The following is a 57,671-nucleotide window of genomic DNA, read 5'->3' on the forward strand; positions in this document are numbered from 1 at the left end:
TCGCTTTTATCGGAATCCGGGTAATTGCGCTGCAGCCCTTTAAAGGCAATAGCGGCGGACTTATAATATCCCAGGTTATAATACAGCTCTGCGCTGTTATATTCCTTTTTCTCCAGCTTACGGCGGCACAGCTCAATCACCAGGTTGGCTTCCGCTACCTTATCTGAGGTGGGATAACTGTTGATGTATGTCTGCATGGCAGAAATGGCCTTTACCGTATTGGTCTGGTCCAGGTTCACCTTGGGCGACTGTTTATAATAACAATAGGCCTGCATATAATCTACTTCAGTAGCATGCGGGCTGTTAGGGAACGCGTCCAGGTAATTCTTGAAGTGGAAGGCGGCCTGCACATAATCCTTTACATAGTAAGAACAGTAAGCGTAGTTGTAATAGATAGGTTCAAACTTATCAGTGCCTTTATATACGGGGAACAGTTCCTCATACAGGAGCTGTGCCTGGGTATATTTCTTCTTTTTGTAGAGTTTATCGGCATAAGCCAGCTTCTTCGAGAAGTCTTTGCTTTTCTCGATCCGGCGCAATTCCATATTGCACGAAGTGGCTACTACCAGTGTAAAAAGAGTAAGATATATAAAAATTTTGCGCATAAAAGAAGGGCAAAGTTAAGAATTAAATGTAAATGTAAGGCGCGGGGATATTGGCCGTTGTTAAAATTTTGCAAAAATGAGATGGGACGGGCCGTAGCGGGCGGTGAAGGGAAGGCGGATGGGGGTGGGTGGGCAGGTTGGCGCGGCGACGGCAGGCAGACTGGAATGCAGGCGGGTAAGGGTTTATGAGGATCCGGATGCAGCCAGCAAGATTGGCTGACGGGGCGCTGAGGGCAGCGGAAAGTACAGGCCGATGGGGCGCACAGGAGACCGGATGCAGGCAAACCGGGGCACAATGGGAAAACTGATCGCGTAAAAGGACTACCTGATCACAGGAAGTGGAGAAATGTGGGAGAAATCCGGGAAACTGGCTGCTATAGTGGGTTTTCTGAACCCGTATCCGGCTAACCGGAGATCCCTATGGTCACAAAACAGCCGATTATCCTCCGCTTTTCCCTAAAAGCCCTCACCCGAATCCCGTTTACGCCCCCGCTATAGACCCAGACAGCCACCGGGAAATTACCGGCACCCCAAAACAGGCCGGTCCTCGCCCCGTAACCCCGTACCAGGACTAAAAAAGCCTGCTGTAAACCTAAAACAGGATCTTCTGACAACAGTGTAAACCTATATCAGGACTAGACCATCATCCCCAATCCCACTCCCACACTACGTTACAAGTAGGATAAAGCATAGATAAGGTATTCCTTATAAGATATGCTTTATCTATGCTTCATCTATACTATATGTATGCAGCATCAATGGTTGATCCAATTCTTCAGTACGCACAACCGCCGGCCTACCCCAGGATGATCCACGGGCATGACTAAATCCCCCTGCCAGGGGAGCATAATCAGACTTTGTCAATACAACGAATCGGCTATAGTTGCCTGATGAGCAGGCTATAAAGGGGTCATGTGAATATCAGGCGTGAAAAAGCGGTGGAGAACCGCCCTACCCCTTATCCACCAAGAAACACACACTATTCACAGGTTATCCACATTTCACTCATCACTATCCACATCAAAATGGGCATAAATCCACTTAGCGCCAATATTTTAGGCAGTCTATCCCTGTGGAAAAAATTTACAATTCATTTTTTCGTTAAAAAGTGGGAAAAAGTGTTATTTTGTGTTAGAAATGGATTTCAAGGTCTTTCGCCCCACTGTATGACAGGTTTTCTTGGAGAATATGAGGCTACGCTGGATGCAAAAGGGCGCTTTTTACTACCTGCTGGATTTAAAAAGCAGTTAGCAGACGGCGCCGGGGAACAGTTTGTACTGAACAGAGGGTTTGAAAAGTGTTTGACCTTGTATCCCATGAATGAATGGCAGCCCATTTTTGAGCGTATCAGCAAGTTGAATGATTTTGATCCGAAAGTTAGGGAATTCCGCCGCTATTTCCTGAACGGCGCCACCATTTTGGAGCTGGATAGTGCGGGGCGGTTGCTGATCCCCAAAAACCTGATGGCATATGCCTCACTGGAAAAGGACATTGTATTGGCTGCGGCCACTAACAAAATAGAGATCTGGGATATAAGTAAGTACCAGGAGTTCTTTGAAAATTTCTCACCAGGGGCCTTCAGTGATCTGGCGCAACAGGTGATGACAGGAAACATGGAGTAATTAGTAACTACTGATTACGAATTACAAATGGGACCGGAGCCACTTTTCTATCAATGGCCCATCATGATTTGTAATCGCATGATCAGCAATTGTAACGCGTTTCCCATAAGCTGCTGCCTTCATCATTCGTAATTAGTAATTAGTAATTAGTAATTGACTATGTATCATTTGCCCGTACTGCTGCAGGAAGTGATTGACAACCTGCAGATCCGCCCTGACGGCACATATGTAGACGCCACCTTTGGCGGCGGCGGGCACTCCCGCGCCATCCTCTCCCACCTGGGCGAAAATGGCCGGCTGCTGGTCTTTGACCAGGATGAAGACGCCTACCGCAACCGCATAGAAGATGAGCGCGTCACCTTTGTGCAACAGAATTTCCGCCACCTGCAACGTTTCCTGAAACTGCATAAAGCAACAGAAGTAGACGGCATACTGGCAGACCTGGGCGTTTCCAGCTACCAGTTTGATACTGCAGAAAGAGGCTTCAGCACCCGTTTTGAAGGTAACATGGACATGCGCATGGACCAACGCGCCCCCCTCACCGCATCACAAGTGCTGCAAACCTATTCTGAACAACGGCTACACTTGCTGTTCCAGGATTACGGGGAAGTGACCAATGCCCGCACCTTGGCTAAAACCATTGTGCAGCAACGCAAAACAAACCCGCTGCGCACCATCGGCGAATTCAAGTCCATGATACAGCCCATCGTAAAAGGCAATCCCCAGAAATACCTGGCACAGGTGTTCCAGGCGCTGCGGATAGTAGTGAACGATGAGCTGGGCGCATTGAAAGAGCTGTTAGAACAATCGGCCCAGGTATTAAAACCAGGGGGAAGGCTGGCCATGATCACCTTCCATTCACTGGAAGACCGGCTGGTGAAGAATTTCATGAAAACCGGACAATTCGAGATCCAGGACAATACGTACGCTTTCACCACCGACACTCCCCCTAAGACCTTCCAATTGATTACCAAAAAACCAATAGTTGCCGGCGCTGCAGAGTTGAAGCAGAACACGAGATCAAGAAGCGCCAAATTAAGAGTAGCAGAGAAAATTGGATAATGTGCCGCTATACTGAACCGTTTTAATAGCAGCAGCAGATCAGCACAGCCAATCAGCATATTAGCACATTAGTACATTAGTACATGAGTTAGATTATGAAGGAAGAGATAGCAGATATTGAACAGGAGGAAATACAGGAACCGGCGCCAGAGGAAACAACCGGCCAGAAACGGGAATGGCGCTTACGCATCAACTACCGCGCACTGGTCGCCAATATGCCCTTTATCCTGTTCCTAAGCCTGCTGGCGCTGGTGTACATCGCCAACAGCCACCTGGCAGAGAAGAAGATCCGCCGCATCAATAAATTGGGCAAAGAGATCAAAGAACTGCGCTGGGAATACCTGAATGTGAAAAGTGAGCTGATGTTCCGTAGCAAAATGAGCGAAGTGAGCAAAGCCGTGGAGCCCCTGGGGCTTAAATCCCTGAACAATCCACCGCAGAAGATCGAAATAAAGAAAAAGGAGGACGAATAGGAAAATTCACCCGTACAAACTCCTTCACGACATGTAAACAAAGCGGCCTGCAAAAAGGCCCTAACCATACACAGAATTTGGAAGTAAAAAAAGATATACTCTGGCGTGTTTACCTGTGCTTTATCGGCATGGTGCTGTTTGGTTTGGTAATACTGGCTAAGGTGTTCATCCTGCAAAATGTAGACGGCAACTACTGGCGCAGCATGGCCGATAGCCTGCATACCAGCTATGTATCCCTGGATGCTGAAAGAGGTACCATTTATTCGGAGGAAGGGCGCATGCTCTCTACCTCCATCCCGTATTTTGATGTAAGGATCGATTTTGCAGCCGATGGCCTGCGCGATAAAAACGGACAGATATTCAAGGAGAACCTGGATTCCCTGTCAGACGCCCTCTCCACCCTGTTTGGCGACCGCACCGCGGGCGAATACAAACAGCTGCTGCGGGAAGGCTATAAAAGTAAGGACCGTTACTTTCTGCTGAAACGTAATGTGCCTTTTAACCAGTTCCAGCAAATACGCAATTTCCCCATGTTCCGCCTGGGCGCCAACAAAGGGGGAATGATAGCGGAAACCAGGAACAAACGCATTAATCCCTTTAAGCTGCTGGCCAACAGGACCATCGGCCTCTCCAGGGAGAATGCGCAGAATGTAGGATTAGAACGTACCTACGATAGTTACCTGAAAGGGGTAACCGGTAAAAGGCTGATGCGCCGTATAGCTGGCGGCACCTATGTACCCGTAGAAGGATATGATATTGAGCCGGAGAACGGCCGCGACGTACACACCACAATAGACGTGAATATGCAGGATATAGTGGAAACCGCCCTGATGAACATGATGGTGGAGAACGAAGCGGAGCACGGCGCCTGCGTACTCATGGAGGTAAAGACCGGCAAGATCAAAGCGATTGCAAACCTGGGCCGGCAGCCGGATGGCAGCTACTGGGAGAACATGAACTACGCCTTGCAGGTAGGTGAACCGGGATCCACCTTTAAACTGGCCACCGTGATCGCCGTGCTGGAAGATAAGTACACTACCATGAACGGCATGGTAGACCTGAATTACGGCCGCTGGCAGGTTGGGCGCAGAACGGTATACGACTCCGAACCGCACCACCGTACCAATGTGACCATTAAACAGGCCTTTGAGCTGAGCTCTAATGTGGGGATGGCCAAACTGGCCTATCAATATTACAGTAAACAGCCCAACAGCTTTGTAGCGCACCTGAAGAGACTGCAGCTGGATAAACGTACCAGCATCGATATTGAAGGGGAAGGACAGCCGGTGATAAAGACCACCGCTTCCAAAACCTGGAGCGCTACTACCCTGCCCTGGATGGCTTTTGGATATGAAGTGCTCATCAGCCCGTTGCAGACCTGCATGCTGTATAACGCAGTAGCGAACAACGGTAAAATGATGAAGCCCTACCTGGTGAACAACATCATGGAATACGGCGAAGTAGTGAAACAGTTTGAGCCCGTGACCGTGATGGACAGCATCTGCTCCCAGAGCACGCTGCGCCAGGTGAAGCGGATGCTGGAAGGCGTAGTCCTGGAAGGCACCGCAAAAAAACTGTATACCCCCTATTACTCCTTTGCAGGCAAAACCGGCACCGCGCTGGTAGCCAATGGTAAAAGGGGTTATGCAGACAAGATCTACCAATCCTCATTTGCCGGTTATTTTCCGGCCAATGATCCGCAGTATACCTGCGTGGTGGTGATCAAGAACAAACCGCATGCACCGCGGTTTTACGGCGCTTCTGTAGCAGGCCCGGTGTTCCGCGAAGTAGCGGATAAACTGTACGCCATCGCCATAGAAAAACAACAGCCGCTGAAAACCCGGGTGAAGATAGATTCCCTGCTGGGCCTCAAAAACGGCAAAGGCACGGAACTGAAACAGATCCTCACCACCCTGAAACTGCCCTGGGAAGGCGACGTAACCAGCACCAACTGGGTAAGCGCCACCGTAAACGAGCAGCAAAAGGTAGAGCTGGATCCTGTGAAACAGGTAAAAGGCGCAGTACCGGATGTAACGGGCATGGGGTTGAAGGATGCGCTGTACCTGCTGGAAAACGCCGGCCTGCGGGTAGAGATCAGGGGCGCGGGCAAGGTAACCTCCCAATCCATACCCGGTGGTACAAGGATCGCGAGGGATCAGAAGATCGTAATAGAATTGAGCTAATGCAAGTGTTAAGAGATATACTATACAATGTTGGCATGCTGGCCGTTCACGGAAATAATGATATTTCTGTGAACGCTCTACGCATTGACTCCCGGGCCGTACAGCCGGGCGATGCTTTTATTGCCGTAAGGGGCGTGCATACAGATGGGCATAGCTACATTGCCAAAGCCATTGAGTCCGGCGCTACCGCCGTGATCTGCGAAACCCTGCCGGACGAACTGCCGGAACAGGTATGTTTTGTACAGGTAAACGACAGCACTGCCGCCTGCGGTATTATGGCAGATAATTTCTACAAACACCCCTCCCGCGAGCTGCAGCTGGTGGGCGTTACCGGTACCAATGGTAAAACCACCATTGCTACCCTGCTGTTCCGCCTGTTTACCCAGCTGGGGTATAAATGCGGGCTGCTCTCCACCGTACAGAACCAGATAGGCGATACCATCGTACCTGCCACTCATACCACGCCGGACGCCATTAGCCTGAACGCGCTGCTGGCGGATATGGTAAAACAGGATTGCGACTATGCCTTTATGGAAGTGAGCTCCCACGCCATCCACCAGCAACGGATAGCGGGGTTGAAGTTTGCCGGCGGCATCTTCAGCAATATCACCCATGACCACCTGGATTATCACAAGACCTTTGATGAGTACATACGGGTAAAGAAAGCCTTCTTTGACGGGCTGCCCAATACCGCGTTTGCCCTGACCAATATTGACGATAAGCGCGGCAATGTAATGCTCCAGAACACCAAAGCCCGTAAAGCCACCTATAGCCTGCGCAGTATGGCGGACTTTAAAGGCAAGATCCTGGAGAACAATCTTACAGGCCTGATCATGCAGGTAGCCGAACAGGAAGTGCATTTCCGCCTGATCGGCGAGTTCAACGCCTATAACCTGCTGGCTGTGTATGGCGCCGGCATCCTGCTGGACCAGGATAAACAAAAGCTGTTGCAGGCGCTCAGTAACCTGCAGGGCGCAGAAGGCCGGTTTGATTATGTGCTGAGCGACCGCCAGCGTATCATGGGTATTATAGACTATGCCCATACGCCGGATGCCCTGCTGAATGTGCTGGCCACTATCAAAAACCTGCGCAAAGGCAATGAACAGGTGATCACCGTAGTAGGCTGTGGCGGTGACCGCGACCGGGCCAAACGTCCGGTAATGGCGCAGGCGGCCACAGAACACAGCGACCGGGTGATCTTTACTTCTGATAACCCGCGTTCCGAAGACCCGGCAGACATCATCCATGAAATGGAAGCCGGCGTACCGGTACACCAGCGTAAAAAGGTGCTGTCGATCGTGGACCGTAAAGAAGCTATCAAAACCGCCATGAGCCTGGCCAACCCGGAAGATATTATCCTGGTGGCCGGTAAAGGGCACGAGAAATATCAAGAAATCAAAGGGGTAAAACATCCCTTCGACGATAAAAGTGTGCTGCTGGAAATGATGCGGCTCATGGAGAAGTAAACCTTACGGGTTTATACATACCATGGCCAGACCCATGTTAAATGCTGAATGAACGAGGACTAACTAACTTATGCTATATTATTTATTTAACTACCTGAAAAGCGAATTCAATCTCAGCGGCACCGGGATGTTCCAGTACATCACCTTCCGCGTGACCATGGCGCTGCTGTTATCCCTGGTGATATCGCTGCTGCTGGGTAAGCGTATTGTGCGCTACCTGCAGCGCAAACAGATTGGCGAGGTGATCCGCGAATTAGGCTTACAGGGAGAGAACACGAAAAAAGGCACGCCTACCATGGGCGGGTTGATCATACTATCCGCTATCCTGATCCCTACCCTGCTGTTTGCCCGGGTAATGAACGTATACATCCTGCTGATACTGCTGTGCACCATCTGGCTGGGTATCATCGGTTTTGTGGATGACTATATCAAGGTATTCAAAAAGAATAAGGAAGGACTGGCCGGTAAATTCAAGGTGCTGGGCCAGGTAGGCCTGGGCCTGATCGTAGGCACTACCCTTTATTTTAACGATAACGTGGTGATCTCCCGCGAGATCATTGGCGCTAAACCGCTGGCGCCCTATGAAAGGGTGATCAAGGAAACAGAACGTACCACCAAGGACGGGCACCGTTTTGTGGATGTAAAAACGCCTATCACCACCATTCCCTTTGTAAAAACGCACGAGTTCAATTACTCCAAGCTGTTATCCTGGATACCGGGCGCGGAGAAATTCACTTATATCCTTTATATACTGATCGTGATCATCATTATCACGGCAGTATCTAACGGCGCCAACCTCACGGATGGTCTGGATGGATTAGCCACGGGGGTATCGGCGGTCATAGGCATCTGTTTAGGCGTGTTTGCCTATGTATCTGGTAACATACAGTTTGCGGAGTACCTGAATATCATGTACATCCCCAATCTGGGCGAGCTGTCCATCTTTATTGCCGCCTTTGTAGGAGCCTGTGTAGGTTTCCTCTGGTACAATGTATACCCCGCGCAGGTGTTCATGGGCGATACGGGCAGTCTGGCGCTGGGCGGTATTATTGCCTCCCTGGCCATCATCGTGCGTAAGGAGCTGCTGATCCCCATCTTCTGCGGCGTGTTCCTGGTAGAGAACCTGAGCGTGGTGATACAGGTGAGCTACTTTAAGTATACCAAAAAGAAGTATGGCGAAGGCCGCCGCATCTTTAAGATGTCGCCCCTGCACCATCACTACCAGAAACTGGGATATCATGAAAGTAAAATAGCGGTGCGCTTCTGGATCGTAGCCATTATGTGCGCTGTATTCGCCATCGCTACCTTGAAAATGAGATAAGCATTGAGAACGAACATTACATATGACGCATTAGCTCCGGCTGCCAGCGCAGGCGGATTTCCCGTCAAACGCAGCCTGGTAGTACTGGGCGCCGGCGAAAGCGGGATAGGCGCGGCCTTGCTGGCAAAACAGCAGGGGTACGATGTGTTTGTGTCTGACGGGGGTGTGATCAAAGACATTTACCGGCAGGAGCTGGCCGTAAATAATATTTCCTTTGAAGAAGGCCACCACTCCTGGGATAAGATCCTGGGCGCAGACGAGATCGTAAAAAGCCCTGGCATCCCGGAAAAATCAGACCTGATGAAGAAGGTGCGGGAAAAGCAAGTACCGGTGATCTCTGAGATCGAACTGGCCTACCGGTTCAGCAAGGACGCCAGGATCATTGCCATTACCGGCAGCAACGGTAAAAGCACTACCACCGCCCTTACCTACCACATCTTTAAAACGGCCGGTCTTAATGCCGCTATGGTGGGCAACATCGGCATCAGTTATGCCCGGCAGGTAGCTACAGCGCCGGCGGAGTATTACATCATTGAGGTAAGCAGTTTTCAGCTGGACGATATTACAAGCTTCAAACCGGATGTAGCCATCCTGTTGAACATAACGCCGGATCACCTGGACCGTTATGATTACAAGATGGAAAACTATGTGGCTTCCAAGTTCCGGATCGCGATGAACCAGACAAAAGAGGATTATTTCATCTACTGCATGGACGATCCGGAGATCATGAGCCATTTAAGCAAGCAAACTATTTATTCAACATCAATACCATTTACTATCATGGAACCATTGAAGAAAGAAGGCGGATTTATAGCAAACGATCAGTTGAATATCCAATTAAATGATGATCCGGTGATTGTGTCGATCTATGACCTTGCCCTTAAAGGCAAACATAACTTATATAACTCAATGGCAGCGGGAATAGCGGGAAAGACCATGGACATACGGAAAGAGAAGATACGCGAAAGCCTCACCTCTTTCAAAAGCCTGGAGCACCGGATGGAGTATGTGACCACCGTGCGCGGCGTAGACTTTATCAATGACAGCAAAGCTACCAATGTAAACTCCCTGTGGTTTGCGCTGGAAAGTATGGAGCAGCCGGTGATCCTGATCATGGGCGGCGTAGATAAAGGCAATGATTATACCGCCATCCAGGACCTGGTAAAGGAAAAAGTAAAAGGCATTGTTTGTCTGGGCGTGGATAACCAGCCTATACAGGATGCGCTGACCGCCTTTACGCCCAACATGGTGAATACCAGCGCCATGAAAGACGCCGTACAGGAAGCCTTTAAACTGGCCACTAAAGGAGATGTGGTATTGCTCTCCCCTGCCTGCGCCAGCTTTGACCTGTTTAAGAATTATGAAGACAGGGGCAAGCAGTTTAAGGAAGCCGTGCGGGAACTGTGATAATGTGCAGATATGCTGATATGCTGATGTGCAAACGAAATGCGGCGATGAATCAGCATTATGATCAAACATGAATTATGAGTGACTTTCTATATAGGACCAAAGGTGACAAAGTGATATGGACGATCGTGATCTTCCTGTCAGTGGTGAGCTTATTAGCGGTGTATAGCGCTACGGGGTCGCTTGCCTATAGGGAAAGGGGCGGCCATACGGAGTATTACCTGCTGAAACAGCTGATGGTATTGGTACTGGGCTTGCTGATCATCTACTTTGCCCACCGGGTGAATTACACTATCTATTCCCGGGTGGCGCAGATTGGGTTCCTGATCTCCATACCCCTGCTGGTATACACGCTGGCGTTTGGTTCCCATATAAATGAGGCCAGCCGCTGGATAAGGCTGCCTATCATCAACCTTACGTTCCAGACATCGGATGTGGCCAAACTGGCCATCTTCATGTATGTAAGCCGGCAGCTGTCCAAGAAACAGCACGTGATCAACGATCTGAAGAAGGGGTTCCTGCCCATTATTATACCGGTAGGCGTTATCTGTGTGCTGATCATGCCGGCCAATATGAGTACGGCCCTGCTGCTGGGCGCCAGCTGTATGATCCTGTGTTTTATTGGCCGTGTGCCGGTGAAATTCCTGGTCTCTATGGTGGTCCTGAGCCTGGCTACGATACTGCTGATCATTATGTTAGCGCAGATCTTTGGATTCAAGATGCGTACGGAAACCTGGGGCAAAAGGATCGAGCATTTCTTCAATAAGGATGATGCAGAAACGCCTTACCAGGTGCAGCAGGCTAATATCGCCATTGCCGGCGGAGGCTTGCTGGGCAAGGGTCCGGGCAATAGCACGCAGCGGAATTTTCTGCCGCACGCTTATTCTGACTATATATTCGCAACAATTATAGAAGAGTATGGTATCTTTGGCGCCTTTTTGATCCTGACGGCATACATGATCCTGCTGTTGCGATGTATCCGCATCTACCGGAAATGCCCCTACGCATTTGGCGCATTCCTGGCGGTGGGGCTCAGCGTAACACTGGTCATACAGGCCCTGACCAATATGGCGGTAAACGTGGGCGTGTTCCCGGTTACCGGCGTTACGCTGCCCATGGTAAGTATGGGCGGCTCTTCTGTGATCTTTACCAGTCTTGCCATTGGTATTATACTAAGCGTGGCCCGTAACGTGGAAGAGATGGAAGGTAAACAGGCAGAAAAGGAAAGGATCGCAAAAGCCATGGCGGCGGGTGAATATTATGGTGATGAGGAGGAAGAGGAAGAAGAGGAGGAATAATGTGCTGATGTGCAAATATGCTAATGTGCTAATGTGCTAATGAAAATGCAGCGGATGATAGGGTAATGTGATGATTGAAAATATAATAGCAGCGCATGCAAACAACGATAGGTTTTAATTTTTTACTTATAATTTTTTACTTCAATGCAGCATAAAGTGATCATAGCAGGTGGCGGTACCGGAGGACATATCTTCCCGGCGATAGCCATTGCCAATGCGTTGAAGAAGATAGCGCCGGAGATCGAGATCCTGTTTGTGGGAGCCAGGGGTAAGATGGAGATGGAGAAGGTGCCGCAAGCGGGATATAAGATAGAGGGACTGGATATTGCGGCCTTTAACCGCAGCAATATGCTCAAAAACCTGACGCTGCCTTTTAAGATCATCAAAAGTTTAAATCAGGCAAGCAGTATAATCAAACGCTTCCAACCCAATGCAGTGGTTGGCGTTGGTGGTTACGCCAGCTTCCCTATGTTGTGGAAAGCGCAACGTAAAGGCATCCCCACCCTGATACAGGAGCAGAATTCCTTTGCGGGCAAAGCCAACAAGCAATTGGGCCGGCGGGCCAACAGGATCTGTGTGGCTTATGATGGCATGGAAAAGTTTTTCCCCTCCGATAAGCTGATCCTTACCGGTAACCCGGTAAGAAGCAGTATCACACAATCTGCGGTGACCCGCCAGGAAGCGTTGATGCATTTTGGCCTGCAGGACGGAAAGAAAACGGTATTTGCCTTTGGGGGCAGCCTGGGGGCTAAATCCATCAGCGAAGCCCTGCGTAATATACTGCCGCAGTTCGTGGAAAAGGATGTGCAGCTGATCTGGCAAACCGGCAAGCTGTATCATGATACCGCCAAAGCCGCTGCCGTTCCTTATGCTTCGCATGTGAAGGTGTTTGATTTCATCAACCTGATGGACTTTGCCTACAAAGCCTCAGATGTGGTGATCTCCCGCGCGGGCGCCATGACCATTGCGGAAGAATGCCTGGTAAAGAAGCCGGTGATCTTTGTGCCCTACCCTTATGCGGCAGAAGACCACCAGACCTTTAACGCACAGGCCCTGGTAAGTAAAAAAGCCGGCCTGCTGATCAAAGACAGCGAAGTAGGTAAAGAGCTGGGCACTACCCTCTTTAGCCTGCTGCAGAATAAAGCGCTTATTGACCAGCTGGAGCAGAATATAGAGAAGCTGGGCAATAGCAATGCGGATATGGTGATAGCGAAGGAAGTGGTGAAACTGATGGGTTGATGTGCAAATGTGCAGATTGGCAGATGGAGGCAGATGGCAGTTTTTAATTTTTACTTTTTGACTTTTTACTTGGGAAAATGGATCTGAACAACATACAAAGGGTTTATTTCATTGGGATTGGCGGCATAGGCATGAGCGCTATTGCCCGGTATTTTAATGAAAATGGTGTAACGGTGAGCGGTTACGACCGCACCTCCACTGTGCTCACCCGTCAGCTGGAAGCAGAAGGTATGCAGATCCATTACACGGACGATATAAACCTGCTAGACCCGCAGGCCAGCCTGGTGGTGTATACGCCGGCCATTCCCGCCCTGCACACAGAGCTGAAATGGTACCGCGAAAAAGGATATGAAGTGGTAAAACGCAGCGATGTGCTGCAGGAGATCACCCGCGAGCTGTTTGCCATTACGGTGGCCGGCACCCATGGAAAAACTACCATCTCCACCATGATAGCGCATATCCTGCGGCACAGCGGTTATGGATGTAATGCCTTCCTGGGTGGCATCAGCGTAAACTACGACCGTAATTTCTGGAGCAGCGATAAACGTGTGGCAGTGATAGAGGCAGATGAATATGACCGCTCTTTCCTGAAATTAAGCCCGGATATAGCCGTGCTGACCGCCATGGACCCGGACCACCTGGATATTTACGGCACAGAGCAGGACATGCAGGAGGCCTTTATCCAGTACACAAAGAATATTAAGCCTAACGGCACGTTAATAGCGAGAGAGGGCCTGCAACGCGCGGCAGACCTGCAGGGCAGCAATCAGCTCACTTACAGCCTGCAAAGTTTTACCGCCAACGCGTATGCTGCTAATATCCGCATACAACAGGGTGGTTACCAGTACGATGTAGTGCAGCAGAACTGGCGCCTGGATAATGTAACGCTGCCTATTGGCGGCCTGCATAATATAGAGAACAGCGTGGCCGCCATTACCGTGGCGCAGCTGCTGGGCATCAGCGAGGAGGCCATCAAAGCAGCTGTGGCAGATTTTAAAGGCATACGCCGCCGGTTCGAATATGTGATCAACAATGATTACCAGGTGTTTATAGATGACTATGCGCATCACCCGGAAGAGCTGCGCGCGCTGATCAGCAGCGCCCGTAACCTGTTCCCGGATAAACAGTGCACCGTAGTATTTCAGCCGCACCTGTATAGCCGCACCCGCGATCTGGCGGATGGGTTTGCGGAAAGCCTGGCCCTGGCAGATGAGGTGATCCTGCTGCCTATTTACCCGGCCCGCGAGCTGCCCATTGAAGGGGTGACCAGCGAGCTGATAGCCGGCAAGATCAAGGATAAGCCCGTGCGGATCCTGCAGCAGGAAGAAGTGCTGGACTGGCTCAAGGGCAACAGCGCCCCTCTCTTCATCACCGCCGGCGCAGGCGATATAGACCTGATGAAGGAACCTGCCAGGACCATCCTGGAAGGAAAGAAAGTAACAACAGCAGAATAAAACACTGAAAGACAGTCCGCAGGGCTACTTTCAGCTATTGATAACAGATTAAAAACAAGGACAGTGCAGCCACGTACCCGCAAAGCATTAAAACGTATGGGAACCGCGATTTTGTGGATGGCGGTACTGACGGGCTTTGTGATACTGGTGGTATCTGCCTCCAATTTTAAGGAGACAGCCCCCTGCAACGGCATCGTGGTAAAACTATCCGGCAGCGATGATAATTTCTTCATTGGAGAAAAAGATATCAAAGCGCTGATAGCCAGGAACAAGGACCTGAACCCCATAGGCAAGCCAGTAAGCGCCATCAATATGGCCGGCCTGGAGCAGATGGTGGCGCAGGATCCCTGGGTTAAGCAGGCAGACCTGTTCATTGATAACCAGCACCGTTTGAACATTAAGGTAACACAGCGGGAACCGGTGGCACGGGTATTTACCGTTACCGGCAACAGCTTTTACCTGGATGCAGACCGTGATCGTATACCGGTATCCGAGCGTTATACCGCCCGGGTGCCGGTATTTACAGGGTTTCCTACAGACGCGCCGCAGCTGCAGCAGGCAGATAGTGCGCTGACTGCCGGGATCGTGGATCTGAGCCGTTACGTACTGAGCGATCCTTTCTGGATGGCGCAGGTAGAACAGGTGAACATCACCGGCGACCGTAAGTTCGAGATCACGCCCAAACTGGGTGATCATATCATAGACTTTGGAGAAGGCGTAGATATAGAGAAGAAGTTTGGCAAGCTGATGGCCTTTTACAAAGAGGGTTTGAGCCGGGTAGGCTGGAACAACTATACCCGCATTAACGTGGCGTTTGAAAATGAGGTAGTATGTACCCGTAAAGATGGTACTCCCCCGCCAAAACCCATTCCACCGCATATTGACAGTGTGGATGTGGATATGGCGGGAACAGGCGATACAGCAGTAGTGGCTAATCCCGCAAAGGAAACGCCTTCCCATACTGATAAAAGAACGGAAAAGCCGGCGGCGAAACCGGCTCCGAAAAAAGACGTAAAGCCTGTAGCAAAGAAACAAACAGCAAAACCGCAGGACAAAAAACCGCAACGGACACCGAAGGCGGTTTATAAACCAGCGGAAAGATCAGTAAACACAACAAAAAAACATAGAACGCCATGAATCAGGAAGCTCCCATCATTGTAGGCCTTGATATAGGAACTACGAAGATCGCTGCCATTGCAGGACGGAAGAATGAATACGGGAAACTGGAAATCCTGGGATTCGGTAAAGCCCCATCTTTTGGTGTACAGCACGGCATGGTGCTGAACATCGACCAAACTATCAAGGCCATACGGCAGGCGCTGGAAAACTGTATCGCCTCTAATCCCAACCTGGAGATAAACGAGGTATACGTAGGCATTGCCGGTCATCATATAAAAAGTTTGCAGACCCGCGGAGACATTGTACGTAGCGATACGGACGCTGAGATCTCCCAGAAAGACATTGAACAGCTGATCAACGATCAGTACAAAACGGTGATACCCGCCAGTGACCAGATCATTGACGTGATACCGCAGCAATACATTGTGGACAGCCTGCAGAACATCACCTACCCTATTGGGATGTCTGGCGTGAAGGTGGGCGCTAATTTCCACATCATTACGGGTGACAAAAACGCCATCCGGAACATTAACCGCAGCGTGGAAAAATCCGGCCTGCGCATCCATGACCTGGTGCTGCAGCCCCTGGCTTCTGCCGCCGCCGTTATGTGCGATCTGGATTTTGAAGCCGGCGTGGCCATCGTAGATATAGGCGGTGGTACCACGGACCTGGCGGTGTTTTACGAAGGCATCCTGAAACATACGGCGGTGATCCCTTATGGCGGGGAGAACATCACGAATGATATCAAGAATGGCCTGGGCGTACTGAAAACACAGGCGGAACAAATGAAGGTGCAGTTTGGTTATGCCCTGGCGGATGAAGCCAAGAGCAATGCCTACATCACCATCCCCGGCCTGCGCGGACAGAACCCCAAGGAGATCTCCGTAAAGAACCTGGCGCATATCATACAGGCGCGTATGAGCGAGATCCTGGACTTTGTGGTGTACCACCTGAAACAGATAGGGATGGACAGCAAGATGCTGAACGGCGGTATTATCCTTACCGGCGGAGGCTCCCAGCTGAAACACCTGATCCAGCTTACGGAATATACCACCGGCGTAAATGCCCGTATCGGTTACCCGAACGAGCACCTGGCCAGCGGGCATATTGACGAACTGACCAAACCCATGTACGCCACCTGCGTAGGCCTGATCCTGAAGGGATACAATGATTACGAGAACGACCGCAGGGCGCTGGAAGAGAAATATGTAAAGATCAATACCAGCTTCCTGGCGAAAGAGAAAGCGGCGGCACAACAGGCCGCAGACTGGGTGCAGGAGGAAGAAGAGGAGCAGCAGCCGGATCCGGCCGCCGTACAGCAAAGGAAAGCGCAGGAAAGAAACGCATCTTTGAAAACATTCCTGGACAGGATGAAGACAAAGATCATAGATATGTTTACGGAAGAAGAAGATGCGAAACTATAAGTGGCGCGTTTATTGCGGCCTTTAATACTTTTTATTCTTTAAAAATTAATAGTTGATAAATCAATTTTGTTGTTTCTGTGTTACTATCGTATCGGCCTTATGATTATTCATTATTAATTATTTCGAACTAACCCATAAAAGAGATAGAGTCATGATACATTTTGATCTTCCAAAGGAGAAATCCTCCATCATCAAGGTAATAGGCATTGGTGGTGGTGGAAGCAATGCGGTGAACCACATGTTCAACCAAGGCATTGAAGGGGTGAATTTCATTATCTGCAATACCGATGCACAGGCTATTGCCAACAGCCCCGTTCCCAATAAGGTGCAGCTTGGGCCGCACTTAACGCAAGGGCTGGGCGCCGGCGCTAATCCAAGGATCGGTGAGCAGGCAACGGAGGAGTCCTTTGAAGAGCTCAAAAAAATATTGGAGGTAAATACCAAAATGGCCTTCATTACGGCAGGCATGGGCGGCGGTACCGGTACCGGCGGCGCGCCTATCATTGCCCGTATATGTAAGGAGCTGGGTATCCTCACCGTGGGTATCGTTACCACGCCCTTTTCCTATGAGGGCAAAAAACGTATGTCACAGGCAGATGACGGCGTAGGCCGGCTGAAGGAGTATGTAGATACTCTGCTGATCATCTCCAATGACAAACTGCGCCAGAAATACGGCGATCTGAAAGCCAAAGCAGCTTTTGCCAAAGCGGATAACGTACTGGCAACGGCCGCCAAGTGTATCACGGATGTGATCAACTCCACCGGTCAGATCAACGTAGACTTTGCGGACGTATGTACGGTAATGCGCAACGGCGGCGTAGCCATCCTGGGCTCTGCCACCGCAGAAGGCGATAACCGCGCACAAAAGGCCATCGAAGAAGCGCTGACCTCTCCGCTGCTGAATGATAATGATATCAGCGGCGCTAAATGGATCCTGATCAACATCTCTTCCGCAGAGGGTGAGTACGAGCACACCCTGGATGAGATGGACACTATACAGGCCTTTGTACAAAGCCAGGCCGGCGAAGATTGCGACGTGATCCTGGGTATTGGCTATGACCAGACCCTGGAGCGTAAGATAGGCGTTACGATCATCGCTACCGGTTTCGAGCAGAAGCCTATCCAGCTTTTAAGCGCCAGTCAGCCCCCTGTTAAAACAGAGGAGCCCCGGATCGTTATGCACCTGGGTAAGGATGGTGATGAAAAGAAACTGAGCGGCCAGCAGGGCAATCAGCCCCAGGAACCGCAGGATGTAATGGCGCCCCGCCTGGTAGAGCCGGTGGTTACCCACCCGCAGCAGGCGCCTAATTTTACGCCCCAGATGCCGGAGCGGCAGAATTTTGTGCTGAACATAGAGCCGGACCCGGATTTCCAGGCGCCGCCTATGCCCAACACCAATACTACGCCCAGCCAAACCAGCGGCGGAACCGGCAGCAGCGGTATCAATGTGATCCGCCCGCAGCAGCATACGCCTCCCTCTACCATCCATATAGAACCGTTGAGCAACACGCCGCCCCCGGCCAATGATCAACCGGAAATGAAAATGGTATTCCGGGAGGAAGAGCCCGTAGCGCCCACCCCGCCGCCGTCTGTTACGCCCCCTCCTGCCTCTATGGATGAGCAGTTTGAGGAGCAGAAACGCAAACAGGCAGAGCGCGTAGCCAAACTGCGGAGCATCAGCTTTAATGTAAAGACAATGGATAGTAATGCGGAGATAGAGAATGTACCGGCCTACCTGCGCCGTAACATTGACCTGGATAACGGCGCCGGATCTGCGGAGCATTTTTACTCCAATTATACGGTGAGCGAGTCCGGTCAGAACCAGGCAGAGATCAATACTATCAATACCTTTTTAGATGGGAAAAAGCCCGACTGATACAGGAACCATCGCACCATGTACGTTGGGCTGGGCTTAACGACCTGTAAAATCCGTTTGATTGTTTTTTAGTTGTGTTAAAGAAAGTCCTCCGGTTCTCCGGAGGACTTTTTGTTTTTATATATTTGATGGCATATCAGCTATACTATGATCAACACTAATACCCTGTTTAATTACCGGCCAAACGATAGGATCTATGGGCTGCACTGGAATACCAGCACGCAGCCAGCCCTTTTAACAGGCAGAAACGGGAAATGGCAGTTGACCATCCTTGATGGCGAAACCTTTGCCGTAAGCCAGGAGCACACCATCAACTATGATTTTCATGAAGAAATAAAAGATATTGCGCTCTCAGATAAGCTGGAAAAACTGCTGATCTTTTCTAAAAATGAAGCCATTATCTTCTCTTTCCCTGAAAACAGCATCATATCCAAACTTAGAAGAGATACAGGTTTTATCACAGGCGGCTTTTATGATGATAATACCATATGGTTTACCGTACCGGCGCCCGCGGGGTCTGTAGATTGGGCGTATTGGGACCTGACCACCGGCGGACTCCAGGTATATGAACTGGACAGGCAAGACCATTACGGCAGGGCCGCCGTATTACACCCAAGCAAAAGACTAATAGGCGCCTGTTTTAGTGCATACGCCAGCGGTTTTCTACTCCATACCGCCCAGGCGCTAAACGGACAGCTATATTATGCCAATCTGGAGGACGATGGCTGCGCATGCCGGGAATATGAACTGTATGCGCCATCATTTAGCCTGGATGGTGGCAGGTTTGCGGTTATCGTCAACCAATTTGTGTCTATGGAGGATCAGGAAAAACTGTGCGTATATGACATGCTCCATCAGTCAAGGCCATTGCTGCGATTGCCGTTACAAGGCACAGCCATCGGATTTACACAGAACAGCTATTTTACAGCAAACGGCGGACACATAATACTGCAGGGAAAAACGGCAGTGGATATAGTATGTATCAGCGGTAAATCCGCACCTTCCACTTCCAGGCTGTCTGGTACTAATGCAGCATTTATTGCTGTAAGCCCTGTAAAAAACCAGTTTGCCCTGGTACAGGGTCATCAACTCTGTATATACGAGATCACCGATACCCCTGCCCCCGCTGTTGACAACAATTCAGCAAATGCGGCAGCAGATCATTTCCTGCAGAAATACGAGGAGATGCTGCTGCCAGTAGGCCAATTCACGGACTAACGCCATCATGCCGTCATTACCGCTGTATAGCGCACAATCCGTCGGACCCAATGCCCAGGGCCAGGTTCATGGTATTATAATAGATCTCGGAAGCGCACAGGAAAGTGATATAAATGATCTGCTCCTCGCTGAAATGCCGCCGCAATTCCTTAAAAACCTCGTCTGATACGCCCTGATGCAAGGTTACCTCTTTTACATATTGCAGACAGGCGCGTTCCTGTGGCGTAAATAAAGGGTTATTATCAAAGTTGACCAGCTGCCCGAATTTCTGGAGAGAGTTATGCTGGCGTATGGCATATGCCTGCGCTATATCCAGGCAGAATGTACAGCCATTGATCTCTGATACCAGCGCATGGCAAAGCAGTTTCAGCTCTTCGCTAAGCGGGGCGCGTTGCTGTATTTTATAGAATACGGAGGCCACTTTCATTAGCCGTGGCGCCCGGGTATAGATCACTTTGGCAGGCGTGATCACCTTGCCTATCATCTTCTTAAAATACCAGAAACCCAGCTTGAGGTAAAGGCCCTTCGGTTTATCAATTGGCGGTAGTTTTAATGCATATTCCATGGTAAAACTGCTTTTACCATTAAGACAAGGGCTATCCTGTTTTGTGACAGCTTTTATGCATAATAGTGCAGATCCTTCAGTTTATCGGGGTTGCGGATAAAATAGAAGCTGTTAATACGCCCATCTTCTTGCTCAAAACAGGCGCAAAGCAGCGGTGATTCATCAGCAGAAAGGAAGAATACCATAGCTGGCTGCCCGTTCACCCACTGCACCTGTAATAGGTACGGCGCCAGCGCCATTAACTTGCCGAAAATGCCCAGTATGAACTTCGATACCTGCTCCTGGCCAAATAGTGGGCGCCCGGCGGAAGAGGCCTTGCCGCCGCCATCTGCATAAAAGCTGATATCTTCCTTTAAAAGGGATACGAGTTTGGACTGGTCATGCTGCATACAGGCGTCCATAAAGGCCTGGATAAGCTGCTGATGCCGGGCGGCGTCCAGATCAAAACGTTTCTTCTCTTGTTGTAGCTTTTCTTTGGCCCGGTGGTAGTGCTGGCGGCAGTTAGTTTCCGGTATATCCAGGATGGTTTCCAGCTCTTTATAGGGCACATCAAAGCTTTCGCGTAGCAGGAAAACGGCCCGTTCCAGGGGGTTCAGTTTTTCCAGCAGGAACAGGAAACCTATAGACAGGTCGTTTTCGTGCGCCGGAACCAGCTCCGGCGTGGCGGTAGCTGGTTCCGGCAGCCAGGGGCCCGGGTAGGCTTCCCGCTGCTGTTGTAATGATTTTAAACGGTTAATGCTCCGGTTAGTGGCAGCCCGCATGAGGTAGTGCCGGGGCTGTTGTACGGTTGTAACATCCATTTCCAGCCAGCGCGTGTAGATGTCCTGCACTATGTCCTCTGCTTCCTGTTTCTCGCCCAGCATACGGTAAGCGATAGAGAAAAGCAGCGGACGGTATTCATAAACATCAGCCTGGTCTGTAGCCATGGAAGTACGATTTATATATAGGTTATGTTCAATGCGTTTGTTTCAGCTCCTCCTGCTGGCGTACGCTTTCTGCATGCACGTTTTCATACAGTTGCTTTACAAAATCCGCTGAGAGGCCTTCTTTCTTCCCCTCGGCAATGGCCTGCTCCAATACCACATTAAAGCGGTTAGACTGTACTACGGCCACCTTATGGGCCATTTTATAGGTACCAATAGCCCTGGCAGCCTGCATACGCTCGCCCAGCAAATGAATGATCTCTTTATCCAGCTCGTCTATCTTTTTCCTGTACACCGTCATGGTATCCTGTACGGGAGCCGCGGTAGTCTGTGCTTTTGCCCCAATAGCGCCTATCAGGCATATGCCGGCGGTGAAAATGATTTTACGCATAGTTTCCGTTTTTAAATATAAAAAATGATTTACTTTTTGCCGCCTCTTTCCACACTTTTGATATCCTCTTCCCGGTTGGTCTTGAAGTCAAAATGCTGGTAGTCACTGGTGGCAGGCACCTGTATCGTATAGCTGTCCAGCAGATCTATCTCTATGGTGATATGGTCCGTGGTAAGGTCGATGATATGACCGCCGGCCTCCTTATTATCTGACAGGAAATGGAAATGATAACCGGAGATATTGGTATTATCCATAAAGAAGGGCAGGCGGTAACCGATCAGATCACCCTGGGCATTATTGAACTCGAAAAAGTGCTGTAGCCCCAACATTTGTGCCAGGGGGGTATGCTGGTGCTCCTTTACCGGAGGGAAAGCCCTGGTCTTTATATGGCTGAAACGCCCGTTTATGTGAATGGCATACATGCCGTTCACATTGGTAAGCACACTATCCAGGTACTGGAAGAGCTCCGTTTTATTCATGGATCTGGCCGGCGTAAGCGTAATATCCGGCTGAAAGAAATTGACCATACAGAAGGAGGTCTGCTGGCGGTCATCTACCTCAAAAGTTTTGCCGCTGCTCTGTGTCTGGTAGATCTTTCCTTTAAACACCATCAGTTCCCCATCCAGCTTATCCGGGGCGCCCAGGCCAAAATCGCCGTGCTGTTTGAGGTCCCGGTAGGGATAGATGCCGTCATAAAGGCCGCCTATCAGGGCGCCGCCTATACCAACGGTGAAGAGATGATTATGGGTGGTATCTGTACGGCGGCTGTGCGGGTTGTCGTTACTAACGGGCTTACCGGCAGACAGCAGGAAAACAGCCAAAGGGATGGCACTAAAGATATGGACAAGGCGCATGATGTATTGGTTTTGATTTTTAATGGATCAGTTATGATGTTTTAATAGGAATAATGAGCGGGAGAAGACGGAAAGCAGGCAGGTAAGCAGGTGTACCAGCTCCTTAAAATCATCTGGTTTTACAACGAAGAGATTAGCGCCGGCATCATAGGCCAGCGATATATCGAAGCGCGAGTTGGAGGTAGACATGATCACCACCGGGATCCGTCTGAACTGCTCCTGCGTTTTAAGCTCTTTTAATGTGATCCTGCCATCTTTGACAGGCATATTGAAATCGAGGATAATGAGGTCTGGCCTTTGATGGGCATCTGCCAGGTAATCAAATACCTCTTCCCCGTTGGATACCTCTTTGATCGAATATTTGATTCCCGTATGATTGATCCCCTCAATAAACAATTCCCGGTCAATCGCATCATCATCTGCCAGCAGAATATTCAAGGGTGCTTGCTTGCTCACTATCGGCTCCACTTTTATAAACAGTTAAGTTAAAATACAGGGAAAAATAGTAAAAAAGATAAAGGGGCTGAATCCCCATGATTTTGGTAAATTTATTAATTACTTGTCAATTAATCTCAACATTTTACCGCTATGCCAGGGGAAGGTATACAGGCCCATTCTAACGGCCAGGGACAGGAAAAAGAAGCGCTTATCGCGCAGCCAGGGGAAAGCCCCCAGACTTCCGCTATACTGGAACTGTTGCTGGAGTCCGCCAAAGCTATTACCTCCGAAGTAGACCTGGAAAAATTGGTGCAACGTATCACAGATATTGGCACCAGTCTGAGCCACGCGCAATTTGGCGCTTTTTTCTATAATGTTATCAATGAAAGCGGGGAGGAATACATGCTGTATACCATCTCCGGGGTGCCCAAGGAGGCGTTCTCCAAGTTCCCTATGCCCCGCAATACCAAAATATTCGACCCTACCTTTTCCGGCCGGGGCACTGTGCGGTATGACGATGTGACCCAACAGCCACATTATGCGCAGAACCCACCCTACCAAGGCATGCCGCGGGGACACCTGCCCGTTAGAAGTTACCTGGCCGCGCCGGTGATCTCCCCCATTAACGGTGAAGTGATTGGCGGGCTGTTTTTTGGACATTCAGACACCGGCGTATTTACAGCCACCAGCGAGAAGCTGATCGAAGGCGTGGCCGCACAGGCAGCCATCGCCATGGGCAATGCCCGGCTGTTTGAAGAGAAGAAAAAGACCGAACGTACCCTGCTGGAGCAGCGGGAACAGTATTCCAGCATCTTTAACTCCACCTCTGACGCTATCCTGATCTACAACGAAGACGGTATTATTGCGGAGACCAATCCCGCTGCCGAAAAGATGTATGGTTATGCCCACCGGGAGCTCATAGGCATGCATGGCAGCCTGCTGCTGCAACAGTCGCCGGAGGAGTTCGAAGGCATCCGCGAGATCGTTAAAACGGGCAGATCCTACACCGGCACCGCCATCCACCGAAGAAAAGACGGCGTGGCCATACATACGGACATGGTGGTGACGCCCTTCCTGTTCAAGGACCGGCAGCACCTGCTGGCCGTTATTCGCGATGTATCCCCCTATAGCGGCACCGCCGAAGCATTGCGCAAGATGGAAGCCTTTGCCAACACCATCACACAGGCCTCCCCCGTGGCATTATGGATGACCAATAACAAAGCGGAGAATACTTACGTAAATCAAACCTGGATAGACTGGACCGGAAGACCGTTTGAAATGCACCACGGCGCCCAGTGGATGGACGCTATTGACCCGGCAGACAAGGCACCGATGCGGGAAGCGTTTTTATCCGCTTTTCAGCACCGCAAGAATTTTGAATTTGAATTCCGTATCACCAGAAGGGATGGCGGCGTACGCTGGTGCGTATCCAATGCCAGTCCCTATTATAGCCCTACAGGCGTGTTTGAAGGTTATGCAGGCTCCTGCATGGACATCACAGACAGGAAGACCACGCTGGAAAAACTGCAAAGCAGGAATGCGCTCATAAACACCCTTACCAACAATACCATGCAGGCGCTGTTCATGATAGATGACCGCCAGGTATGTACCTATATGAACCCTGCCGCAGAACAGATGACGGGCTATAAATTACATGAGCTACAGGAGAAACCCCTGCATTACTACATACATCATACCCGGCAAGACGGGCGCCACTACCCTATTGACGACTGCCCCATTGACCAGGCGATGAAAGCGCACCACCAGATCAGCGGCGAAGAAGTATTTGTACACCGGGACAGCCATTTTTACCCGGTAGCCTTTATTTTCAGTCCCATACTGGAGAACAGTATCTTAAAAGGCGGTGTGCTGGAAGTACGCGATACCACCGAAGAGAAAAGGATCCAGGAAGCGCTGCGTACCCGGGAAGAACTGGAGAAATATATACTGGAGCAGAAAGTAAAGGAACGTACCGCAGAACTGGAAAAACTGAACTATGAGCTGCTGCAGTTTACCAGTGTAGCCTCCCATGATCTGAAGGAACCTTTGCGCAAGATCTCCATCTTCAGTAAAATGCTGAAGGATAAAGTGGATCACCTGGAATTACTAAGCGATCCCGCCATCTACAAATATATTGATACGATCATCTATTCCTCTGGCCGTATGTCTGCGCTGATAGATGATCTGCTGGCCTTTTCCCGGCTCTCGCAGGATAAGCTCCAGTTTGAGCAGGTAGATCTGCAGGCGCTGTTACAACAGATATGGTTTGACCTGGAGATCTCCGTAAAGGAAAAAGATGCGGAGCTGCGTTACTCCGGAGAAACAATGGTTACAGGCGTGCCATTACTACTGGGACAGCTGTTCCAGAACCTGATCAGCAACTCCCTGAAGTTTGCGCATAAAGACCGGACGCCGGTGATCACAGTACATACAGCAAAAGAGCAGGTGGATGGAGAATACTTTACCCACATTACGTTTGCAGATAATGGTATTGGTTTTAAGAATGCGTATGCGGAGAAGATATTTGAAGTGTTTCAACGCCTGCATACCAAGGACCAGTATGATGGAACGGGGATTGGACTGGCGATTGTAAAGAAGATCGTCTCCCTGCATCATGGAACGATTAGTGCGGTGGGAGTTGAAGGAGAAGGGAGCAGGTTTGAGGTGGAGTTGCCGTGGGAGGGCAGGTACAGTTGAGATATGCTACAAACATTAAATTTGCCAATTATAATAGCAAGTATTAACTTTACATTAGGTCGACCTGGTATAGCCCGCTTGGCTTTATCGGGCCGCAAAAACCAAAAAATTTGGGCCTCAGTTTTGAACTGGGGCTTTTTAATTTCTAACTACTCCCATTGCATCTTTTTTACTTGCCTCTTTAAGAAGGATATCCTTCAACTCGTCAAAATACAAGTGTACACCATATTTCTTAAGGCTCCCTTTTGGATATTCCTTCCTATACAATAAGTGGGCTATTACATCTGCGATCTGAATATAATAGGAGTGAGCGGAATCCCGGTGAAATACATCCTCGATTATATTATCTGTTGGCGCATTATATGTCTCTCCATTGAAATGTGACATTATAGGATTGTATGTGCGAAGCTTGCGCAATAACGATCGAATGGTACCCTCCGATGAGTCATCGGCTATAATTATTCCATTGTCTTTAACTGATTTTTTCAAGTAGACATCGTATCGCGTAATTAGCCTGCTCCATGCGAGTTTCTGAAAATCAGTATCAGCCGGGAAATCGGCTTTCCTGAGGCAAACGTTTACTACTTTAGCGGTGTTAAATATTACAGGTATTTGTACAGCCAGATTTCTTAAAATGTGAATCCGATCTGCCTTTCGTATCGCTGCATAAGACTTAATTTTATTTATTCGTATTAGTTCAGCAGCATGTATTTCCTCTCTTATATTCAGTCCATACATTTTTTTTACAGCGGTTCTGAATGTTTTTATCTGATCTAAATATTTACGCCAGTCATTTGAGTTGATTATCAAGCCAGATAAAATATAATGGGGAGAGGCGTATTTGCCAACTCCGGGGTCACCGCTTTCATCTACATACATGAGATACATTCAAGGGTTTATTTTGGTTTAACAATTGTCGTATATATATACGACTATCAATGGATCCATCTTAGGGGTGTGACAAATGCTATATTCAACCAGTAATACCTACATACTATCATCATTATCGGGATATCTAAGTTACTGAATAAATTGATTGCAAATTTCAACTCGCTGCGAAACGCATTAGAGATTTGAAGGCATGCTGTCCACTGCAACAGTTACACTTGTAAGCAGGTATTTTGTGATTTTCCTATCTTTATATCAACTATGAAAGTCAATAACATTCATACCACCAACTACTATAACGCCTTTATAGCCGTAGCAGACGATTGCCCCATCGCCACCGGCGAAATGCCGCCATTAAAAGGCACGGAAAAAACCGCCGCCAATATCCAGTTTGAAATGGTGATCGAACATCCTTATCAATACACCTCTGATGATGTGGTATTCCAGGTATTTGCGGTGAAGCAGCAAGTAGGCGCCCGTACCTATGATGCAGAAAGAGCACAATTCTTTTCAAAGGGACAGCCCTGTATGCGCGCTTCTCCGCTGACCAAACGTTATGGCTGGGGCATACATTTCAATGAAGAGGGTAAGCTGGCCCTGTATGCCCGGGAATCCGCAGAATATAAAAAATATATACAAGATGAGCGCCTGCAGCAGGTGAAAGCCATGCGCTCAAAAAGGGTATAAATAAAAATTCCTATCTTTGTGACTTGATGTCACAGTTTATTACCACATATCGCCCCTTTGCTGATATAGCAGCCTAACGCAGGCGCTCTGATACTTAGGTATGCCCCTGCGTCCCTCTCATTTTTGTTACATATCACATTAATGCACTAAAGCTATGCACGGATCTTTCCGTACGCAGGGCTGTAATCATTTACCCATGTCATTATTACATCAATACGGGTGGTATCCCCATTTTGAACAACATTTTATTTCATACCAGGCACAAGGCCTGTCAGCGGGCCGCGTAACGGCCATACAAGGTTTTAAACATACGCTTATCAGCTCAGCCGGCCCTGTGGAGGCCATGCTTTCCGGGGCGCTGTTAAACAGCCGCGAGTCGTGGGAATTACCTAAAGCCGGCGATTGGGTTGCATTTAAGGGGTATGAGGATCAGGGCATTATCCTGGAGGTATTACCCCGCCTGAATGAATTAAGCAGGAAACAACCCGGTAAAAGCCACGAAAAACAGGTAATAGCAGCCAATATCGATGCTGCGCTGATCCTGCAGGGGCTGGATCGCGACTTTAACCTGATGCGGTTGCAGCGTTACCTGCAGCAGGTATCACAATGTAACATACAACCCATCGTGATCCTTAATAAAAAGGACCTGGTGGATGATCCGCTATCATACGAACAGCAGGTACAGGCATTAGGGTACCAATGTCCGGTGATACTTTCCAGCGCGCTGAACCCGTCTGGGTTGAAGGAGTGGGCGGCGCAATACCTGCTGCCCGGTCGTACTTATGCTTTGCTGGGTTCTTCCGGGGTGGGGAAAAGCACCTTGCTGAATGCCTTGCTGGGCGCCCCGCTGCAACAGGAAGGGGCTGTAAGCACGGCCAACAGTAAAGGGAAACATACTACCACCAGCAGGCAGCTGGCTGCCCTGCCCAATGGCAGTATGATCATTGACTCGCCAGGGATGCGGGAGTTTGGGCTTACGCTGGAAGAAGATGCGGTAGTAGTTTCCCATCATCCGCAGATAATGGCCCTGGCTGCCCAATGCCGGTTTGGGGATTGTACCCATCAGCATGAGCCAGGATGCGCCGTGGTAACAGCGGTGAAGAACGGCGATCTGCCGGAGCTGGTGTACCGCAGCTATCTGAAACTGTTGCGGGAGCAATACCATTACCAGGCGAATGCCACGGAGAAGAAAAGGGTGGAAAAGCAGTTTGGCAGGATCTCTAAACAGGTGAACGCGCACAGGAAGAACAGGAAGTATTAATACAAAATGAGGGTATATCAAAAGCTCGAAGCATGCGCTTCGGGTTTGGTATACCCTTTCTTTTATGCGCTACTACGGCACCCTGACAGCTGTACGGGGGCCTATACTATTCCGCAGTTGCATACTTTTGGGAACACCGCTTTCATCCAAATCGAATCCTATTTCATAATCCTGATCATCTTTAAGGAAGAAATGTGTGGCATCTGCTGCCATCAATTCTGAGCGGGGCCCATTGTTGGGATATGCAACCAATGTACCGTTTTCCAGTTTCATTTCTATCCGCAGGGGTATCTCCTTTATTTCATAAAATCCGGCATATTTTGCCAGTACTGCCGCGCTTACCTGCACGGGTACTCTTAGCTGGGGTATCGTATATGGCTGATGATATAACACCGCCAGTATTCTACGGGTCATATTGGTCATTGCCGGCGTTTCTATATTACAGAGCAGTATCACACATACATCATCTTCCGTGATTCGGGCAAAATTGCTTCTGAAACCCCAAATAGCACCGCTATGCGAAACCATGCGCCGGCCGTAGATGGAATCTATTATCCAGCCGTAACCATAGTTGTTTTTGAACGGCTTGTAGGCCTTATCCTGCAGTGTTTTGTTCACGATGGCATATTGTTGCAGGCCGGTATGCCATTTATACAGATCTTCCACAGTTGAATAAATAGCGCCCGCTGCAAACGCTACGGATGAATCTACAATGGGTGCGCGCTGATTGTATGCACCTGTTGAATCTGCATAGTAACCAATCGCTTTCCGGGTACTGTCGAGGTGTACAAAATCAAACCCGCTGCTATCCATTTTTAACGGAGTGAAGATGTATTTCCGGATCGCTTTATCGTAAGACAGGCCGGCTGCCCTGGGTACGATATAACCCAGCATGGAATAACCTGAATTGCTATAACTCCATTGGGTACCGGGCGAAAAGTCCAGTGGTTTGTCTTTGAAAAGCGCCATCATCATTTCTTCCGTATTGGGCTTGCCCGCTTCATTATTCATAAAGTCGCCATCACGCGTGTAATCATAGATGCCGGAGGTGTGGCTCAGCAGATTTTCAACTGTAATGCTATCCCCCTTGGGATAATCAGGATAGAATTTGCTGAGCTTATCATCCAGCGATAGCTTATGCAGCGATACCAGTTTAAGGATAAGCGTGGAGGTAAAAGGTTTGGTAGCGGAGGCTATCTGGAACCGTGTGTGCCCATCGTTGAGGGTACGGGCAGTGAGGTTACTGTAACCATACCCCTTTTCCAGCAGGATCTTGCCCTGCCGGGCTATTAGCACCGAGCCGTTAAATTCGCCACGGCGGTAATAGGCCCGTAATAGTGTATCCAGTTCTGCGGTGATGTTTTGTGCATGCACAGTGGCTGCCAGGCAAAGGGCACAAAAAAGCAGGTATACTTGCTTTTGCATAAGGGTTCTTTTTTCTCAAGATTAGGGCATAAGCAAATATACCTGTTACAAATGTGATCAACAGGGTTATATAAGGGACAAATCGGCCGATACTTGTCTTGTATGTGTAATGGCAGCACTGGGTTTTATCATGCCAGGATGAAAGGACACGGTAGGTAAACCATCCCGTATCCGCTGCGGCCAATCAGGGTTGCAAAGGGCCGCTTTACCCAGGGCCAGCAGATCGGCATGATCTTGTTCCAGCACTTTTGCAGCCTGTGCCGGCTCATGTAATCCGCCATTGGCAATAACGGGCACTCCTACTATTTGTTTGGCCAGGCTGGTAAATGAAGTACCGTCCATATACATACAATCCCGCTCCCAGTTACCACTTTCTGCCGCAATATGGATATAGTCCGGCGGGGTGGCGGCAACGGCCGTCAGCAGCTCACGGGCGGCGGCAGGCCCCTGTGGCCAGCGGTAACGCAGGTTGTTTACCTTACCTTCTGAAAGGCGCAGGCCTATGATAAAGCCCGCAGGCGTTACCTGGCGGATGGCCTGTATGATCGCTGCTATCAGCCGGTAACGATTGGTAATAGCGCCGCCGTATTCATCCGTACGCAGGTTGGTATAATCCGTCAGGAACTGATCCAGCAGGTAGCCGTTGGCGGCATGGATCTCTATCCCGCTAAAACCGGCGACAGAGGCCTCTTGAGCGGCGTGTACAAAACCATCACGCACGGTGTGGATATCATCTGTGGTCATGGCTTGTGGCAAGGAAAAGAGGCCATCGCCGCCGCCATATTCCGGCATACGGCGGCCCAAAGGGCTTACTGCCGCGGGCGCCCAGGTATGCGTATGATGTTGTGACAGGGCCCCTGCATGCATCAGCTGACAAATGAAGTGGGCGCCCGCTCCGCGTACTTTTGCGGCGATGCGCTGCCAGCCATCCCGGTGGGCGGGCGTTACCAAACCCGGCTGAAGTGGATATCCACGGCTGGCGATATCATCTGTATACACGCCTTCTGTAATGATCATGCCGAAACCTCCGTTGGCAAATGCGGTATAATAGTCTTCCATTATGGGGGTGGGCGTTCCATTACTGGCAGCGCTTACACGCGACATAGGCGCTACTATCAGGCGATTGCGGAGGATAATATGCTGCAGCGGGAACGGTTCAAAAATGGCAGGTGGAAACTGATGATCTGTGTGCATAATAGCTACTTGTTTATGCACACAAAGGTCCGATGGAAAGAGGCTAACGAACGTTCAGGTAATTTAATAAATGCCGTTAAAATAATTTAATCAGCAGCGGGTTTACGCTGTGCACGGATCTGGCTCAGGAACACCGGCGTAATGCCCAGGTAGGAAGCAATATGTTTCTGGGGTACACGCTGCACCAGCTCCGGATGATGTTTTACCAGGTCTGTATAACGTTCTTCCCCACTCATGCTGATGTTATTAAGGATACGCCTGTTCTGCGCCAGGTAGGCATTCTGATGCAGTATGCGAAAAAAGCGCTCAAAGGCGGGTATAGCGGCATATAATTGCTCCAGGGACTGTTTATCCAGCTGCAGCACTGTTACGGGCGTAAGGGCCTCTATATGCACAACAGCGGGCGTCTGATGCAGGAAGCTATCCAGGTCTGTGATCCACCAGTCTTCCATGGCAAAATGCAGGGTATATTCGTTACCGCTGTTATCCACATAAAAAGAGCGCAAACATCCTTCGGTCACAAAGTGCTCATAGCCGCATATATCGCCGGCCTGCAGCAGGTATTGTTTACGCCGCAGCTGTTTCACCTTCAGCAGGGACAGGAATAATTGCTGCTCCGCTGCTGAAAGTGAAATATGCCTGCTGACATGCGTTATTATCTGGCGGTGGATGGCTTCCATGCCACAATATTACTAATAGCCCAGTAATTGCTCCGTGCCAAGCGTCTTTTTCTTTTGTTCATCATACACGCTCAGGAAATAGAGCCTGCCGCCGGTAACCGGCACGTGCAATTGGGCCTGGGTATTGTTCACTGTCCGCTGCCTGTATAACAGGCTGCCCTGTACATTGTACAAAGAGATGATATAGCTCCGGTTGGGCTGCAGTCCCCGGATATAGAGATCGCCCCGGAACGGGTTCGGGAAAATATGGATGGCCTTACCAGGCGCATCCACATCTGTAATGGCGGTGATATTGGTCTTGTTGATCCGGATACTGTCTGTGGCGGTGGCTGTTGCGGCACAGGCATCACTGGTCTGCATGCGCACGTATACCCAATTATCACCCAGTTTAAACTCCGCCGGCGTTACGGTAGCTGTATTGGCGGTACCTTCTATCTGCAACAGGTCCGTAAAACCGGCATCCCATGCAAAGGCGTATAAGGGCTGTTTGCCGCCGCCGGTTACATTGGTAGCGGTGATCACTACCGGTATGGTATCACTTATGATAGGATTTACGTTCACTGATAAAGTTACATCCGGCGTAACAGCCGGCGTTATGGTAAACTGCCTGGTTAGTTGCTTATGCGCCGTGTCGTAACTGAAGGCGATGGTAACGGTGTGTTTACCTGGCGTAAGACTGGCCGGCGTTATGGTGAATGTACTGTCTGCCGCTACCGGCAGTACTGTTGTGCTATCCAGCAATACCTGCACCGTGATATCAGGCACAGGCAGGTTCAGGATCTTTACCGGCGCGGGGCCTTCCGCATTACAATAGGAATTATGCAAACCACTGATCACGGGCTGTGGTACCGGCACAACGGTAATGCTGTCTGTTACATGGATATAAATAGCGGCAGTATCCACCGTGTTATCAACCCCGTTGGATGCGATCCAGCGAATACTGTCTGTTCCGGTAAAGGCGGCATCCGGTATATAGGAAAGCTGCGCCAGGTTAGCCCGGTTGATAACGGCGCCCGGCGATAACGGGCTGTTAAAATATTTGAGTACTCCGTGCGCAGGCAGTGATGTGAAGCTGATACTTAACAACTGCCCGGGACCAGAGAAATTAGCGGTAAAATCATCCGCGGTAAAAGCGAGTATGCTATCCGGCTTCACTGTTTTCTCAAAGCTGCTGATATGGTTAGGCGGCAGCGTATCTGTATTCACCTTAAACAGGGTATTACCAATAAGCACGTACCATTGCCCGTTATCGAAGAAGGACCTGCTTAGTTTTCCTTCCTGCTCATTGGCCCGGTCCGGCATGTTGGTAACACGTTTACGCTGGCCGCTCCTGCTTATGAAATAGCGTCCGCTATCGGGTATGGATACCATCAGCTCCCCTTTTTCATTCAACAGGTCTATACGTACCCGGTTATCACAGGAGGGACAATAGTTGAATACGCCTTGCTGGTGTACTACGCCGGAGGTATCCATCAAATTGATCTGCCCTTCCTTTACAAAGGCGGCATAGCGGTTATTGAGCTGGTAATCGACAAAGGGCCCTCCAAATGTGCCATCTGCACTGCTGCCAGGCGTGCCTAACAGCGTAGTGGTCTGACCATTATACAGGTAGAGCGGCAAACCCGAGTCTTCTTTGTAGTAGATCACGTTTGTACCATCTGTGAGCGGGGAATGATCCGGAGGTCCCTGACTGATGTTGGTGAACTGCCCGTTGTGGAAAGTGTACACGTTACTGAGCGTACGGAAAGGCGAGATCTCCAGGGCGGTCAGCCCATTGGGTCCCACGTCCAGGTTGCCATTAAAGAAACCTATTGTATCCGGTGATATTTCGCCAATGGTAGAATCGCCGGTGGAGAGGTTCTTTACGATGAGGTTTCCGTCTGTGAACCAGGCAGCATATTGACCGGATACATCCAGGCGGTTGGCGCGTTGCTGTATGGCCTGTCCGTTCTTCCATTCCGTCATGGTATCTGAGCGGACCTTAAAGAGCGCGCCTTCCGGCGTTACATAGGCATCCGGAAAGGTACGGTCTACCGCTCTGGCGATCAGCGGGCCGGTACGCTGGCCATTAGCCGCATCCACCAGGAAGGGGAAACCGGTTACGGTATCTGCCAGTAACGCTTTGTTATAGCGGAAATCCAGGATGGCGCCTTTAGCGGTGAGATACGGCGTAAGGTATGGGCTACTTTCTATAAACACGGTAAGCCGCTTCTCCGCGGTACGGCCAATACTGTCTGTAGCTACTATGCGTATGCCCAGCTTATGTCCGTTATAGGCGGACAGGTCTAATGATGGTATGCTGTCTGTTCCTGTGGCGATCAATTGCTCCGGGAAAGCAGTATTATACACGGCAATATTGCCGCTGCCGGTGGCGGTATTGCAGCGGGCGTGCAGCGCCCATACAGGCCGCGCCACCGCGGAATCGGCCAGGCTATCTACCCGGAGGCTGATGCTGGGATCATTTACGGGCCGGTAAATAAAGCTAATGGCGGTATCGCCGGTGTTCTGTAAAGTGTCTCTGGCGGTGATCAACAGGGTAAGGGTATCACCTGGCACACCTTGTAAAGAGAGGCGCCCTGTATAGCTACCATTGGGTACCCGCCGCAGGGAGAGCTGGCGGCCAGCGGCAGCAGCCGTTACAGCGGTTACCTGGCCGGGCGCAAAAGGCGTTACAGTTACGTTTATGCCGGTATCTTTCCAGATGCCGTTCTCCGCTGGCATACCCGGTTCCGGAAATAAAAAGGTGATGGACTGGGCGTGTAAGAAACAATGACAGCTTACAAAGGCTAACAGGAGTAAAAGTCTTTTCATGGGGGACATGGTTTACTCAATAATAATAGTTCTACCCCTATTATTTTATACTCGTTCCAGTACAAATAAACGACTGCGCCCAGGTGTTATCCGGGCGCAGTTTATATGATAGATAAGTTTTATCTTAAGACGGGATAATACGCCGCAGTTGCAGGTTGGTGATAGGCGCTACCACCAGCGGGTATTTCTCAATGGTCACATAACTGGAGTCCAGACCAAAACCGCGTTCTTCTGAAAGGCTGATCTTTTTCAGGAAGAAGTACATACGCATCACCATCCGTTCGTACAAGGGCAGGTCATTGTCGTGCGAGAGGAACTTTTCCATTACGATAAACTGGAAATCACCTACTACATTGTTCTTACTTAAAGACTCATAACGGCTGGTGATGTTCACCTCCTTATTACGCACCATATCTTCCACCACCATGCGGAACATGAGGTTAATACGTTGCTCCACCTTAAAGCCCAGGCGGAACTCTACCCGTATCACTTCATTAGGGATGATGGTTTGTACAGAGTATTCGCTCAGGTAGGGCTCATCCACCACATCCACATGCACAAACCAGTAGATATCTGCCCGTTTAGGCTTTTTATTGAGGATGGAGTAAATGACCTTATGCTCTATTTCTTTTGGATTGTCTGCGCTACTCATGTACACCAGGTGGGTGGCATACTTGGGAATGGAGGTATCGTTGCTCAGCTCCTGTAGAATGGGCAGGTAGTCTTCCAGCCGTACAAACTCCACGTAACGGTTCTTGATCTTGCGCGATTTAAACCAGACGATCATCACCATGAACAGCATGCCGGCAACCACTACTGTTACATAACCGCCGTGCATGAATTTGACCAGGTTAGCGAAGAGGAAGGAAAATTCGATCGTCAGGTATATGACCAGGTATAATAATACCCAGGCCACCCGCACGCGGCGGGTGTAGAGATAAAAGGCAAAGAGGCAGGAGGTCATGAGCATACAGATGGTGATAGACAGGCCATAGGCCGCCTCCATTGCGCTGGACTCCTGGAAGATGAGGACAATAGCGGTACAGCCCACAAACAGCATCACGTTAATGCCCGGTATGAATAGCTGTCCCCTCATTTCTGTGGGGTAGTTGATCTTCAATTTAGGCCAGAGGTTAAGGCGCATGGCTTCTGAGATCAGGGTAAAGGACCCGGAGATCAGGGCCTGGCTGGCGATGATAGAGGCCAGGGTGGCAATGAGCACCCCGAATATCACGAACCATTCCGGCATGATGGTAAAGAAGGGGTTCTGGTCCTTAGGCAGGATCTGACCGCGTTGGGTAAGCAGCCAGGCGCCCTGGCCCAGGTAGTTGAGGATCAGGCAGGCTTTTACAAAGATCCAGGATACCCGGATATTGCTTTTGCCGCAGTGCCCCAGGTCTGAGTACAGGGCCTCTGCCCCGGTGGTACAGAGGAACACCGCCCCCAGGATCAGGAATCCTTTGGGATAGGTGGTCAGTAATTCTATGGCGTAGTGCGGGCTGAAGGCTTTGAGCACAGAAAGGTCATCTGCAATATGCACAGTGCCCAGTATACCCAGCATAGAAAACCATATCACCATGATAGGCCCGAACATCTTACCGATGGAAACGGTGCCGAATTGCTGCATGAAGAAGAGGCCTGCTATGATGGTCAGCACGATCTTAACGATCGTGAGCTGGCTAAGGTCTTTGAATACGTCGAGGGTACGGAGGCCTTCGATGGCGGAGGTAACGGTGATGGGCGGGGTAATGATACCATCTGCCAGGAGGGCGGCGCCACCGATCATCCCAAAGATAACGGCCCATTTGGCGTGGCGGCGTACCAGGGCGTAGAGGGAAAAGATCCCGCCTTCCCCTTTATTATCCGCCTGGAGGGTCAGGATCACATATTTAATGGTGGTTTGGAGGGTCAAAGTCCATATTATACAGGAGATACCCCCTATTACCAGCAGGTCACTGATGGGGTTGGTCCCCATAATAGCTTTGAAAACGTATAACGGAGAGGTACCGATGTCGCCGTATATAATACCCAGTGCTACGACAAATCCGGCCAGGCTTACCCTGTTAATATCTATTCTCACTCTTAAGTAGTTTGTAAGTAAAGGCGAGCAAAATTACAGCAATAAATGATCATTTGTATATTATCAGTTAAGGATGGCTCCGCCAGGGATGTCCCTAAAAAGCGAAATCCCCCGCTACGGTAAACCGTAACGGGGGATTTCTTCAATATCATCTAGGTGTGATACACCACTATATTAGTTAGCAGGAGCTAAGTCTACAGTGCTGGATTCACCAGGAGTATTCTGTTTGATGAAGCGACCGCGGTCGATGCCTTGCTTGTCAGCCAGGTAGTCGATCACAGCGTCAACACGGCGGCTGCTCAGGTCAACACCACCTTTTTTGCCTTTAGCACCAGCGTGGCCGGTAACCAGTACATTACACTCAGGATTAGTTCTCAGGGTATTAGCTACGCTGGACAGGATTGCCTCGTTGTCAGAAGAAACCTTGGTAGAGCTACCTTTGAAAGCTACGCTAGGCAGAACGATGCTGGAGCAAGCGGGTTTCTGAGTCATGTTTTTGCAGCACTCAGGATCCGGGCACTTACCAACACCATCAGCGTCAACCGGCTGGCAGTAAGTCGGAGTGATCAGTTGTTTGTCCTTGAAGTCAGGAACACCGTCACCGTCAGTATCTTTAGCTACACCGTGTACGTCTACAGGAGCGCCTGCAGGAGTGTTAGGCTCGCGGTCAAACTGGTCGGTTACACCGTCGCCATCAGCATCCGGTAATACCGGGGTAGGCAGTTTCATGTGACGGGGAGAGCTCAGCTCGTTGTAGGCGAAATCCAGCGGGTTGATCCACCATAAAGGCTGTACGCGCTTGTTGGGGTTACCCAGGTTGAAGTTCAGGCGGATGCTGGTGTAGGAGAAGAAGTCCTTGCTGGCATCATAAGCGCCGGAATTGTAACCGTCCAGATAATCATCAAACGGCATAGTCAGTTTTTCTTCTACACCGATGTTGAAACGCTTAGAAACTTTGAAAGCGATACCAGTACCGAAGTCAACAGCGTGACGCCACATCTGGTTGTTATCTTTACGGCCGATCTGAGCGCGGTTGCCCTGAGAAGGAGCGTTAGACTCATAATCGCCATCCAGGATGTTTTTCACAGCATCCTTAATATCTTTACGTTTGCCGAGGAAATCAACGCCCTGGAAATTGTAACCCTGACCGTTAGCGCCAACGGCGTCAACGTCAACGTCAATCAGCAGCAGGCTGTAACCACCAAATACATACCAGTTGATCTTAGGCTCAGATTTGTAGAACAGAATGTTGCTCAGAGAAGCCATCAGGTCGATAGATGCCTGGTGAGTAGCCGTTTTGTAGTTAGGAACGATCTTGCCGTTGTTCAGTGCAGCTGTAGCTGACCAGTTGGTGTTGCCACCAGCGTAGTTAGCAGGACGCAGCTGATAATCCAGACCACGGTCGAAAGAACCGGTATATTCAGCCCTGATTGAGATCGTATGACCTAAAGATTTTCTCAGAGACAGACCACCGCCAAAGCCGGGTTTAGCGTCCACGTCACCTCTGATGAAGTGATAACCACCGTGGAAACCTAATTCCCACATGTCCCGGGGTTTAGCAGGGTAATCATACTGATGGTTAACGAAATTGTTTTGCTGTGCAGCTCTAGATGCGGGCACCTTAGATGAGTCAAGTGCATCGTAGTTAGGCTGAACTTGTGCAAAACTGGAAGACGCCGCTAGTAAACTCATAGCGCCGGCCAGTAATAAGTACTTTTTGCTTGCCATAATTGTTTTCTATTTAAAAACTGTTAAAGATTTACTAATAACCCGTTTTTTACCCAGCAAAGGTAAAAATCATAAATGAATATACAAATTTTTCTTACAATATTATTTTCATTGATAACTGCTTCAATATTAAAGCTTAGGTAAAACAATTGTTATACCTTAAATTGCTTATTTGTTATCGTATTACTAACGCTCTGTTAAAGCATTGTTATCCGGGTATATACAAATTAAGGGCCAAATTGTTAAAACTTTGATATTTTAAGCATAGCTTAGCAATCTTTTTCGCATAGTACATGGACGAGATTAAACAGCTGATCACTAAGGAATTACATGATTTTGAGAGTAAATTCGCGGATGCGGTTAAAAGTCATGTGCCCCTGCTCGACAGGATCATGCATTATATCGTAAAGCGCAAGGGTAAACAGATCAGGCCCATGTTCGTGCTACTTTCCGCCCGCCTTTTCAGTACCGAGATACAGGAAAGCACCTATCGCGCCGCGGCACTGGTGGAGCTGTTGCATACTGCCACCCTGGTGCATGATGATGTGGTGGACGACGCCAATGAGCGCCGGGGCTTTTTTTCCATCAATGCCTTATGGAAAAATAAAATTGCCGTACTGGTGGGGGACTATCTGCTGACCAGGGGCTTACTGCTGTCCCTTAGCAACCATGACTACCGAACTTTGGAGATACTGACGGTGGCGGTACGCGAGATGAGCGAGGGCGAACTGCTCCAGATGGAGAAGACCCGTAAGCTGGATATCCAGGAAGATGTTTATTTTGACATCATCCGCCGGAAGACGGCCTCCCTCCTGGCCTCCGCCTGCGCCGCCGGGGCCTGGACCACCAGCAATGACGAAAACATTGCAGAACAGATGCGCCTTTTTGGGGAAAAGGTAGGCGTGGCCTTCCAGATCAAGGATGACCTGTTTGATTATGGGTCTGATAACGTGGGCAAACCCACCGGCATAGATATCCGGGAGAAAAAAATGACCCTGCCGCTGATCTATACCCTGCAGCAGGCCACCCCGGATGTAAAGCGCCGCATCATCAACATTGTAAAGAATCATAATACCGATAAAGAAAAAGTAGCTTCCGTTATTGCTATGGTTAAAGCCTCGGGGGGCATTGCCTATGCACAGGAGAAAATGTTCCAGTACAGGGACGAGGCGCTGGCTATCCTGCACACGTTCCCTGACAACGAGATCAGGAGGGGACTGGAACAATTAGTACGTTTTACTACTGACAGAACGTTTTAGGTGAGAGAAAGGGCAAGCGTGAATTGACTATTGACCGCCGCTATCTGACCATTGACTTTTCACCTATCACCTTTCACAAGACAGACATGCAAAAACGCTGGACCGTAAGATCATATCAACCAAAAGAAGAGGCGTTACTGCAGCAGTCCCTGCGCATACATCCACTATTATGCAGGCTGCTGGTGCAACGTGGCATTCATACCTATGATACTGCCCGGCAATTCTTCCGCCCTACCCTTGCAGATCTTCACGATCCGTGGACGATGAAGGATATGGATAAAGCCGTAACCCGCATTGAACAGGCCTTTATGGGCAAGGAGAAGATACTGGTGTACGGCGACTATGATGTAGACGGCACCACCGCTGTGGCTACCGTGTACGATTTTCTGCAAAGGATCTACCCTCATATTGAGTTCTATATCCCCCACCGTTACCGGGAGGGGTATGGCATTTCCACCGCCGGTATCACCTATGCCATTGAAAATGACTTTACACTGGTGATCGCGCTGGACTGTGGTATTAAATCCATGGCGCATATCACTGCGGCTAAAACGCATGGCATTGATTTTATCATCTGCGACCATCACCTGCCGGATGCCACGCTGCCGCCGGCAGTAGCTATACTGAATCCTAAACAATACGACTGCCCTTATCCTTATAAAGAGCTAAGCGGCTGTGGCATAGGCTTTAAGCTTATTACCGCGCTGGCCCAGAAGCTCGGCGTGGCGGAGCATACGGTGCTGCGCTACCTGGACCTGGTGGCCACCAGTATTGCGGCAGATATAGTGCCCATGACCGGCGAGAACCGGATCCTGGCCTTTCACGGCCTGAAGAAGGTGAACGAGGATCCCCTGCCGGGGATCCGGGCGCTGATCACCCTGAGCGAGCTGAAAGAAAAACTGACCATCTCCAACCTGGTGTTTGTGATCGCCCCGCGGGTAAATGCGGCCGGCCGGATGGATGATGCCCGGAAAGCCGTGAACCTGTTCGTGGAAAATGATTTTGAAAAGGCCACAGAGATAGCAGCCATCCTGCACGCTGACAATTTTGACAGAAAGGAAGTAGATAATAATATTACGCGGGAGGCGGTGGCCCTTATCCAGAATGATGCTACGCTGGCCACCCGCAAAAGCACCGTATTATATAAACCGGACTGGCATAAAGGCGTGGTGGGCATTGTAGCCTCCCGCCTGATCGATAAATATTTTTACCGCCCTACCATCATCCTTACCCAAAGCAATGACCAGGTGGCGGGTTCCGCCCGTTCCGTGATGGGCTTTAACGTATACGAGGCCATCCACCAGTGTAAAGACCTGCTGGAGAACTATGGCGGGCATTTCTATGCGGCAGGGCTTACATTGAAACCCGAGAATGTGGAGGCTTTCCGGCAGAAGTTTGAGGAAGTGGTATCTACCACTATTGATCCGGAGCTGCTGATCCCCGAGATCGTGATCGATTCTGAGATCACGTTTTATGACATGGACAAACGCTTCTATAATATACTTGACCAGTTTGAGCCGCTGGGGCCTGATAACCTGCGCCCTATTTTCCTGGCGCGCAATGTAACGGATACCGGTTTTTCCAGGATCGTAAAGGACGAGCATATTAAATTCTCCATTAAACAGGGCGAACATGGTATTGTATTTTCCGGCATCGGGTTCTTTATGGCGGAAAAGTTTGGTTTGCTAAGCAACCGGCGGCCATTTGATATGGTCTTTACCCTTGATGAAAATGAGTGGAACGGGAAAACAATGTTACAATTGAAAGTGATCGATATAAGAGCAAGCCACTGATCAGCGGTTAGCTATCAACCGTTAGCTAAAACTGCAAAAATACTAACGGCTGATAGCTGATGATTTTCAACTTACGGTTTACGCTGTTGCAGCATCCAGTTAAACAGGCCTGCATTTGAGTAAGCAGCCGTCCATGCGTCATGGCTTTTTACACTTGGTTCTGTAAATCTCACCAGTGCATTACCGGCACGCCTTACAGCATTCACCATATCAATGGAATTCACTACGGCTACCGTAGGATCATACTTATTATGGAAAGCCCATATAGGCATGGTCTTCAGGTTGGGCGCCTTAGGCACTTCGCCACCACCGCAGATAGGAACGATCGCCGCAAACTGCTGCGGATAGTACTCGCCCCATACCCAGGTCTGGAAACCGCCCATGCTCAATCCTGTCAGGATAACACGTTTAGGATCCACATGATATTTTGTGATAATTTGTTTAAAGAAGGCCTGCAGCGCATCTGTGTTCCACCAGCTGGCGGTACACTGCGGGGCTACCATTACAAATTGTTTACCTTTTACTACTCTGGGCAAGCCCACGTTTTTAATCTTGTTAATGTCGGTTCCCATTTCGCCAATGCCGTGGAGGAAAATCACGAGCGGCCATTTGTAAGTTTTGTTACTGTTGTAGGTATCAGGTACATACAGCAGGTAATTCGGATTGACGTTGCCAGCTGCACTGGCCAGTTTCTGGGTAGTAACGCCCAGTGTTTGTTGTGTAAAGACGTCTCCAGTTGTTGCTTCGGTTACTGGTTTTTCGTCGGAGCCTGCTTCTGCCTGCGGTGACACGACATCACTTTTAGAACACGCGGTTAAAACAAGGCTTCCAAATAATAAGACATGGATAAAATTTTTAAATGTCCCTTTTTTCATATGTCTCCCTTAAATTAAAATGGTCCCGTCCAGCGTTGCTGAACGAGACCGTTGTGGTGAATAAAATATGGTCGCAGTTTTAGACCAATACTCCCGATAAACGTATTTGTTACGCTATTATTGTAAAATTATTTTGCTCTTTTTTTCATTGCCCAGTAACTCCACACTTCTGTTCACAAAAGCGGTGAGATCTGCGCCAGTCAGCAGATTCTGAGACAACAGGGCCAGATCTGCCAGGTTGCGCACCAGCTTTTGCTGCTTATCATTATCTGTTTCCTGCAGTATTTGCAGGTAGATAGGATGGTTGGCGTTTACCGTCATATTAATCTCATCGGGCATATTTGCATACCAGTTCATACCGCCACCGCCTACGGCCGCCATATCCTTCATGCGGCGCATAAATTCCGGACGGGTAACGATCACAGGCTGGGCTTCCGCGCTCAGCCCTTTCAGCTCCACTTTAATATTGGGTTGCGGGATCTGCTGGCCAAACAGCTCTTTCAACTGGGTTTCCTGATCCTGGCTAAGTACGTGGTCGTTCTTCTCATCCTTATCTACCAGGTTATCCGCAATATCCGCATCCACACGGGTGAACTGCACGTTCTCCCATTTCATTTCCATATTGTTGATGAAAGCGGCGTCCACAATGGTTTCCAGCTTGATCACCTTATAACCTTTTGCTTTGGCTGCCTGTATATAGCTATCCTGTTGCACCGGGTTGGTGGCATACAGGATCACCAGCTTACCTTCTTTATTGGTTTGCAGGGCCTGCACTTCCTGACGGTATTCTTCCTGTGTATAGAATTTGCCGCCTTCCACCTCTTCGAGCACATGGAATTTGTTGGCTTTCTCCAGGAATTTATCGTCTGTCATCATGCCGTATTTAACAAACAGGCCAATGGACTCCCATTTTTCTTCAAAGCCTTTACGGTCCGTGCGGAACATCTCATCCAGCTTATCCGCCACTTTTTTGGTAACGTGGGCGTTGATCTTTTTCACATTGGGATCGCCCTGCAGATAGCTGCGGCTTACGTTCAGCGGGATGTCCGGGCTGTCTATCACGCCATGCAGCAGCATCAGGAACTCCGGCACAATGTCCTTTACTTCGTCTGTTACATATACCTGGTTGGCGTACAGGTTGATCTTATCTTTCTGGATCTCGTATCCCTTGGTGATCTTGGGGAAGTAGAGGATCCCGGTAAGATTGAAAGGATAGTCTACATTCAGGTGGATCCAGAAAAGCGGCGCTTCTGCAAAGGGATAGAGCTCTTTATAGAAATCCTGGTAATCCTGTGCGGTGAGCTCTGATGGTTTGCGTGTCCAAGCGGGATTGGTATTGTTGATCTGATTGTCTTCGAATTTGATAGGGATGGGCAGGAACTTACAGAACTTTTCCAGGATAGCGCGGATGCGGTTCTCATCCAGGAATTCTTCGCTTTCTGCGTTGATGTGCAGCACAATGTCTGTACCCCTGTCTTCTTTTGCGGTCTCTTCCAGCTGGTATTCCGGGCTGCCATCGCATTCCCAGCGTACGGCGGCGGAGTCAGGCCTCCAGGAGCGGGTAAAGATCTCAACCTGGTCGCTGATCATGAAGGAAGAGTAGAAGCCGAGGCCGAAATGGCCGATGATATTAGCGCCATCGCCCTGACCTTTGTATTTATTCAGGAACTCCTCCGCGCCGGAGAACGCTACCTGGTTGATGTATTTGTCCACCTCTTCTGCCGTCATGCCTATGCCGCGGTCTGAAATGGTGAGTGTCTTTTTTTCCTTGTCCAGTGTAACGGTTATTTCCAGGGGGCCCAGCTCACCTTTGAATTCGCCTACGCTGGCCAGGGTCTTAAGTTTTTGGGTTGCGTCCACGGCGTTGCTCACGAGCTCGCGGATGAAGATCTCATGGTCAGAATAGAGGAACTTCTTGATGATGGGGAAGATATTTTCGGTTTGTACGCGTATAGCACCTTTCTGCATGGGAATTCAGATTTTTTCAGTCCATTCCCAAAGTATGTGCCAGTGGGTGTGTGGCTGACAAGTTGTCCGGCCGGCCTCTTGGGTATAACATGTACCCGGCCCCGTCACCGGCAGAAAATGCAACAGGGTGTACAAAACACCCCCTTAGCAGTGTCATAGCAATGTTAATGCAGTGTCAATGCAGTTTCAATGCCATTATGCGGGAAATGATGATAGAAAGTGTGTCAACATAATTGAACAGGTATCAAGGGAAAGTCATACATTTATTTAACAAATAGATCATAAACAGGGTACCCAAAGCCGTACGACTATTTGTATTTTGCACAAATATTTAAAGTGTAATCCCAACTATCCGTTAATAAAATATCTTTTTCGTTTAACTCAAGGAAAACCTTTTCGCGTATGTTAAGACCGTTACTCCCTTATTTACTGGTTACTTACCTGTTTATGCTGCTATGTCCCGGCGCCTGGGCGCAAACCCAACCGGCGGCGCAGGCTATGCCTTATCAGCAGAATTTTGATGTACTTACCCCGGGCGCTACCGTGTACCCGGCGGGCTGGCAAGGCTGGGCCCTGGCGGGTTCCCCTTCCGGTAATTATAATACCGCACCACCGGAGAGCGATAAACCGCTCCTGTCAGGCACGGCTTCTTCCACTACCAATGGCGCCTATAATTACAATGGCAAAATGGGCTTCCTGAACAGCGGCTCCGTGGACAATGCGCTGGTATTGGCGCTGAACACCATCGGACAGCTGAACATTGCATTCCGGTATGATATAATGACCCTGCGCAACCCATTTGACGGGGGCAGCAATACCCGTGTTAACGAGGTAATGCTGCAATACCGCATTGGCAATGCCGGCAATTTTACCAACATCGCAGGAACGGTGTATCAGAACAACAACATCACACAAACCGGCTCCGGCGTAACTACACCGCAAAACCTGGTAAACATAATGGTAACGTTGCCACCAGACTGCAGCAATCAGCCCCTGGTGCAACTGCGCTGGGCCAACCGCCAGATCACCGGCGCAGGCTCGCGCCCCAGCTTTGCGATCGATAATATACAAGCCAGCAGCAGCGGCAGCGATACGGTGGCTCCCGCTATCAGCATGCTGCAACCTGCTAATGGGGAAGCTGCGGCGGCGCCCACTGTACGGCCTGCCATCACCTTTACAGAAAATATACAGGCCGGCAGCGGCAATATGATATTACATAATGTAAGCAATGGCACGCAACAGGTGTTTGCCATTGATAGCGCTGCGGTAACGATCGCTAATAATGCGCTTACATTAAATACCAGCCTGCAGCCGCTGACCTCCTACTATATTACGCTGGACAGCGCCGCGGTTACCGATCTTTCCGGCAATAGCTTTGGCGGTATCGACACCAGCGGCTGGCGCTTCCACACCGGCGAGCAGGTACTGAGCTTTGATTTTAATGATTGTACGCCCAGCGGCAGCAGCCAGCTTTCCGGCGGCTTCCGGCAGTATAGCGTAAGCGGCGCCCAGCTGTGGGGCTGTACCACTTTTGGGCAGAACAACAGCAATGGCGTACAGATCAACGGTTTTAGCGGCGGCCCGGTAGAGAATGACGACTGGCTGATATCACCCTCCTTTAACCTGAGCGGCTTTGCCGTTCCGCTATTGCGTTTTGCCAGCCGTACCGCGTTTGCCGGCCCGGCCCTGCAACTGATGGTGAGCACCAATTATGATGGTATCAGCAACCCGCATACGGCCAGCTGGACCTTGCTGAACGGGCAATTCCCCGCACAGGGCTCTGACGCCTGGCAGCTGTCTGACAGCATTAACCTGGCGGCCTTTAAACATGACAGCGTATATATCGCTTTTGTATATACCTCCTCCCCCAGCCTGAACGCAGCCCGCTGGATGCTGGATGATATCAGCGTGTTTAACAGCACGGTAACGCCCAAGCCTACTATTACGCTGAGCGCCCGCGCACTGGACTTTGATTATGTGCCGGTATCGCAAACATCTGCGCCGCAGCATTTTAGCTTCTGGGGTAATAATGTGCGGGATACGCTTAGGCTTACTGCCTCTGCCGGCTTTACCATGGCCAGGGACAGCGCCGGCCCGTACGGCCCGTTCCTGGGTTATGACTCCAGCGCAGTAGCTGCCGGTCCGCAAACGGTATGGGTACGCTTTACACCCAATGCGGCAGATCAAAACTTTAACGGCAGCATCACTTTCCGCACCAATGGCCTGAGCAGCGACCTGGTACAGCTGAAAGGCACCTCCCTGCGCTCCCTGAAAGTGGTGAACTGGAACATTGAATGGTTTGGCAGCCCGGCACAGGACCCAGCCAATGACAGCCTGCAGCAGGCAAATGTGACCACCGTGCTCAAAGCCCTGAATGCGGACATCTTTGCCCTGGCAGAAGTGGTAGATACCGCCCGTTTCCGTCAGGTAGTAAGCCAGTTGCCTGGTTATAGCTATATTATCTCTGACTTTGGTTCTTATGCGGATAATGTGAGCGACCCGGATTATGTGAGCGCACAGAAACTGGCCTTTGTATATAAAACAGATGTGATCCGCAGCATACGCTCCTATGGCGTATTGCGCCAGGGCGGCAGCGACAGCGCTTATTTTAACTGGTCATCCGGCCGCTTCCCTTACCTGATGGAAGCCAGCGCCCGCCTGAACGGCGATAGCGCGCGGATCCAGTTTGTGCTGCTGCATGCCAAAGCCAATACCGGCACCGCAGCCGATAAGATAGAAGGTTATTTCCGCCGCCTGCATGGCAACCAGGAGCTGAAAGACTCCCTGGATGCACAGTACCCGTACAGCAATATCCTGATGCTGGGCGACTTTAACGATGCGCTGGACAAGACCATCACCACGGAAATGGCGCCGGATACCACCACTACTTATATAAACTTTATCAATGACAGCACCCATTATAAACCCTTAACGCTGCCATTGAGCCTGGCCGGCCAGCAATCCACCGTATCCTTCGCTACGGTGATCGACAACGTGATCGCCTCTAATGAGATGGCACAGGCTTACCTGCCTGGCTCCGCCATGATCTTTACCCAGGCGGCCCAGCTGATAAGCAGCTATAGCAGCACCACTACGGACCACTACCCCGTAATAAGCCGTTATAACCTGCATAACCTGGCCCAGCTGAACCAGATACAATCCTTTACCGCCGTGGTTGACACCGGTATTGTAAAATTGAACTGGCGTACGCCTTATGAGACCAATGCGGCCCGGTTTATTGTAGAACGGTCCCGCGACCAGCGCGGCTTTAACGCTATAGACACGGTAGCGGCCCATGGCACTACTACCCTGCCCAATGCCTACCAGTCTTATGATTACAGCCCCTGGCTGGGTAAATCCTATTACCGGATAAAACTGGTGAACCTGGATGGCAGCGTGCTGTACTCCCCGGTACAATCCGTAAACGTGACTGTAAAGGACCTGCTGTGGCGCTTGCTGTGGTGCATTATTGGCAACCACCTGCAGATATGGCTGGATATGGAGAAAGACGCGGGTCAGGCCCAGCTGCAGCTGATCGACCTGTTTGGCCGGGTGAAATACCAGGGTCCCATGAACCTGGTGAAAGGCCGGAACTTTAAAGAGCTGGATATCAGTAAGATACCTACAGGGATCTATTTCCTGCGGGTACAGACGAAGGATGGCATCCAGACCAAGGAGATACTGGTTACCCACTAATTTTTTTTGAATAAACCCGTTTTTTAAGCGGCTGCTCCCTGGTAGGGCAGCCGCTTTTTTATATGGGAATATTAATTTTGTCCTGACGGGGAAAATTTAACCTGGCTTCCCGGCCGGACCACCGGCTTTTCATTACTATATAAGTAACTAGTTTTAAGCCCGTTACCCTATACCACCCGGTCCTTCCCCTGCCGGCACGCGCCCAAAAGCCGGCTATCCGGGCATCCGCCGGGGCATAAACCCTGAAACGGCCGCTATTGGGGGCTTGGGAATTGAAATATGTATTGTATCTTTGCCCTCCCAATTTTATTGGGCACAATTATTTTTTAAACCACAATTTTAAAACAGGGAAAATGAACAATTACGAATTGATGGTGATCTTTACCCCTGTGCTTTCTGAGGAAGACTTCAAAGCTGCTCAGAAGAAATTCGCTGATCTCGTTAAAGAGAACGGCGGAGAAGTAACGCACGAAAATCCCTGGGGATTAAGATCACTGGCGTATCCTATCCAGAAGAAAACCACGGGCATGTACCTGGTTCTGGAATATAATGCGCCATCCGACCTCAATGAGAAGCTGAAGATTCAGCTGAACCGCGATGAAAATGTATTACGCCACATGATCACTGCGCTGGACAAGTATGCTGTTGAGTACAATGGCAGAAAAAGACATGGCGTTAGTGCTGATTCTAAAACCGTAGAAGCTTAAACTTATGGCAGTAAAACAAGAAATTAAGTACTTAACCGCCGTTAAAACCGAGAAGCGCCAGAAGAAATACTGCCGTTTCAAGAAAATGGGCATCAAGTACGTTGATTACAAAGACGCGGAATTCCTGAAGAAGTTCCTCAATGATCAGGGTAAGATGCTGCCCCGCCGTATTACGGGTAACTCTCTGAAATTTCAGCGTAAAGTAGCCCAGGCTATTAAGAAAGCTCGTCAAATGGCTTTATTGCCTTATGTTACTGACCTTTTAAAGTAAGAACTAGTTATGCAAATAATCTTAATACAAGACGTTGATAACCTGGGCCAGAAAAATGAGCTGGTAAGCGTGAAAAACGGTTATGCCAGGAATTTTCTGATCCCTCAGCGCTTTGCAGTAGAGGCCAGCCCTTCCAACATGAAGCAGTTACAGGAACGCCTGAAAGTGCAGAAAGTGAAAGAAGAGAAGCTGTTGTCTGAAATTGCCAAGGTGGTAGAAGTACTGAAAGAGTCTCCGGTTAAAATCGGCGCTAAAACAGGTACCTCTGGTAAAATATTTGGTAGCGTAACCGGTGTGCAGATTGCACGTGCTATTAAAGAGCAGAAAGGTTACGAGATCGACCGCCGCCGTATCCACATTCTGGATGATGTAAAGGAATTAGGCACTTACAAAGCAAAGATCGATTTCGGTAAAGGCAATGAAGCCGAACTGGAATTTGAAGTTGTAGCTGAATAATAATACGGTTAAGATAAGCTGATACGATCCCGCTCTACACAGAGCGGGATCTTTTTTTATAATGCTGATGTGAATATGTTCACATCAGCATTTCAATTATTGGCAGGTACTATTTCCAGGCGTTACGCAGGAAACGCAGCCAGTTACCGTGCATTACATTGTCAATATCCGTGGCGGAATACCCGCGTTTCTCCAGGAGGCTGGCTACGCTCTGCAGGTCTGCAATGGTTTCCAGGTCATAGGGGCATTGCTCTTTACCAAAAGCGCCATCCAGATCAGAGCCGATGCCGATATGCAACGCATTACCGGCTATCTGGCAGATATGATCCATATGATCGATCATCACTTCTACAGAACATTGCATCTCTTTAGGATCAGATACGCCCCTTTGCCAGTTGGGCACCATCATCCAGGCATCCAGCGCGCCGCCTATCACCGCGCCCCTTTCTACCAGGGCCTTGATCTGATCGTCGCTGAACTGGCGGTTATGGTTTACCAGTGCGCGGCAGTTATTATGGCTGGCCCATACATGGCCATTAAAATGATCCAGGGCATCCCAGAAGCTCTCATCAGATAAATGCGTAGCATCCAGTATGATGTTCAGTCTTTCCATTTCTTTGAGGAGGGCATGTCCTTCCTTGGTCATAGGGCCGGTAGCATCCGTGCCCTGCGCATAACGGCCCGGGCCATAGTGCGCAGGCCCCAGCGCGCGCAGGCCGTATTCATATGCCCACTGCAGGTAATAGGTATCTACGATAGAATCTGCCCCTTCCAGGCTCAGGATATAACCGATCGGTTTTTGTGTATTAGGCTTGCCATTGTTCCAAAGCGCCAGGTGCCTTTCCAGCGAGGGCAGGTCTGTAATGGCCACCATCTCCCCTGCTTCTTCCATGGCCTGGTACCAGGCCAGCTGGCCCTGGGTCTGCGCCCATGCCTGCTCCGGAGAGAACCAGCCCGGCAGCGGATTATCCGGCGCTACGAAACGGGCTATCTGTGTAGCCACCACCAGACCAATATTTCCTTTACGCAGTTCCGGCAGGGCCACTACGCCTTTTCCGCGGTCTGGTTTGTCTGTGAGCCCCTGCTCTCTGGCCCTTATATCGTTTACCGGCAACCGCAGGTTACGGTTCCATTCCATAGCATTCATGCTTAGGTCAAGGTGTGCATCTACAATAAACACGATTGTGAATTTTTTAATGTGCGGATATGCAGCTGTGCAGATGATCTATCATCTGCACAGCTGTATTATTAAATGAGTATGCTTCTATTCCGTGCGGTTATTTTCCAAACCCCTTCCAGGTTCTGCTCACTGATAATATGGGCGCTGTCATACAGGGCCACTGTAGGACATATATGGTAAGGTATGCCATACAGTACCGTGCCTATAGGATAGGCTGCGTTATCCAGTACTTTGATCACCAGGTGCTCTTCGCTCTGTGATACGGGCACCGCTTCTGCCGCATTGATAAAATGCACCCGTTTGGGCAGCTGGTTCTCTGCGGCTACTGATTTATGGCCAAGATCAAGGCACACCAGATGCGGAGCAGGGTGAGATATTACCCGTGCCATTACCAGCACGGCAGGTTGATAATGCTGTTCAGGCAGCCCCTGTGCATAGCCCCAATCCCAGAACGCAAATGTACCCGGGCTGCATTCTATTTCCGGGCGCTGCGCATGTATGGGAAAAGTAGGCGAACCGCCAGCTACGATCAGTGGCACGGGCAGCCCTTTGATGGCGATAGATTTCGCCAATTTGGTGACGCCTGCATATGCATCGTTACAACGTTTTGTACGGAGGGTCAGGTCCGCATCATGCAGGTGACCATCATACGCATGCAACCCAACCAGCGTAATACCAGGCAGGGTAGACAGCTGGGCGTACAGCTCCAGCGCCTCAGCCCCCGGCGTAATCCCCGTCCTGTTCTGACCCAGGTTCAGATCCAGCCATACAGGCAGGCGTTGCTGCTTTGCCGCAAAATGGTCAGAGATGGCGGTAGCCGCCGTGATATCATCTACCAGGCAAGCGTATTTCGTTTGCGGGTATTGTTCTACTAAGGCAGCTAAACGCGCTATTTTAGGGCCTACCGGCTGATAGGCCAGCAACACATCCGCGGCCTGCACTATGCCCAGCATTTCTGCTTCCGCGATGGTGGCGCATTTGAATTTGTTGATACCGGCTTCCTGCATCAGGCGCACCACTTCCGGCATCTTTACCGTTTTAACGTGGGGGCGCAAGCGCGTTACGTTATCGATACTGCTCTTCAGTAAGGCAATATTCTCTTTCACCCGCTCCGGATAAAGCAGCAATGCAGGTGAATCTATCTCATCTGTGTTACGAAGGGTATACCAGGCCATAGTAATTACTAATTTGTAATTATTTAGTGGAGCTCAAAAAGGGCTTCTATTTCCACGGGGATATTATCCGGCAGGGTGCCCATGCCTACGGCGCTGCGCACGCCAATACCATTCTCCTCACCCCATATTTTGGCAAACAGCTCACTGCAGCCATTGATCACATAGGGATGACGGCCAAAATCGGTAGTGGCGTTCACCATACCCAGCACCTTTATCACGCGTTTTATTTTATCAAGGCTGCCCAGGTTGGCCACCAGTGTAGAAAGGATGGTCAATCCTACCTGGCGGGCGGCCAGCTTGCCCTGCTCAATGTCCAGGTCTGCGCCAATACGGCCAATGATAAGGCTTTTATCATCCTGTACCGGTCCGTGGCCGGATACATACACATGCTTACCATCTATCAAAAACGGCTTATATACACCCAGCGGCGTAGGCGCCGGCGGTAAGCTTAATCCTAATGCTTTGAAATTTTCTGTTGCTGATCCCACTGTTAAATGATTTTATGGTTCACTGATCTGATAAAGCTATGAATAAAAACAAATTCCTGCCGGTTTATTTGTGTAACCGGCGGTGCATAAAATGGTAGTATGTAAACGGTTATTCGTAGCGGAGCGCTACAATCGGATCCAGGCGGGCGGCCTTCATAGCAGGATAGATACCGGATATCAATCCTACGGTAGCACACATGCCAATGCCCAGTGTGATCCACAACCAGGGCACTACGAAACTGGATTTTAGCAATAAAGACATTACGTTACCAACTATCATGCCCAGGAACACGCCCAGCAAACCGCCGGTAACGCTAATGATAATGGATTCGTAAATGAACTGTTTGCGTATGGTGGGGGCGGTAGCGCCCAGTGCTTTGTTTACGCCTATTTCGCGGGTACGCTCTGCTACAGACACCAGCATGATGTTCATTAAGCCGATGGCGGAGCCAAATAAGGTGATAAAGCCAATCACTGCCGCAGCAAGGGTTATCTTACGCAGGTTGGCAAATAACATCTCTGCCAGGCTATCACTTTTGCTGATGTAGAAGTTCTCGCTTTCATTAAGATCCAGCTGGCGGATGATGCGGAAAAGGCCGGTGGCCTCCCCTATAGCAGACTCCAGCTGGGCTACATTATTCACAGATACGCCTATCTGGTACGAGGCATTGGGCCGGTTAAAGACGCGGCGCGTGTTGTTTACGGAGGTGAGCACAATGTTATCCGCGCTCATGATATTGCTGCTGCCTTTAGAGGCCAGCACACCTATGACCTTATAACGGACATCGCCCACACGTACTGCATTATTCACTACGTTTTTGAGGTTGCGGCCAAAGAGCTTTAATGCCACATCATGTCCCAATATTGCCACATTGCCACCGGACTGCACTTCCTGTGCGGTGAAATTACGGCCCTGGTCCAGGGTATAATTGGAGAATGCTACATAGTTCTCATCGCCCCCCATCACTGTTACATTGGGATTGGTCTTTTTATTATCCTTATACACGGTAAGGCCGCCAGCGGCATTAAAGGAAATGCAGACCATAGAGGGAAAGGTGAAGCGCTGTTTAAAATCCATCGCCTCATCGTAAGAGATCCTTTTATTACGGTTGGAGGTACGTACTTTTTTCTGTTGTTGTTTGCTGTTGCCTTTAGTGGCATTATCACCATTGCCTATGCGGATCATCATCTCCCGGTTGCGGATGGAGAAGCTGTTGGCTCCCATGCTGGCAAAGCTGCTGTACAAACTGCCCTTAATACTGTCTATGGCGGTAAGGATCCCTACCAGCGCCATGATACCAAAGGCAATGATCAGCACAGTTAGTCCGGTGCGTAAGCGGTTGCCACTGATAGAACGGGCGGCCAGGGAGAATATGTCACGGAATCGCATAGTGAAGGGTTATACATAAAGTTAATATAAAAGTTGGAAGGAGAAAGGGGAATAGTGAAGAGCGGGCGCAGAAAAAAGGGTCAGGAAAAGTTGCCAGGGCGCAAAAGAAAAAAGGTGAAAAACGGGAGGCGTACCCCTTCATTTTTCACCTTTCTGCATGTATGCTAAGATCTTAGGCCCACTGTAACAGCACGCCGGGGTATACGCCCAGCAGTATTACAATGATGATAGTTGCGATCAGTAATGCTTTAAAAGCAGGGGTAAAAGGCTCTACCTGCGGCTCTCCTGTTTTAAAGTACATGGCGATGATGACCCGGAAATAGTAGTATACGCTGATGGCGGCGCAAATAACGGCCAGGATCACCAGCCACAGTAACTGCCCTTGCTGTACGGCAGCAGAGAGCACGAAATATTTGGCAAAGAAACCAGCCGTGAGCGGCATACCTGCCAGGGAGAACAGGAAGATGGTAGCTGCCAGCGCCAGGAGCGGCTGCTTGCGGGCCAGGCCATTAAATCCTTCAAAGGTATAATCCTTTACTTTCATGAGCACGGCAAACATACCGATGGTGGCTACGCTATAAGCGGCGGCATACAGTACAATGCCCTGGGTGGCGGTCTCGTTAAGGGCGATCACCGCCAGCAGCATAAACCCTGCCTGCGCAATACTGGAGTAAGCCAGCATACGTTTTACGCTCTGCTGGAATACGGCGGTAAGGTTGCCCAGTAACAGCGTGGCGGCTGCAATAATGGCCAGCACCGGCAGCCAGTGGCTGCTGATAGCGCCGCCGGTAAAGCTTACATGGAACAGGCGCAGGAAGGCGATAAAACCACCCGCCTTTACCACGGTAGCCATAAAAGAGGTGAATACGGTAGGTGAACCATCATATACATCCGGCGTCCAGAAGTGGAAGGGCGCTGCGGATACCTTGAATGCGAGGGCAAAAATGAGCAGCATAATGCCCCCTATTGTTAAAGGATGCAGTTCTCCGGTACCCAGGGCCAGCTCCGCGATATTAAAAGTGCCGGTGGCGCCGTAGATAAGGGTGATGCCCATGAGCAGGATACCTGTAGAGAAAGAGCCCATCAGGAAGTACTTGAGGGAGGCCTCGTTGCTCTTCAGGTTCTTTTTGTCGCTACCTGCCAGTATGTATTGCGGTATGGAAATGATCTCGATGGCGAGGAACAGCATCAGCAGGTTGCTGAAACCAGTAGCCAGCATAATGCCGGAGAGGATAAAAAATACCAGCGCAAAGTAATCCGCTACATGCTCTCCTACTTTTTCAAACTCCCTGCCTGACAGCATAAAATACAACAGGGTGGCGCCCAGCATTACGGCGTTGAACAGTATGCTGAACCTGCTTACTTCCAGCATGCCAAAGAAGGCACGGCTGCTGCCTCCCTGTAGCGTACCGGCTTCCAGCAGATTAGCCACAAATGCGATCAGCACCAGTGCTATAGCAAAATATTTTATTTGCTGCTTATTGTTCACGAACAGCCCGACAAACATCAGTATAACACCCGATAAAGCAGTAGAAATTAATGCGTTCATATTTTTCTGTTACAAAAAAAGACTAACTAAAATACCTTATTCACCAGTTCTGTTGTACTACCTACCAGGTCCAACATGGGTTTTGGATAAACACCCAGAAACAGGATCACTCCCACGATGAGGCTTAACGCCACCAGCTCCGTATTCTGGAGGTCTACCGTAGTAGCGGTTAATGCGTTACCCTGTCCAAAGATCACTTTCTGCACCATATTCAGCGTGTATACCGCGGCCAGGATGATACCCAGACCAGCTACGCCCATGAGCCAGAAATTATACTGGAACAGGCCACTGAACATCAGGAACTCGCCTATAAAACCATTGGTAAGCGGCAGTGCGATATTGGCTAATGCGATAATGACCAGGAAGATAGATAAACGGGGCGCATACTGCGCAATACCGCCCATCTCGTCCATGTTCTTTATGTTAAGCCTTTGCTGGATGATCTCTACCACTATCCACAGCCCAATGATATTGATACCGTGGTTGAACATCTGGATCTGTATGCCCTGCAGGCTTTGCTCGTTATTGGCAAAGATAGCGGCGCACATAAGGCCAACGTGAGCGATGGAAGAGTATGCGATCAGGCGTTTAATATCTGTTTGTACGATAGCGATACAGGAGGCGTAGATGATACCGATCACGGATAACACCATGGCCACCTCTGCCCACATATAAGCGCCCTGGGGCACTACCGGCAGCAGCCAGCGGATCACGCCAAACAGGCCCATTTTCACCATTACGCCGGAAAGGATCATGGTAACGGGTGTAGGCGATTGCTCGTAAGTATCCGGCTGCCAGGTATGGAAGGGGAAGATGGGCATTTTGATGGCGAAGGCCACAAACAGCAGCCAGAATAACCAGGACTGCTCCTGCACCGGCAGGTTCAGGTTGGTAAAGGTGGTATAGCTGAAAGAACGGTCCGGCGACTGCAGGTACAGGTAAATGATACCTACCAGCATAAGCAGGGAGCCTGCAAACGTGTATACAAAGAATTTGAAGGTAACCGGTATCCGTTTTTCGCCGCCCCACATGGAGCAGAGGAAGTAGACCGGTATCAGGGCCAGTTCCCAGAACACATAGAACAGCATGGCGTCATAGGCGGTAAATACGCCTATCAGGCCGGCCTGGGAAAGGAGCATGAGGCCATAAAAGCTGCTGGCCCTTTCGTAGCTGCGGTTATAGATGGTGATGAACACCAGCAGGAAGGCAATGTTGGTGAGCAAACAAAGCATAACGGCCATGCCATCCAGCCCCACATTAAACTGGGCGCCCAGCTGCGGGATCCAGGGTGCTACCAAATGTAACGCATCCGGTGCTGTGCGGAACTGGAACAATGCGCCTATCACTACGGCTAAAGACGCCAGGGATGATATCAGGCCCAGCACTTTAGGTCCTGATCCCTTAAGGCCAAATGTAATGAGGCCTGTTACCAAAGGGATCAATATTAGTAAAACTGTCAACATAATCTTTTGCGTTCGCTTCTAAACCTTAAATTAAAAGTCCTATCACAAATAATACGATAATACCTATTACCATGGCAAATACATAGAAGCCTACCTGGCCGTTCTGTAACCTGCGCGCCTGCTGGCTGCCCCATTGTACGCCGCGCCCTACGCCATTCACCAGCCTGTCTATCCCTGCTTTCTCCAGCACATCCTGTAAGAAAGCGGATAACATACCCAGCGGTTTTACGATCACGGCGTCATACAGCTCATCCACATACCATTTGTTCTCCAGCACTTTGGCAAAACCGGTGTTCTCACGGCCGGTATCTTCAAACCTGGCGTATTTAGCGCGGGCAATGAAGATAAAGACGATCACCAGCACGGAGCTGATACCCATCAGCATCCATTCCATGCTATGCTCCAGCGGGTGTACTTCCGCAAAAGGCGCGGAAGGCGCAAACACAGGCGCCAGGTATTCTGCCAGCCAGTGTTTTACCCCAAATACTTCCGGCATACCTATGTAACCGCCTACTACAGAAAGTATAGCCAGTATTACCAGGGGAATGGTGATAGCGGAAGGACTTTCGTGCAGGTGATGCTCCTGGTCATGCGTGCCGCGGAAGCTGCCGGAGAAGGTGATGTAGTATAAGCGGAACATGTAAAACGCGGTCATCAATGCGCCGGCCAGGGCCAGGGCATATACGATCTTATTAACCTCGAAGGCATGCGCCAGGATCTCATCTTTGGAGAAGAAACCGGAGAGGCCCGGTATACCGGCAATAGCCAAACAACCAATTAAGAAGGTGGCGTTGGTAACCGGCATATATTTTTTAAGGCCGCCCATTTTGCGGATATCCTGTTCGCCGCCCATAGCATGTATCACGGAACCGGAGCCCAGGAACAGCAGGGCTTTAAAGAAGGCGTGCGTCATTACGTGGAATACGGCGGCGGTATAAGCGCCGGTACCCAGTGCAATGAACATATAACCCAGCTGACTTACGGTAGAATAAGCCAGCACTTTTTTGATATC

45 protein-coding genes (2 of these 45 only partly in view) are annotated in these 57,671 nt (G+C 49.9%); 23 read left to right on the plus strand and 22 right to left on the minus strand.

The genetic code is table 11. From position 1 onward, the window contains the following. A protein-coding gene (locus tag F0L74_RS30860) for an outer membrane protein assembly factor BamD (protein WP_149841733.1) crosses the window boundary here: on the minus strand, positions 1–605 show its 5' portion. Its footprint begins 352 nt before the window's first position; the window shows 605 of its 957 coding nt (coding positions 1–605); its start codon is at positions 603–605; its stop codon lies off the left edge, out of view. A 914-nt stretch (positions 606–1,519) separates the two neighbouring features. On the opposite strand from F0L74_RS30860, the gene mraZ reads away from it, so the two are divergent. The 14 genes from mraZ (at position 1,520) to F0L74_RS30930 (ending at position 19,767) form a co-directional block, all read left to right on the plus strand. Beyond that, a complete protein-coding gene (mraZ, locus tag F0L74_RS33950) occupies positions 1,520–2,227 on the plus strand; it encodes a division/cell wall cluster transcriptional repressor MraZ (protein WP_246197869.1) in 708 nt (235 codons plus the stop codon). A 159-nt stretch (positions 2,228–2,386) separates the two neighbouring features. Next, a complete protein-coding gene (rsmH, locus tag F0L74_RS30870; protein ID WP_149841734.1) occupies positions 2,387–3,289 on the plus strand; it encodes a 16S rRNA (cytosine(1402)-N(4))-methyltransferase RsmH in 903 nt (300 codons plus the stop codon). 95 nt (positions 3,290–3,384) lie between these two features. Next, on the plus strand, positions 3,385–3,762 hold the full coding sequence (locus F0L74_RS30875) for an FtsL-like putative cell division protein (RefSeq protein ID WP_246197871.1): 378 nt from the start codon (positions 3,385–3,387) through the stop codon (positions 3,760–3,762). A gap of 77 nt (positions 3,763–3,839) precedes the next feature. Further along, a complete protein-coding gene (locus tag F0L74_RS30880) occupies positions 3,840–5,945 on the plus strand; it encodes a penicillin-binding protein (RefSeq protein WP_149841735.1) in 2,106 nt (701 codons plus the stop codon). Further along, on the plus strand, positions 5,945–7,411 hold the full coding sequence (locus tag F0L74_RS30885) for a UDP-N-acetylmuramoyl-L-alanyl-D-glutamate--2,6-diaminopimelate ligase (protein ID WP_149841736.1): 1,467 nt from the start codon (positions 5,945–5,947) through the stop codon (positions 7,409–7,411). Before F0L74_RS30880 ends, F0L74_RS30885 begins: the two co-directional genes overlap by 1 nt. A gap of 70 nt (positions 7,412–7,481) precedes the next feature. After that, complete coding sequence (mraY, locus tag F0L74_RS30890) at positions 7,482–8,732, plus strand: phospho-N-acetylmuramoyl-pentapeptide-transferase (protein ID WP_149841737.1); 1,251 nt, start codon at positions 7,482–7,484, stop codon at positions 8,730–8,732. 3 nt (positions 8,733–8,735) lie between these two features. Continuing rightward, on the plus strand, positions 8,736–10,139 hold the full coding sequence (murD, locus tag F0L74_RS30895; protein WP_246197873.1) for a UDP-N-acetylmuramoyl-L-alanine--D-glutamate ligase: 1,404 nt from the start codon (positions 8,736–8,738) through the stop codon (positions 10,137–10,139). A 77-nt stretch (positions 10,140–10,216) separates the two neighbouring features. Next, a complete protein-coding gene (locus F0L74_RS30900) occupies positions 10,217–11,437 on the plus strand; it encodes an FtsW/RodA/SpoVE family cell cycle protein (RefSeq protein WP_149841738.1) in 1,221 nt (406 codons plus the stop codon). A gap of 144 nt (positions 11,438–11,581) precedes the next feature. Continuing rightward, positions 11,582–12,676 (plus strand): undecaprenyldiphospho-muramoylpentapeptide beta-N-acetylglucosaminyltransferase, encoded by a 1,095-nt coding sequence (gene murG, locus F0L74_RS30905; RefSeq protein ID WP_149841739.1) that lies wholly within the window; start codon positions 11,582–11,584, stop codon positions 12,674–12,676. A 77-nt stretch (positions 12,677–12,753) separates the two neighbouring features. Beyond that, positions 12,754–14,130 (plus strand): UDP-N-acetylmuramate--L-alanine ligase, encoded by a 1,377-nt coding sequence (gene murC, locus F0L74_RS30910; RefSeq protein ID WP_149841740.1) that lies wholly within the window; start codon positions 12,754–12,756, stop codon positions 14,128–14,130. A gap of 96 nt (positions 14,131–14,226) precedes the next feature. Continuing rightward, complete coding sequence (locus F0L74_RS30915) at positions 14,227–15,267, plus strand: cell division protein FtsQ/DivIB (RefSeq protein ID WP_149841741.1); 1,041 nt, start codon at positions 14,227–14,229, stop codon at positions 15,265–15,267. Beyond that, positions 15,264–16,673: a cell division protein FtsA gene (gene ftsA / locus F0L74_RS30920; RefSeq protein ID WP_149841742.1), complete on the plus strand. Its 1,410-nt coding sequence runs from the start codon at positions 15,264–15,266 to the stop codon at positions 16,671–16,673. Before F0L74_RS30915 ends, ftsA begins: the two co-directional genes overlap by 4 nt. A gap of 151 nt (positions 16,674–16,824) precedes the next feature. Next, positions 16,825–18,549 carry a cell division protein FtsZ gene (gene ftsZ, locus F0L74_RS30925; RefSeq protein ID WP_149841743.1) on the plus strand — a complete coding sequence of 575 codons (1,725 nt, stop codon included), beginning with the start codon at positions 16,825–16,827 and terminating at the stop codon, positions 18,547–18,549. A gap of 147 nt (positions 18,550–18,696) precedes the next feature. Further along, positions 18,697–19,767 carry a hypothetical protein gene (locus F0L74_RS30930; RefSeq protein ID WP_149841744.1) on the plus strand — a complete coding sequence of 357 codons (1,071 nt, stop codon included), beginning with the start codon at positions 18,697–18,699 and terminating at the stop codon, positions 19,765–19,767. Positions 19,768–19,783: 16 nt separating this feature from the next. Here F0L74_RS30930 and F0L74_RS30935 read toward each other — a convergent pair whose 3' ends face one another. The 5 genes from F0L74_RS30935 to F0L74_RS30955 are packed head-to-tail and all read right to left on the minus strand — an operon-like array spanning position 19,784 to position 22,956. Beyond that, positions 19,784–20,332: a carboxymuconolactone decarboxylase family protein gene (locus F0L74_RS30935; RefSeq protein ID WP_149841745.1), complete on the minus strand. Its 549-nt coding sequence runs from the start codon at positions 20,330–20,332 to the stop codon at positions 19,784–19,786. Between the two features lie 53 nt (positions 20,333–20,385). After that, a complete protein-coding gene (gene sigJ / locus F0L74_RS30940; RefSeq protein ID WP_149841746.1) occupies positions 20,386–21,258 on the minus strand; it encodes an RNA polymerase sigma factor SigJ in 873 nt (290 codons plus the stop codon). A 28-nt stretch (positions 21,259–21,286) separates the two neighbouring features. After that, complete coding sequence (locus F0L74_RS30945) at positions 21,287–21,646, minus strand: chorismate mutase (RefSeq protein ID WP_149841747.1); 360 nt, start codon at positions 21,644–21,646, stop codon at positions 21,287–21,289. 29 nt (positions 21,647–21,675) lie between these two features. Then, on the minus strand, positions 21,676–22,500 hold the full coding sequence (gene budA / locus F0L74_RS30950; RefSeq protein ID WP_149841748.1) for an acetolactate decarboxylase: 825 nt from the start codon (positions 22,498–22,500) through the stop codon (positions 21,676–21,678). A 27-nt stretch (positions 22,501–22,527) separates the two neighbouring features. After that, positions 22,528–22,956, minus strand: coding sequence for a response regulator (locus tag F0L74_RS30955; protein ID WP_149841749.1), 429 nt, complete (start codon positions 22,954–22,956; stop codon positions 22,528–22,530). Positions 22,957–23,088: 132 nt separating this feature from the next. Here F0L74_RS30955 and F0L74_RS30960 point away from each other — a divergent pair, with 132 nt between their 5' ends. Continuing rightward, positions 23,089–25,635 (plus strand): PAS domain S-box protein, encoded by a 2,547-nt coding sequence (locus F0L74_RS30960; RefSeq protein WP_149841750.1) that lies wholly within the window; start codon positions 23,089–23,091, stop codon positions 25,633–25,635. Between the two features lie 138 nt (positions 25,636–25,773). Here F0L74_RS30960 and F0L74_RS30965 read toward each other — a convergent pair whose 3' ends face one another. After that, positions 25,774–26,514: a DUF3800 domain-containing protein gene (locus F0L74_RS30965; protein ID WP_188316240.1), complete on the minus strand. Its 741-nt coding sequence runs from the start codon at positions 26,512–26,514 to the stop codon at positions 25,774–25,776. A gap of 270 nt (positions 26,515–26,784) precedes the next feature. On the opposite strand from F0L74_RS30965, the gene F0L74_RS30970 reads away from it, so the two are divergent. Together F0L74_RS30970 and rsgA are read left to right on the plus strand one after the other, a co-directional pair. After that, entirely contained in the window at positions 26,785–27,210 is a 426-nt protein-coding gene (locus tag F0L74_RS30970) for a DUF6157 family protein (RefSeq protein WP_149841752.1), read from the plus strand. Positions 27,211–27,406: 196 nt separating this feature from the next. Then, positions 27,407–28,471, plus strand: coding sequence for a ribosome small subunit-dependent GTPase A (rsgA, locus tag F0L74_RS30975; protein WP_149841753.1), 1,065 nt, complete (start codon positions 27,407–27,409; stop codon positions 28,469–28,471). Positions 28,472–28,543: 72 nt separating this feature from the next. Here the strand turns inward: rsgA and F0L74_RS30980 are convergent, their stop codons facing one another. From F0L74_RS30980 to F0L74_RS31005, 6 genes are all read right to left on the minus strand, one after another. Beyond that, entirely contained in the window at positions 28,544–29,896 is a 1,353-nt protein-coding gene (locus tag F0L74_RS30980; RefSeq protein ID WP_149841754.1) for a serine hydrolase, read from the minus strand. A gap of 66 nt (positions 29,897–29,962) precedes the next feature. Further along, on the minus strand, positions 29,963–31,090 hold the full coding sequence (locus F0L74_RS30985) for an oxidoreductase (RefSeq protein ID WP_149841755.1): 1,128 nt from the start codon (positions 31,088–31,090) through the stop codon (positions 29,963–29,965). Between the two features lie 86 nt (positions 31,091–31,176). Continuing rightward, entirely contained in the window at positions 31,177–31,770 is a 594-nt protein-coding gene (locus F0L74_RS30990; protein WP_149841756.1) for a Crp/Fnr family transcriptional regulator, read from the minus strand. Positions 31,771–31,782: 12 nt separating this feature from the next. Then, entirely contained in the window at positions 31,783–34,581 is a 2,799-nt protein-coding gene (locus F0L74_RS30995) for a T9SS type A sorting domain-containing protein (RefSeq protein WP_149841757.1), read from the minus strand. A 124-nt stretch (positions 34,582–34,705) separates the two neighbouring features. Next, positions 34,706–36,661 (minus strand): KUP/HAK/KT family potassium transporter, encoded by a 1,956-nt coding sequence (locus tag F0L74_RS31000; RefSeq protein WP_149841758.1) that lies wholly within the window; start codon positions 36,659–36,661, stop codon positions 34,706–34,708. A 174-nt stretch (positions 36,662–36,835) separates the two neighbouring features. Then, positions 36,836–38,389 (minus strand): OmpA family protein, encoded by a 1,554-nt coding sequence (locus F0L74_RS31005; protein WP_149841759.1) that lies wholly within the window; start codon positions 38,387–38,389, stop codon positions 36,836–36,838. Positions 38,390–38,682: 293 nt separating this feature from the next. Between F0L74_RS31005 and F0L74_RS31010 the strand changes: the two genes are divergently transcribed. Next, complete coding sequence (locus tag F0L74_RS31010) at positions 38,683–39,648, plus strand: polyprenyl synthetase family protein (RefSeq protein WP_149841760.1); 966 nt, start codon at positions 38,683–38,685, stop codon at positions 39,646–39,648. Between the two features lie 86 nt (positions 39,649–39,734). Further along, positions 39,735–41,441: a single-stranded-DNA-specific exonuclease RecJ gene (gene recJ, locus F0L74_RS31015; protein ID WP_149841761.1), complete on the plus strand. Its 1,707-nt coding sequence runs from the start codon at positions 39,735–39,737 to the stop codon at positions 41,439–41,441. A 71-nt stretch (positions 41,442–41,512) separates the two neighbouring features. Here recJ and F0L74_RS31020 read toward each other — a convergent pair whose 3' ends face one another. Together F0L74_RS31020 and htpG are read right to left on the minus strand one after the other, a co-directional pair. Further along, on the minus strand, positions 41,513–42,232 hold the full coding sequence (locus tag F0L74_RS31020; protein ID WP_188316241.1) for a carboxylesterase family protein: 720 nt from the start codon (positions 42,230–42,232) through the stop codon (positions 41,513–41,515). A 201-nt stretch (positions 42,233–42,433) separates the two neighbouring features. After that, positions 42,434–44,284, minus strand: a complete 1,851-nt coding sequence (htpG, locus tag F0L74_RS31025; protein ID WP_149841763.1) for a molecular chaperone HtpG — start codon at positions 44,282–44,284, stop codon at positions 42,434–42,436. A 402-nt stretch (positions 44,285–44,686) separates the two neighbouring features. Here htpG and F0L74_RS31030 point away from each other — a divergent pair, with 402 nt between their 5' ends. The 4 genes from F0L74_RS31030 to rplI all read left to right on the plus strand — a co-directional run bounded on the left by F0L74_RS31030 (position 44,687) and on the right by rplI (position 49,414). Further along, the gene (locus tag F0L74_RS31030; RefSeq protein ID WP_149841764.1) at positions 44,687–47,980 is read left to right on the plus strand and encodes a T9SS-dependent choice-of-anchor J family protein; all 3,294 of its coding nucleotides are present in this window, start codon (positions 44,687–44,689) and stop codon (positions 47,978–47,980) included. Positions 47,981–48,333: 353 nt separating this feature from the next. After that, the gene (gene rpsF / locus F0L74_RS31035; RefSeq protein ID WP_149841765.1) at positions 48,334–48,687 is read left to right on the plus strand and encodes a 30S ribosomal protein S6; all 354 of its coding nucleotides are present in this window, start codon (positions 48,334–48,336) and stop codon (positions 48,685–48,687) included. Between the two features lie 4 nt (positions 48,688–48,691). Continuing rightward, positions 48,692–48,958 carry a 30S ribosomal protein S18 gene (gene rpsR, locus F0L74_RS31040; RefSeq protein ID WP_089906128.1) on the plus strand — a complete coding sequence of 89 codons (267 nt, stop codon included), beginning with the start codon at positions 48,692–48,694 and terminating at the stop codon, positions 48,956–48,958. A gap of 9 nt (positions 48,959–48,967) precedes the next feature. Next, entirely contained in the window at positions 48,968–49,414 is a 447-nt protein-coding gene (gene rplI / locus F0L74_RS31045) for a 50S ribosomal protein L9 (RefSeq protein ID WP_149841766.1), read from the plus strand. A gap of 109 nt (positions 49,415–49,523) precedes the next feature. On the opposite strand, the gene F0L74_RS31050 is transcribed toward rplI, so the two are convergent. From F0L74_RS31050 to nuoL, 7 genes are all read right to left on the minus strand, one after another. Further along, entirely contained in the window at positions 49,524–50,594 is a 1,071-nt protein-coding gene (locus F0L74_RS31050) for a dipeptidase (protein WP_149841767.1), read from the minus strand. Positions 50,595–50,662: 68 nt separating this feature from the next. Next, positions 50,663–51,769: a D-TA family PLP-dependent enzyme gene (locus F0L74_RS31055; RefSeq protein ID WP_149841768.1), complete on the minus strand. Its 1,107-nt coding sequence runs from the start codon at positions 51,767–51,769 to the stop codon at positions 50,663–50,665. A gap of 23 nt (positions 51,770–51,792) precedes the next feature. After that, entirely contained in the window at positions 51,793–52,257 is a 465-nt protein-coding gene (locus F0L74_RS31060) for a RidA family protein (protein ID WP_149841769.1), read from the minus strand. Positions 52,258–52,366: 109 nt separating this feature from the next. Beyond that, positions 52,367–53,647, minus strand: coding sequence for an ABC transporter permease (locus F0L74_RS31065; protein ID WP_149841770.1), 1,281 nt, complete (start codon positions 53,645–53,647; stop codon positions 52,367–52,369). 172 nt (positions 53,648–53,819) lie between these two features. Beyond that, complete coding sequence (locus F0L74_RS31070) at positions 53,820–55,196, minus strand: NADH-quinone oxidoreductase subunit N (protein WP_149841771.1); 1,377 nt, start codon at positions 55,194–55,196, stop codon at positions 53,820–53,822. 26 nt (positions 55,197–55,222) lie between these two features. After that, entirely contained in the window at positions 55,223–56,659 is a 1,437-nt protein-coding gene (locus F0L74_RS31075) for a complex I subunit 4 family protein (RefSeq protein ID WP_149841772.1), read from the minus strand. Positions 56,660–56,684: 25 nt separating this feature from the next. After that, positions 56,685–57,671, minus strand: the 3' portion of a protein-coding gene (nuoL, locus tag F0L74_RS31080) for an NADH-quinone oxidoreductase subunit L (protein WP_149841773.1). Its footprint extends 918 nt past the window's final position; the window shows 987 of its 1,905 coding nt (coding positions 919–1,905); its start codon lies off the right edge, out of view — the gene reads right to left on this strand; its stop codon occupies positions 56,685–56,687.

The organism is Chitinophaga agrisoli (genome assembly GCF_008386695.1).
GTDB classification, from domain to species: Bacteria; Bacteroidota; Bacteroidia; order Chitinophagales; family Chitinophagaceae; genus Chitinophaga; species Chitinophaga agrisoli.

Bases quoted from the DNA above. Each gene is read 5' to 3' on its own strand.
- rsmH (WP_149841734.1), top strand. From the start codon at position 2,387: ATGTATCATTTGCCCGTACTGCTGCAGGAAGTGATTGACAACCTGCAG.
- F0L74_RS30875 (WP_246197871.1), top strand. From the start codon at position 3,385: ATGAAGGAAGAGATAGCAGATATTGAACAGGAGGAAATACAGGAACCG.
- F0L74_RS30885 (WP_149841736.1), top strand. From the start codon at position 5,945: ATGCAAGTGTTAAGAGATATACTATACAATGTTGGCATGCTGGCCGTT.
- mraY (WP_149841737.1), top strand. From the start codon at position 7,482: ATGCTATATTATTTATTTAACTACCTGAAAAGCGAATTCAATCTCAGC.
- F0L74_RS30900 (WP_149841738.1), top strand. From the start codon at position 10,217: ATGAGTGACTTTCTATATAGGACCAAAGGTGACAAAGTGATATGGACG.
- murG (WP_149841739.1), top strand. From the start codon at position 11,582: ATGCAGCATAAAGTGATCATAGCAGGTGGCGGTACCGGAGGACATATC.
- murC (WP_149841740.1), top strand. From the start codon at position 12,754: ATGGATCTGAACAACATACAAAGGGTTTATTTCATTGGGATTGGCGGC.
- F0L74_RS30915 (WP_149841741.1), top strand. From the start codon at position 14,227: ATGGGAACCGCGATTTTGTGGATGGCGGTACTGACGGGCTTTGTGATA.
- ftsA (WP_149841742.1), top strand. From the start codon at position 15,264: ATGAATCAGGAAGCTCCCATCATTGTAGGCCTTGATATAGGAACTACG.
- ftsZ (WP_149841743.1), top strand. From the start codon at position 16,825: ATGATACATTTTGATCTTCCAAAGGAGAAATCCTCCATCATCAAGGTA.
- F0L74_RS30930 (WP_149841744.1), top strand. From the start codon at position 18,697: ATGATCAACACTAATACCCTGTTTAATTACCGGCCAAACGATAGGATC.
- F0L74_RS30935 (WP_149841745.1), bottom strand. From the start codon at position 20,332: ATGGAATATGCATTAAAACTACCGCCAATTGATAAACCGAAGGGCCTT.
- sigJ (WP_149841746.1), bottom strand. From the start codon at position 21,258: ATGGCTACAGACCAGGCTGATGTTTATGAATACCGTCCGCTGCTTTTC.
- F0L74_RS30945 (WP_149841747.1), bottom strand. From the start codon at position 21,646: ATGCGTAAAATCATTTTCACCGCCGGCATATGCCTGATAGGCGCTATT.
- budA (WP_149841748.1), bottom strand. From the start codon at position 22,500: ATGCGCCTTGTCCATATCTTTAGTGCCATCCCTTTGGCTGTTTTCCTG.
- F0L74_RS30960 (WP_149841750.1), top strand. From the start codon at position 23,089: ATGCCAGGGGAAGGTATACAGGCCCATTCTAACGGCCAGGGACAGGAA.
- F0L74_RS30965 (WP_188316240.1), bottom strand. From the start codon at position 26,514: ATGTATGTAGATGAAAGCGGTGACCCCGGAGTTGGCAAATACGCCTCT.
- F0L74_RS30970 (WP_149841752.1), top strand. From the start codon at position 26,785: ATGAAAGTCAATAACATTCATACCACCAACTACTATAACGCCTTTATA.
- rsgA (WP_149841753.1), top strand. From the start codon at position 27,407: ATGTCATTATTACATCAATACGGGTGGTATCCCCATTTTGAACAACAT.
- F0L74_RS30980 (WP_149841754.1), bottom strand. From the start codon at position 29,896: ATGCAAAAGCAAGTATACCTGCTTTTTTGTGCCCTTTGCCTGGCAGCC.
- F0L74_RS30985 (WP_149841755.1), bottom strand. From the start codon at position 31,090: ATGCACACAGATCATCAGTTTCCACCTGCCATTTTTGAACCGTTCCCG.
- F0L74_RS30990 (WP_149841756.1), bottom strand. From the start codon at position 31,770: ATGGAAGCCATCCACCGCCAGATAATAACGCATGTCAGCAGGCATATT.
- F0L74_RS30995 (WP_149841757.1), bottom strand. From the start codon at position 34,581: ATGAAAAGACTTTTACTCCTGTTAGCCTTTGTAAGCTGTCATTGTTTC.
- F0L74_RS31005 (WP_149841759.1), bottom strand. From the start codon at position 38,389: ATGGCAAGCAAAAAGTACTTATTACTGGCCGGCGCTATGAGTTTACTA.
- F0L74_RS31010 (WP_149841760.1), top strand. From the start codon at position 38,683: ATGGACGAGATTAAACAGCTGATCACTAAGGAATTACATGATTTTGAG.
- recJ (WP_149841761.1), top strand. From the start codon at position 39,735: ATGCAAAAACGCTGGACCGTAAGATCATATCAACCAAAAGAAGAGGCG.
- htpG (WP_149841763.1), bottom strand. From the start codon at position 44,284: ATGCAGAAAGGTGCTATACGCGTACAAACCGAAAATATCTTCCCCATC.
- F0L74_RS31030 (WP_149841764.1), top strand. From the start codon at position 44,687: ATGTTAAGACCGTTACTCCCTTATTTACTGGTTACTTACCTGTTTATG.
- rpsF (WP_149841765.1), top strand. From the start codon at position 48,334: ATGAACAATTACGAATTGATGGTGATCTTTACCCCTGTGCTTTCTGAG.
- rpsR (WP_089906128.1), top strand. From the start codon at position 48,692: ATGGCAGTAAAACAAGAAATTAAGTACTTAACCGCCGTTAAAACCGAG.
- rplI (WP_149841766.1), top strand. From the start codon at position 48,968: ATGCAAATAATCTTAATACAAGACGTTGATAACCTGGGCCAGAAAAAT.
- F0L74_RS31055 (WP_149841768.1), bottom strand. From the start codon at position 51,769: ATGGCCTGGTATACCCTTCGTAACACAGATGAGATAGATTCACCTGCA.
- F0L74_RS31065 (WP_149841770.1), bottom strand. From the start codon at position 53,647: ATGCGATTCCGTGACATATTCTCCCTGGCCGCCCGTTCTATCAGTGGC.
- F0L74_RS31070 (WP_149841771.1), bottom strand. From the start codon at position 55,196: ATGAACGCATTAATTTCTACTGCTTTATCGGGTGTTATACTGATGTTT.
- F0L74_RS31075 (WP_149841772.1), bottom strand. From the start codon at position 56,659: ATGTTGACAGTTTTACTAATATTGATCCCTTTGGTAACAGGCCTCATT.